Origin of the sequence: Nocardioides jejuensis (assembly GCF_004337475.1) — a bacterium.
GTDB lineage: Bacteria > Actinomycetota > Actinomycetes > Propionibacteriales > Nocardioidaceae > Nocardioides > Nocardioides jejuensis.
In genome coordinates, this window is the sequence record NZ_SJZJ01000005.1 from 57048 (window position 1) to 114718 (window position 57671).

At 70.2% G+C, this 57671-nt stretch carries 43 protein-coding genes (2 of these 43 cut by a window edge); 35 read left to right on the plus strand and 8 right to left on the minus strand.

The genetic code is table 11. From position 1 onward, the window contains the following. The 10 genes from EPD65_RS04700 to EPD65_RS04745 all read left to right on the plus strand — a co-directional run. On the plus strand, positions 1 to 3449 hold the 3' portion of the coding sequence (locus EPD65_RS04700; protein ID WP_165872880.1) for an Ig-like domain-containing protein. Its footprint begins 2857 nt before the window's first position; only the last 3449 of its 6306 coding nucleotides appear in the window; its start codon lies off the left edge, out of view; it ends in the stop codon at positions 3447 to 3449. 193 nt (positions 3450 to 3642) lie between these two features. Beyond that, positions 3643 to 9882: an Ig-like domain-containing protein gene (locus tag EPD65_RS04705; RefSeq protein ID WP_131582011.1), complete on the plus strand. Its 6240-nt coding sequence runs from the start codon at positions 3643 to 3645 to the stop codon at positions 9880 to 9882. Positions 9883 to 9930: 48 nt separating this feature from the next. Further along, a complete protein-coding gene (locus EPD65_RS04710) occupies positions 9931 to 10899 on the plus strand; it encodes an AAA family ATPase (RefSeq protein ID WP_131582012.1) in 969 nt (322 codons plus the stop codon). Between the two features lie 4 nt (positions 10900 to 10903). After that, positions 10904 to 12220, plus strand: coding sequence for a DUF58 domain-containing protein (locus EPD65_RS04715; RefSeq protein ID WP_131582013.1), 1317 nt, complete (start codon positions 10904 to 10906; stop codon positions 12218 to 12220). 1 nt (position 12221) lies between these two features. Continuing rightward, complete coding sequence (locus EPD65_RS04720; RefSeq protein ID WP_131582014.1) at positions 12222 to 14477, plus strand: transglutaminase-like domain-containing protein; 2256 nt, start codon at positions 12222 to 12224, stop codon at positions 14475 to 14477. Continuing rightward, positions 14474 to 18829 (plus strand): FtsK/SpoIIIE domain-containing protein, encoded by a 4356-nt coding sequence (locus EPD65_RS04725; RefSeq protein WP_131582015.1) that lies wholly within the window; start codon positions 14474 to 14476, stop codon positions 18827 to 18829. Before EPD65_RS04720 ends, EPD65_RS04725 begins: the two co-directional genes overlap by 4 nt. A gap of 91 nt (positions 18830 to 18920) precedes the next feature. Next, the gene (locus EPD65_RS04730) at positions 18921 to 19193 is read left to right on the plus strand and encodes a WXG100 family type VII secretion target (protein WP_131582016.1); all 273 of its coding nucleotides are present in this window, start codon (positions 18921 to 18923) and stop codon (positions 19191 to 19193) included. A gap of 61 nt (positions 19194 to 19254) precedes the next feature. Further along, positions 19255 to 19527 carry a WXG100 family type VII secretion target gene (locus EPD65_RS04735; RefSeq protein ID WP_131582017.1) on the plus strand — a complete coding sequence of 91 codons (273 nt, stop codon included), beginning with the start codon at positions 19255 to 19257 and terminating at the stop codon, positions 19525 to 19527. Positions 19528 to 19603: 76 nt separating this feature from the next. Next, complete coding sequence (locus EPD65_RS04740; protein WP_131582018.1) at positions 19604 to 21163, plus strand: alpha/beta hydrolase; 1560 nt, start codon at positions 19604 to 19606, stop codon at positions 21161 to 21163. 14 nt (positions 21164 to 21177) lie between these two features. Continuing rightward, positions 21178 to 21648 (plus strand): LppA family lipoprotein, encoded by a 471-nt coding sequence (locus EPD65_RS04745; protein WP_279387553.1) that lies wholly within the window; start codon positions 21178 to 21180, stop codon positions 21646 to 21648. A gap of 67 nt (positions 21649 to 21715) precedes the next feature. Here EPD65_RS04745 and ppnP read toward each other — a convergent pair whose 3' ends face one another. The 3 genes from ppnP to EPD65_RS04760 are packed head-to-tail and all read right to left on the minus strand — an operon-like array spanning position 21716 to position 24470. After that, positions 21716 to 22027 (minus strand): pyrimidine/purine nucleoside phosphorylase, encoded by a 312-nt coding sequence (gene ppnP / locus EPD65_RS04750; RefSeq protein WP_131582020.1) that lies wholly within the window; start codon positions 22025 to 22027, stop codon positions 21716 to 21718. An 18-nt stretch (positions 22028 to 22045) separates the two neighbouring features. After that, positions 22046 to 23026: an LCP family protein gene (locus EPD65_RS04755; RefSeq protein ID WP_165872882.1), complete on the minus strand. Its 981-nt coding sequence runs from the start codon at positions 23024 to 23026 to the stop codon at positions 22046 to 22048. A gap of 1 nt (position 23027) precedes the next feature. Then, positions 23028 to 24470: a tyrosine-protein kinase domain-containing protein gene (locus EPD65_RS04760; protein ID WP_131582022.1), complete on the minus strand. Its 1443-nt coding sequence runs from the start codon at positions 24468 to 24470 to the stop codon at positions 23028 to 23030. Positions 24471 to 24683: 213 nt separating this feature from the next. Here EPD65_RS04760 and EPD65_RS04765 point away from each other — a divergent pair, with 213 nt between their 5' ends. The 13 genes from EPD65_RS04765 to EPD65_RS04825 are packed head-to-tail and all read left to right on the plus strand — an operon-like array spanning position 24684 to position 38978. After that, entirely contained in the window at positions 24684 to 26495 is a 1812-nt protein-coding gene (locus EPD65_RS04765) for a nucleoside-diphosphate sugar epimerase/dehydratase (protein ID WP_131582023.1), read from the plus strand. A gap of 19 nt (positions 26496 to 26514) precedes the next feature. Beyond that, positions 26515 to 27540: a polysaccharide biosynthesis protein gene (locus EPD65_RS04770; RefSeq protein ID WP_207891410.1), complete on the plus strand. Its 1026-nt coding sequence runs from the start codon at positions 26515 to 26517 to the stop codon at positions 27538 to 27540. Beyond that, positions 27537 to 28787 carry a glycosyltransferase family 4 protein gene (locus EPD65_RS04775; protein ID WP_131582024.1) on the plus strand — a complete coding sequence of 417 codons (1251 nt, stop codon included), beginning with the start codon at positions 27537 to 27539 and terminating at the stop codon, positions 28785 to 28787. The genes EPD65_RS04770 and EPD65_RS04775 overlap by 4 nt, the downstream gene beginning before the upstream one ends. Then, positions 28784 to 29644: a sulfotransferase family protein gene (locus EPD65_RS04780; RefSeq protein ID WP_131582025.1), complete on the plus strand. Its 861-nt coding sequence runs from the start codon at positions 28784 to 28786 to the stop codon at positions 29642 to 29644. Before EPD65_RS04775 ends, EPD65_RS04780 begins: the two co-directional genes overlap by 4 nt. Continuing rightward, positions 29637 to 30278, plus strand: a complete 642-nt coding sequence (locus EPD65_RS04785) for a sugar transferase (protein ID WP_131582026.1) — start codon at positions 29637 to 29639, stop codon at positions 30276 to 30278. The genes EPD65_RS04780 and EPD65_RS04785 overlap by 8 nt, the downstream gene beginning before the upstream one ends. Next, on the plus strand, positions 30275 to 31405 hold the full coding sequence (locus EPD65_RS04790; protein ID WP_131582027.1) for a DegT/DnrJ/EryC1/StrS family aminotransferase: 1131 nt from the start codon (positions 30275 to 30277) through the stop codon (positions 31403 to 31405). Before EPD65_RS04785 ends, EPD65_RS04790 begins: the two co-directional genes overlap by 4 nt. Further along, complete coding sequence (locus EPD65_RS04795; protein ID WP_131582028.1) at positions 31402 to 32508, plus strand: polysaccharide biosynthesis C-terminal domain-containing protein; 1107 nt, start codon at positions 31402 to 31404, stop codon at positions 32506 to 32508. Before EPD65_RS04790 ends, EPD65_RS04795 begins: the two co-directional genes overlap by 4 nt. Before the next feature lie 5 nt (positions 32509 to 32513). Next, positions 32514 to 33614: a non-hydrolyzing UDP-N-acetylglucosamine 2-epimerase gene (gene wecB, locus EPD65_RS04800; protein ID WP_165872883.1), complete on the plus strand. Its 1101-nt coding sequence runs from the start codon at positions 32514 to 32516 to the stop codon at positions 33612 to 33614. Further along, positions 33611 to 34249 carry an acetyltransferase gene (locus tag EPD65_RS04805; RefSeq protein ID WP_131582030.1) on the plus strand — a complete coding sequence of 213 codons (639 nt, stop codon included), beginning with the start codon at positions 33611 to 33613 and terminating at the stop codon, positions 34247 to 34249. Before wecB ends, EPD65_RS04805 begins: the two co-directional genes overlap by 4 nt. After that, complete coding sequence (locus EPD65_RS04810) at positions 34246 to 35085, plus strand: sulfotransferase domain-containing protein (protein ID WP_131582031.1); 840 nt, start codon at positions 34246 to 34248, stop codon at positions 35083 to 35085. Before EPD65_RS04805 ends, EPD65_RS04810 begins: the two co-directional genes overlap by 4 nt. Beyond that, a complete protein-coding gene (locus EPD65_RS04815; RefSeq protein ID WP_131582032.1) occupies positions 35061 to 36350 on the plus strand; it encodes a lipopolysaccharide biosynthesis protein in 1290 nt (429 codons plus the stop codon). The genes EPD65_RS04810 and EPD65_RS04815 overlap by 25 nt, the downstream gene beginning before the upstream one ends. A 1-nt stretch (position 36351) precedes the next feature. Continuing rightward, positions 36352 to 37476 carry a glycosyltransferase gene (locus EPD65_RS04820; protein ID WP_131582033.1) on the plus strand — a complete coding sequence of 375 codons (1125 nt, stop codon included), beginning with the start codon at positions 36352 to 36354 and terminating at the stop codon, positions 37474 to 37476. Then, positions 37473 to 38978, plus strand: a complete 1506-nt coding sequence (locus EPD65_RS04825; protein WP_131582034.1) for an oligosaccharide repeat unit polymerase — start codon at positions 37473 to 37475, stop codon at positions 38976 to 38978. The genes EPD65_RS04820 and EPD65_RS04825 overlap by 4 nt, the downstream gene beginning before the upstream one ends. Positions 38979 to 38981: 3 nt before the next feature. Here the strand turns inward: EPD65_RS04825 and EPD65_RS04830 are convergent, their stop codons facing one another. The 3 genes from EPD65_RS04830 to EPD65_RS04840 all read right to left on the minus strand — a co-directional run bounded on the left by EPD65_RS04830 (position 38982) and on the right by EPD65_RS04840 (position 42984). Next, positions 38982 to 40190: a right-handed parallel beta-helix repeat-containing protein gene (locus EPD65_RS04830; protein WP_207891411.1), complete on the minus strand. Its 1209-nt coding sequence runs from the start codon at positions 40188 to 40190 to the stop codon at positions 38982 to 38984. Between the two features lie 74 nt (positions 40191 to 40264). Continuing rightward, positions 40265 to 41452, minus strand: a complete 1188-nt coding sequence (locus tag EPD65_RS04835; protein ID WP_165872884.1) for a right-handed parallel beta-helix repeat-containing protein — start codon at positions 41450 to 41452, stop codon at positions 40265 to 40267. Between the two features lie 326 nt (positions 41453 to 41778). Further along, on the minus strand, positions 41779 to 42984 hold the full coding sequence (locus EPD65_RS04840; protein WP_165872885.1) for a right-handed parallel beta-helix repeat-containing protein: 1206 nt from the start codon (positions 42982 to 42984) through the stop codon (positions 41779 to 41781). 290 nt (positions 42985 to 43274) lie between these two features. Here EPD65_RS04840 and EPD65_RS04845 point away from each other — a divergent pair, with 290 nt between their 5' ends. The 7 genes from EPD65_RS04845 to EPD65_RS04875 are packed head-to-tail and all read left to right on the plus strand — an operon-like array spanning position 43275 to position 53083. Next, positions 43275 to 44276, plus strand: coding sequence for a glycosyltransferase family 4 protein (locus EPD65_RS04845; RefSeq protein ID WP_131582038.1), 1002 nt, complete (start codon positions 43275 to 43277; stop codon positions 44274 to 44276). A gap of 12 nt (positions 44277 to 44288) precedes the next feature. Beyond that, entirely contained in the window at positions 44289 to 45518 is a 1230-nt protein-coding gene (locus EPD65_RS04850) for a glycosyltransferase family 4 protein (protein WP_131582039.1), read from the plus strand. Further along, the gene (locus EPD65_RS04855) at positions 45511 to 47613 is read left to right on the plus strand and encodes a glycosyltransferase (protein ID WP_165872886.1); all 2103 of its coding nucleotides are present in this window, start codon (positions 45511 to 45513) and stop codon (positions 47611 to 47613) included. Before EPD65_RS04850 ends, EPD65_RS04855 begins: the two co-directional genes overlap by 8 nt. Then, positions 47610 to 48827, plus strand: a complete 1218-nt coding sequence (locus tag EPD65_RS04860; RefSeq protein ID WP_131582041.1) for a lipopolysaccharide biosynthesis protein — start codon at positions 47610 to 47612, stop codon at positions 48825 to 48827. Before EPD65_RS04855 ends, EPD65_RS04860 begins: the two co-directional genes overlap by 4 nt. Further along, positions 48824 to 50128: an O-antigen polymerase gene (locus EPD65_RS04865; RefSeq protein ID WP_131582042.1), complete on the plus strand. Its 1305-nt coding sequence runs from the start codon at positions 48824 to 48826 to the stop codon at positions 50126 to 50128. Before EPD65_RS04860 ends, EPD65_RS04865 begins: the two co-directional genes overlap by 4 nt. Next, a complete protein-coding gene (locus EPD65_RS04870) occupies positions 50125 to 52272 on the plus strand; it encodes a glycosyltransferase family 4 protein (RefSeq protein WP_131582043.1) in 2148 nt (715 codons plus the stop codon). The genes EPD65_RS04865 and EPD65_RS04870 overlap by 4 nt, the downstream gene beginning before the upstream one ends. Before the next feature lie 31 nt (positions 52273 to 52303). Continuing rightward, entirely contained in the window at positions 52304 to 53083 is a 780-nt protein-coding gene (locus EPD65_RS04875; RefSeq protein ID WP_131582044.1) for an FkbM family methyltransferase, read from the plus strand. Here EPD65_RS04875 and EPD65_RS04880 read toward each other — a convergent pair. Both EPD65_RS04880 and EPD65_RS04885 read right to left on the minus strand, forming a co-directional pair. Next, positions 53071 to 53340, minus strand: coding sequence for a hypothetical protein (locus EPD65_RS04880; protein ID WP_131582045.1), 270 nt, complete (start codon positions 53338 to 53340; stop codon positions 53071 to 53073). The two genes, EPD65_RS04875 and EPD65_RS04880, sit on opposite strands and share 13 nt — an antisense overlap. Beyond that, positions 53321 to 54739 carry a tyrosine-protein kinase domain-containing protein gene (locus EPD65_RS04885; RefSeq protein WP_165872887.1) on the minus strand — a complete coding sequence of 473 codons (1419 nt, stop codon included), beginning with the start codon at positions 54737 to 54739 and terminating at the stop codon, positions 53321 to 53323. Before EPD65_RS04885 ends, EPD65_RS04880 begins: the two co-directional genes overlap by 20 nt. A 79-nt stretch (positions 54740 to 54818) precedes the next feature. On the opposite strand from EPD65_RS04885, the gene EPD65_RS16190 reads away from it, so the two are divergent. From EPD65_RS16190 to EPD65_RS04905, 5 genes are all read left to right on the plus strand, one after another. Further along, positions 54819 to 55076 (plus strand): hypothetical protein, encoded by a 258-nt coding sequence (locus tag EPD65_RS16190; RefSeq protein WP_165872888.1) that lies wholly within the window; start codon positions 54819 to 54821, stop codon positions 55074 to 55076. After that, positions 55073 to 55924, plus strand: coding sequence for a hypothetical protein (locus EPD65_RS16195; protein ID WP_165872889.1), 852 nt, complete (start codon positions 55073 to 55075; stop codon positions 55922 to 55924). The genes EPD65_RS16190 and EPD65_RS16195 overlap by 4 nt, the downstream gene beginning before the upstream one ends. Before the next feature lie 86 nt (positions 55925 to 56010). Further along, positions 56011 to 56649: a hypothetical protein gene (locus tag EPD65_RS04895; RefSeq protein WP_131582048.1), complete on the plus strand. Its 639-nt coding sequence runs from the start codon at positions 56011 to 56013 to the stop codon at positions 56647 to 56649. An 86-nt stretch (positions 56650 to 56735) separates the two neighbouring features. Continuing rightward, positions 56736 to 57224, plus strand: a complete 489-nt coding sequence (locus EPD65_RS04900; RefSeq protein WP_131582049.1) for a hypothetical protein — start codon at positions 56736 to 56738, stop codon at positions 57222 to 57224. Positions 57225 to 57234: 10 nt separating this feature from the next. Next, positions 57235 to 57671: the 5' portion of a nucleotidyltransferase family protein gene (locus EPD65_RS04905; protein WP_131582050.1), read on the plus strand. 463 nt of this gene lie beyond the right edge of the window; only the first 437 of its 900 coding nucleotides appear in the window; it begins with the start codon at positions 57235 to 57237; its stop codon lies beyond the right edge, outside the window.

Consider the following 57671-nt stretch of genomic DNA (forward strand, 5'->3'; position numbering starts at 1 on the left):
CGGGTGTGGCCACGGCTCCGAAGTTCGGCCGGATCCTGGCGTTCGGTGCGAACTCGTTGACCTATCAGGCCTACCCGGATGCCACCGGCACGGATGACTTCACCTACGAGGTGACCGACCCGTTCGGCGAGTCCGCCATCGGCCAGGTCCATGTCGGCGTCGTCGAGGCCGGCGCCCCGCAGGCGCCGGTGGCCGTCAACGACAGCTTCATCGCTGACCCGTCGCGCACGGTCGACGTCGACGCCCTGGCCAACGACCTGCGTACGCCGGGGACCCGGGTGCGGATCCTTCCGCTGGAGCATGCGGGCGCCGGCGTACGACTGGGGAGCGAGGGTGGGCCGGTCAGTGTGGCTGCTCCGCCGCATGGTCAGAGCCGCAACGTCACGTACACGATCAGCAACGGCCTCGCGGAGTCCCGGGGAGTCGTGACCGTCGTCGGTCAGGATGGCTACAACAACCCGCCGGTGACGCGCGATCTCTTCGCCAAGCCCAAGGCACACGCGGCCACCGTGACGGTCGATGTGCTCGCTGCGGTGCACGACGTCGACGGCCCCGAGGACGCGATGAAGCTGGATGCCGTGACCGGTGTCGAGTCCGCGACGGGAGAAGCCGGCCCGCGGATCCACGGCGGGTCCGTCGAGATTCCCGTCAAGGACGTCGCGCAGGTGCTGGCCTATCGGGTGCTGGATGACGAAGGTGCTGCGGCGGCGGGTGCGATCTACGTGCCGGCCAAGCCGACGGGCACGCCGTATCTGAAGCCGGGCGCGTCGATCGAGATGAAGCCGGGCTCGACGAAGGATGTCGACCTGAGCGATCTGGTCGAGGACCCCGAGGGCGACCCGGTGGTGCTGACGACGGTCGACGGGATCGGCGCCTCGCCGGCCGAGCGGCTCACGGCCACGGGCAAGGACAAGGACACCCTGGAGCTGACCGCGACGAAGAGCGAGGGTCCCGGTTCGGTGGTCTTCGAGGTGTCCGACCGTGCCAAGCTGACCGACCCGGAGGCGCACACGGCGTTCATCTCGGTGCCGGTGCAGGTGGGCGACCTCAAGCCGGTCATCAACTGCCCCTCGATGCCCATCGACGTGCCGGAGGGTGGAGTCAGCAAGTCGATCGACATCGCCTCGGTCTGTCACGTGTGGACCAGCGACCCCCGCCAGGCCCGCGACCTGAGCTTCACGGCCGCGTGGAAGAAGCAGCCGACGGACGTCGACCTCGAAGGGTCGGGCCGGAGCGTCCAGCTCGTCGCCGGTGGGGGAGCGCGCCGTGGCGACACGGGAGTCGTGGCGCTCGCGGCCAAGGGGTATTCCGCGAGCGGAACGCTGCTGGTCCGTGTCGTCGCGCTGCCCGCTCCGAAGCTCGCGCCGATCCACCTGGACACCGAGGCCGGCAAGCCAGTCACCGTCGACGTCGACCAGTACCTGACCTCGCCACTGCCTCCGTCGTCCCGCGACGTCAAGGTCATGAAGGTCGCGGCGCTCGCGGGCGCCTCGGCATCCAGCAGCGTCTCCGGGTCGGACCTGACGCTGTCGCCCCAGCCCGACACCGACGGCCTGATGCACTACCGGCTCGAGGTCAGCGACGTCGGCGGCAGCACCACGAGCGCTCGCCCGCGGGCAGCGGGTGACGTCACGCTGGCGGTCGTGGCGCGCCCTGATGCCCCGACCGGGCTCGTCGCGGGGCAGGAGATGCTCGCCAACACGGTCGCCCTGACCTGGCGTACGCCGGACAACAACGGCAAGCGCATCGATGGCTACGAGGTGCAGTACTCAGGCAAGACACACAACACCTTCCGCTGCTCCGGTACGCCGTGCCGGGTCACGGGCCTGAAGAACGGCGACCCGTACACGTTCAAGGTCCGCGCGCACAACGCCACCCAGCAGAACGGCGGCTGGTCGGAGTGGAGCAACACCGCGAAGGCGACCCCGGACGCGCTGACCGGTCCGCCGCTCGACCCGACCGTCGTTCTGCAGCGGGACAACGCACTGACCGTGAAGTGGTCGCCCCCGGCCCCCTGTGACTGCTCCGACGTCCAGAAGTACCGGGTCACCTGGCCCGGCGGCGTCAGGGACCTGTCGGCTGCCACCCGCGAGACCACGGTGTCGGCTGCGAACGGCGACCCGATCACCGTGACCATCAAGGCGCTCAACAAGAAGGGCATCCAGACCAACGACGGGCCGTCCACCAGCGTCACCGGCACCGGCGCGGGCAGGCCTGCGATGCCGGCCACGCCTTCGCTCGCACCGGCCAACCGGCCCGGCAACGCGTCCAAGGCGATCAACGTGTCGTGGGCACCGGTCGGCGCCAACGGCCCGGGCCCGGCGTCGTACCAGGTCCAGCGCAGCAGCGGCGCCGGCACGACGATCGTGTGTGCCTGGACGACCGCGACGTCCTGCAACGACGAGGTGACCAACGACGGCACCGTCTACAGCTATCGGGTCCAGGCCAAGAACGCCGAGGCTGACTCCCCGCGCGAGACGACGGCCGCCGGCAAGGCCACCCACATCTCCGACTGGAGCGGTGCCCGCTCGATCGAGGCATCCGCACCGCCCGCCGCGCCGAACCTCACGTCGGCCACGCCCACAGGGGCGAACAGGACGGTGGCGATCACCTTCGATGTCGGCGCCTCGCACGGCAAGAGCAACACCGTCACCTGCTCGGCCAACGGTTCTTCGTGCGGCACCTGGACCTTCGCGAACGCCGGCCAGAGCGGCGTTCCGAAGACCATCACGGTGCCCTCGAACGGGTCCGCCACCACGATCACGCTGAACGCCTGCAACGGTGGTTCGGCCAATCTCTGCGCGGGCTCCAACTCGCGTTCGGTGGTCGCCTACGGTCCGATCGGCAGCGTGTCGATCAATGCGACCCCGGACAGTCCGGCGGTCGGTGACCGGACGACCAACTGGTCGATCTCGGTCGATCCCAACGGTGCCCCCGTGCACTGGGTGGTCCGCAGCTCCGTCAACGGCGTCATCGCCCAGGGCAACTCTCAGAACGGGGCGTTCAACAAGTCCGGCGGCGAGACCCTCGGCTACTCCACCAACGTCACCTACACCCTGACCGTCACCGATGCGAGCGGCCACGGCCGCACCGGCAAGAACGACTCGAACGGCGCCCGCACCGGCTCTGCGCCGCCGCCCCCGCCGCCTCCGCCCCCGCCGGGTGGCGGCGGAGGATCGGGTGGATCGGTGACCGTGTCGAGCGTGCCGAACGGGTGCGACATCGCGGGCTGCAATCCGCGCTGCCCGAGCATCAACGGATGCTGGAACCTCACGGCGACGGGGCACAGCTTTGCCTCGCCGTCTTCGTGCCACCTGGCCGGCAGCAGCCAGTCGGCACCGTTCACGCTGGGCAACTACTCGAAGGCTGTCCCCGGCACGTACACGGCGGGCACCTACTACGTGACCTGTGCGAACGGTGCGAGATCCAGTTCGTTCACGCTCAGGTAGCCGCGCCGGGCGGGGACGCCGGGTGGCGGCACCGGGTAGTTCTCCCCATCCGGATCGTGGTGAATTCACCGGCGACCCATCGACGTCTAGTCCGCTTGACGCTACGTTGACTCAGAACTTGCAACGCACAAGGGGGATGTACGTGCGCTCTCGGGGTGGTACTCGGGCATTTCTTCGCCGCCACAAGGTGACGGTGGCGTCGTGGACGGCGCTGGCCGTGGTCTCCGGCGTGCTCGTCACGTACGCCGTGAACGCTGACGGGTATCCCGTGCACAAGGCCGAGCTCAACGACGGCGGCGTGTGGGTGACGAACCAGTCGATGGGTGCGGTCGGTCGGCAGAACGTGCCGGTCGCCCAGATCGACGGCCGGGTCTTCGACGGAGCCGACTACACCTCGAACCCGAACCTTGATGTCCTCCAGGACGGGTCGGCGGTCATCTCCTTCAACCGCGCCTCCAACTCGTTGCTCCCGATCGACGCCGCGATGGCGACCGGACTCGACGAGCAGGCCGTCACGGCCGCGGGCTCGGCCACGCTCTTCGGTGGCGGCAGCCTCGGCGCGCTGGACCACTCGACCGGCAAGCTGTGGGCGACGACCGTCGACCCCGACACCGGCACCGCGCAGCTCACCGGCGTCACCAAGGACGCCAAGCCTGTGGCAACCGTCGGCGGCAACGCGGTCGGCGCGGCAGGCACGGACGGCACCCTGTACGCAGCGTCCGGCGATGACGGCAAGGTCGTCGCCCTGCGCCGGGCAGCCGACACCTTCGAGAAGCCCGAGGTCGACGACCTGTCGGCGGACCACGAGGGCGACCTCGCGGCGATGACCGTGGTGGGTCAGACGCCGGTGATGGTCGATGACAAGGGCAATCTGCTCACCCGTTCCGACTCGCTCGGCAACGTCGGCGCGGGCGCCGAGGTCCAGCAGGCGGGCCCGGAGAGCGACGACGTCCTCGTGGCCACGCGCGACGCGCTGGTTGCTGTCGCCGTCGATGGCGGCGGCACGCACGAGGTCGCGAAGGTCGGTGCCCAGGCCTCGGCCGCGGCGCCCGTCGAGATGGCCAACGGCTGCGCCTTCGCGGCGTGGGGGAGCGGCCAGACCGGCACGCTGGTCACCGCCTGTGGTGATGCGAAGGCGTCGGTCAACACGTTCGACATCAAGGACGGCGCAGAGCTGGTCTTCCGGGTCAACCGCAACGAGATCGTGCTCAACGACGAGAAGAGCGGCATGACCTGGACGGTCACCGACTCCGAGCCCGAGCTGATCTCTAACTGGGAGGCGTTCCGTCAGGAGACCTCGAAGAAGGACGACTCCAAGGCCCACAAGACCGAGGCCAAGACGACGCAGCCGCCGCAGGCCAAGACCGATGAGCTCGGTGCCCGTGACGGGCGTACGACGGTGCTCAACGTCCTCGACAACGACCTGATCGCCTCCGACGGCATCCTGTCGATCGTCGACGTCAAGGGCGTCACCCGCGACGACGTCCACGTCCGGATCGCTCCTGACCGGCAGTCGCTGCTCGCGACCGTGGACCCGGGTGCGAGCGGCATCGCCAACTTCCGCTACACGATCAGCGACGGCACGGGGAAGAAGACCTCGCAGGCCGACGGCGACGTCAAGCTCACGCTGCGCAGCGACAACGGCAGCGGCAAGCCGAAGCTGCGCGAGAACGCCGAGGCGCACAGCTACCCGGTCGCCGCGGGCGGCGTCGTCGAGTTCGCGGTCACGCCTGACTGGCGCGACAAGGACTATGGCGACCCGGTCATCGTGCAGTCGGTGAAGGCCAGCGGTGATCTGGACGTGAGCACGACCGCGCTCGGTCTGATCCGTGCCGAGGCCCGTCCGGGCAGCAAGGGCGGCATCCAGACGGTCAGCTACACGGTGACGACCGGGGGCACTCCGAGCTCGGGGTCGGTCAAGGTCGAGGTGGTGCCCGCGGGCACGCGCACCGAGCCCGCGAAGGCCGAACCGGACGTGGTGTCGGGTGAGGTCAACGGTCCGATCACGGTGAAGCCGCTGGACAACGACATCCCGGGTGCCGACGGCTCGGACGCCGGCGCGAAGCTCGCCCTGGCCGGACGCGTCACCCCGACCGGCGGTCTCGACGTCGACACCGACCTCGAGTCCGGCGAGGTCACCGTCACCGGGTCGCGACCGGGCACGTACTTCCTCGACTACCGCGCGGGCTTCGGTGCCGCCGCACGTGCGGACGGCAAGATCCGCGTCGACATCACCCCGCAGACGCCGGAGGGCAACCGGCCCGTTGCCACCCCTGACGTCTCGGCGGTCCACGGCTTGTCCCCGGTGACGATCGACGTCCTGGCCAACGACTTCGACCCGCGCGGCCGCATGCTCGTCGTCCAGAACGCCCAGCCGTCGAGCCCGGACAGCCAGCTGGAGGTGGCCGTCATCGATGGTCGCTGGCTGCGGGTCAACGCGATCGACGGCGCGATGTCGCCGAAGAGTCAGTCGGTGACGTACACGATCAGCAACGGTGATGCGACGGCCGAGGGGTCGGTCAATGTGACCCAGCGTGACGCGTTGTCCGGTGCCGAGAATGCGCCGATTGCGCAGACGGACCGGATCACGGTGCGTGCGGGCGACACCGCCGCCGCGCCGGTGCTCGACAACGACGCGACGCCGTCGGGTGATCCGGTGGGTCTGGTGCTGGATGCGTCGGTGGAGCCGATCGGTGAGCTGCGTGTCCTGCCGAAGGTGGGCACGGCGTACGTGTCGGGTCGTCAGGTCCGCTACGTCGCTCCGGCCGATGTCACCGGTCCGACCGATGTCGACGTGCAGTACGTCGTGGAGAACACCGGCGATCCGACGGCGGAGACGGCGATCGGGACGTTGAAGGTGCACATCACGCCGGCGCCGTCGGCGAAGAACCCGGACCTGGCCCCGACGCCGCGCGCGCTGGAGGGCCGGGTGGTGCAGGGCGACCTGGTGACGCTGAAGCTGCCGCCGACGGGGTCGGACCCGGACGGCGACTCGGTCGCGGTGACGGGTGTGGCCACGGCTCCGAAGTTCGGCCGGATCCTGGCGTTCGGTGCCAACTCGTTGACCTATCAGGCGTATCCGGATGCGACCGGCACCGATGACTTCACCTACGAGGTGACCGACCCGTTCGGCGAGTCCGCCATCGGCCACGCCCGGGTCGGTGTGGTGCAGGCGGGCGAGCCCCAGGCCCCCGTCGCGGTCAACGACTCGTGGCTGGCCGACCCCGCGCGCACCGTCGACGTCGATGCCCTCGGCAACGACCTGCGCACGCCCGGCACGCGCGTCGACATCCTCCCGCTCGATGACACCGGCACGGACGTCAAGCTCCAGTCCGACCAGGGTCCCGTGAGCGTCCACGCTCCCGAGGACGGCAAGACCCGCAACGTCACGTACACGATCACCAATGGCCTCGCGGAGTCCCGGGGAGTCGTCAGCATCGAGGGACGCAAGGGCTACAACAACCCGCCCATCACGCGCGACCTGTTCGCCACTCCCAAGGCAGGCGCCGATACGGTCGACGTCAACGTGCTCGCCGCGGTCTTCGACGTCGACGGCCCCGAGGACAAGCTGAAGCTCGACCAGGTCTCCGGCATCGGTGAGAGCCAGGACGGCGACCAGCCGGCGATCCACGGTGGCAAGGTCTCCATCCCGGTCAAGGACGTCGCGCAGGTGCTGGCCTATCGGGTGCTGGATGACGAGGGTGCTGCGGCGGCGGGTGCGATCTATGTGCCGGCGAAGCCGACGGGCACTCCGTTTCTGAAGCCGGGTGCGTCGATCGAGATGAAGCCGGGTTCGACGAAGGATGTCGACCTGAGTGATCTGGTCGAGGACCCCGAGGGCGACCCGGTGGTGCTGACGACGGTCGACGGGATCGGCGCCTCGCCGGCCGAGCGGCTGACGGCCACGGGCAAGGACAAGGACGCCCTGGAGCTGACCGCGACGAAGAGCGAGGGTCCCGGTTCGGTGGTCTTCGAGGTGTCCGACCGGGCGAAGCTGACCGACCCGGAGGCGCACACGGCGTTCATCTCGGTGCCGGTGCAGGTGGGCGACCTCAAGCCGGTCATCAACTGCCCCTCGATGCCGATCGATGTGCCGGAGGGTGGGGTCAGCAAGTCGATCGACATCGCCTCGGTCTGTCACGTGTGGACCAGCGACCCCCGCCAGGCCCGCGAGCTGTCGTTCACGGCTGACTGGAAGCAGGAGGTCAAGGGCGTCGACGTCTCGACCGACGGCGGCCGGGTCCAGCTGGAGGCGAGCGGTGACGCGCACCGCGGCGACACCGGCGTGATCGCGGTCGGCGCCAAGGGCTACGCCGCGACCGGCAAGCTGCTGGTCCGGGTCGTCGCGCTGCCGGCACCCAAGCTCGCGCCGATCCATCTCGACACCGAGGCCGGCAAGCCGGTCACGGTCAACGTCGAGCAGTACCTCAGCTCGCCGCTGCCGTCGAGCAGCCGCAAGGTCAAGGTCATGTCGGTCTCCGCCGAGGGCGGAGCATCCGCAAAGAGCTCGATCGAGGGCACCAAGGTCACGTTCACGCCGCTCCCGGACACCAGCGGCGTCATGCGCTATCGCCTGGCCGTCAGCGACGTCGACGGCAGCACCTCCAGCGGTCGTCCGCAGGCGACCGGCGAGGTCGAGCTCGCCGTGGTGGCCCGCCCCAGCGCACCGACCGGTCTGGTAGCCGGGCAGGAGATGCTCGCCAACACCGTCGCCCTCAACTGGCGCACGCCGGACAACAACGGCAAGCGCATCGACGGCTACGAGGTGCAGTACTCCGGCCCGAGCAGCGGCACCTTCCACTGCTCCGGCTCCCCGTGCCGGGTCACGGGTCTGAAGAACGGTGACGAGTACACCTTCAAGGTCCGCGCGCACAACGCCACCCAGCAGAACGGCGGCTGGTCGGAGTGGAGCAACACCGCCAAGGCGACCCCGGACGCGCTGACCGGCCCGCCGCTCGACCCGACTGTCGTTCGCCAGCGGGACAACGCGCTGACCGTGAAGTGGTCGAAGCCGGCCCCCTGTGACTGCTCCGACGTCCAGAAGTACCGCGTCTCCTGGCCGGGCGGCGTCGCTGACGTCTCCGCGAGCACCCTGGAGAAGACTGTGTCGGCGCCCAACGGCGACGTGATCACGGTCAAGATCATGGCGCTCAACAAGAAGGGCATCCAGACCAACAGCGGCCCGTCCACGAGCGTCACCGGCACGGGTGCCGGCAAGCCGGCTGCTCCGGGTGCGCCGTCGCTCTCGCCGACCAACCGGCCCGGCAACGCCTCGAAGGCGATCAACGTCTCGTGGGCACCGGTGGGCGCCAACGGCCCGGGTCCCGTGTCCTACCAGGTCCAGCGCAGCAGCGGCAGCGGCACGACGATCGTCTGCACGTGGACGACGGCCACGTCGTGCAACGACGAGGTCACCAACGACGGCACCGTCTACAGCTACCAGGTCCAGGCCAAGAACGCCGAGGCTGACTCCCCGCGCGAGCCGTCCGCTGCCGACAAGGCAAACCACATCTCGGGCTGGGGCAGTGCCCAGCAGATCGAGGCGTCCGCCCCGCCCGCCGCGCCGGCCATCACGAGCCTCAAGCCGACCGGTCAGGACGGCACCGCGACGATCACGTTCAACGTGGGTGCGTCGCACGGCAAGTCCAACACGGTCACCTGCCAGTCGAGCTCGGGCGCCTGCGGCACCTGGACCTTCCCGAACGCCGGACAGAGCGGTGTCACCCGGACGATCAGCGGACTCCCGGACGGCAGCACCACGACCGTCACGCTCAGCGAGTGCAACGGCGGCTCGGCCAACATGTGCGCGACGTCGAACTCGGCGCAGGTGGTCACCTACGGTCCGATCGGCGGAGTGTCGATCAACGCGACGCCGGACAGCCCGGCAGCGGGTGACCGGACGACGAACTGGTCGATCTCGGTCGACCCCAACGGCGCTCCGGTGCACTGGGTCGTACGCAGCTCGGTCAACGGCGTGATCGCCCAGGGTGACTCCGGCAACGGAGCGTTCAACAAGTCCGGCGGCGAGACGCTCGGCTACTCCACCAACGTCACCTACACCCTCACGGTCACCGACGCGAGCGGGCACGGCCGCGCCGGCAAGAGCGCCTCCGACGGTGCCCGAACCGGAGCCAACCCGCCGCCGCCGCTCAACGTCTCGGTGAGCAAGGGCGCCTCCTGCTCCGGCTCGGGATGTCCGGGCGCGCAGAGCGCGTGTGCCGCGACGTGCTGGTGGATCGACGTGACGACCAGCGGCTTCAGCGGCGGCGTCTCGTGCGACCTGCACAACGTCTCCGACGGATCCGTCTGGTGGAGCTGGTCCCAGGGTGGCAACGCCACGGCCAACAGCGGCGCCTGGAACGGCAAGACCAACGGCTTCTACGCCACCTGTTCACGGTCCGGCGAGTCCGCCAGATCCGGCAATGCCTGGTAGCCCGGGCTACCGACCCTCCCTCCCGATTCGCACAACCCAGGAGAACTGATGTCCCTCACCACCGACCAGGCGCAGTGGTTCCGCCAGACCTTCGACAAGATGGCGGACAACGTCGAGAAGGCCGTCCTCGGCAAGCGCAACATCGTCAAGCTCGCGCTGACCTGTCTGCTGGCCGAGGGCCACCTTCTGCTCGAGGACTACCCGGGCACGGGCAAGACGCAGATGGCGCGCGCCCTCGCGAACACCATCCAGGGCACCAACTCGCGCATCCAGTTCACCCCGGACCTGCTGCCGTCCGACGTGACCGGTGTGACGGTCTACGACCAGAACAAGAGCGGTTTCGAGTTCCACCCCGGCCCGATCTTCCACAGCATCGTGCTCGCCGACGAGATCAACCGCGCCTCGCCCAAGACCCAGTCGGCTCTTCTCGAGGTCATGGAGGAGGGCCGGGTCACCGTCGACGGCACGACCCACAGCGTCGGCAAGCCGTTCATGGTCATCGCCACGCAGAACCCCATCGAGCAGGCCGGCACCTACCGCCTGCCCGAGGCGCAGCTCGACCGCTTCCTGATGAAGACGTCGGTCGGTTACCCGGACGAGGCCTCGACGGTGGACCTGCTGCTCAACGCGTCCGTGCGCGACCGGGCAGCGCTGGTCGAGCCGATCATCACCTCGGCGACCGTGGCCCAGATGGCCGAGCTCGGCGACAAGGTCCACGTCGATGCCGCGATCGTCCGCTACGTCTCGCAGCTCGCCGAGGAGTCGCGTCGCCACCCGCACGTCAAGCTCGGCCTCTCGGTGCGTGGCTGCCTGGCCTTCGTCCGCGTCGCCAAGGTCTGGGCGCTCGCCGATGGTCGCGACCACCTGATCCCCGACGACATCAAGGACCTGGCCGTGCCGGTGCTCTGCCACCGTCTGCTCCTCGACGCCGAGGCGCAGTTCAACGGCGTCACCGTCGAGCAGGTCATCAGCCAGCTCCTCGACGACGTCGCGCCGCCCAGCGAGCGGGTCGCCTGATCCGATGGCCCGAGTGAAGGGACAGCGCGTCCAGTCGTCCGGTGAACGCCGGACGGCCGGTGCCGTGCGCAGTGCGACCGAAGCGGTGCGTGCCGCGACGGCCCGGGTCGTTCCGGTCCTGACCACGGCGCGCGAGCGCGCGGCCGAGGTCAGCGCTCCGGTGGCCCGGAGGATCGGCCCGGCCTGGGCGACGTTCACCCCGGCGGCGCGGGCGCTGCTGGTCGTCGGTGTGATCGCCTGGGTCGCGGCGGCGTGGGGTGGCTGGCGCGAGATGGCAGTAGTTGCCGCCGGCATCCTCGTCCTTCTCGTGCTCGCTGCTCTCTTCATGATCGGCCACACCAACCTCGAGGTGCGGCTGACCACCGAGCCGCCGCGGGTGACCGTGGGCGACCCGGTGACGGGCGAGGTCGAGGTCCGCAACAAGGCGAAGTCGCCGCTGCTGCCGGTCCGTCTGGACCTGCCCGTGGGGCAGGGCGGAGTCGCGTTCGACCTGCCGGCCCTGCGTCCGGGCACCACCCACGCCGAGCTCTTCGTCGTACCGACCGAGCGCCGCGGTGTCATCGAGGTGGGCCCGGTGACGACCGGTCGCGGTGACCCGGTGGGACTCTTCCGCCGCGAGGTCACGTGGTCCGACGTGCACGAGATCTTCGTGCACCCGGTGATCACGCCGCTCGAGCCGCTCGGCGCCGGCCTGATCCGCGACCTCGAGGGCAACGTCTCGGAGAACATCTCCCAGAGCGACCTGGCCTTCCACGCGCTGCGCGAGTACGCCCCGGGCGACGACCTGCGGCACATCCACTGGCGTTCCTCGGCACGCCACGGCCAGCTGCTGGTGCGCCAGTTCCTCGACACCCGCCGCTCCCACATCAACGTGATCGTCGACGCCGACCCGGCGTCGTACCGCGATCCGGAGGACTACGAGCTCGCGATCAGTACGGCGGCCTCGCTCCTGGTCCGCGCCATCATGGACGGCTTCGACGCGACGTTCCTCAGCGGGCAGCACGCGATGACGCGCGGCACCGGCCGCTCCGCGCTCGATGCCTGCTCGCGTGCCGAGCTGACGGGCGACCGGATCACCGAGGTCGCCGGACGCGGCGCGCGGCTCGCGCCCGACACCAGCCTGGTCTGTCTCGTGACCGGACCGCACGCGCCGTTCTCCACGCTGCAGCGGGCAGCGGCGCACTTCCCGATCGAGGTCGCGAAGCTCGCGATGATCGTCGACCCGCAGGCATCGGCGTCGCTCAAGGCCGTCGCGGACCTGCCCCTGCTCACGCTCGGCACCCTGTCCGAGCTCCCCGGCCTGCTGAAGTGGGGTCTCTGACATGGCGCGCACGGCATCGATCGTTCCGACCGGGCGGGCGCTGGTCGACCTGCTCTTCGTGCTCGGTCTCGGCACGATCGCCATGTACGGCTTCAAGGACACCTTCCACGGCTGGACCTTCCTGCTGGCCGGTGTGCTCGGTCTGGTGCTCGGCGCCGTGCTGGCGCACCTGGCCGTCGAGTTGGCCCAGCCGGTCGTCGTCCTCGCGCTCTTCGTCGTGGTCGCGTTCTTCCTGCTCGGCGGCGCGATCGCCGGGCCGCACAGCGCCGCCTCGGCGCTGCCTCTCCCGGGCACGCTCATCGACCTCGCCGACAAGTCGGTGCACGGCTGGAAGGAGCTGCTGACCACGCTGCCGCCGGTCGACGGCGGCCCGCTCCTCGCCCTGCCGTACCTCCTCGGCCTGGTCGCGGGCGCCGGCACGCTGACGCTGGCGCGCCGCCTGCGCTCCGCGTGGGTGCCGCTCGTCGGCGCGCTCGCCCTCGTGGCGGCCGTCATCCTGCTCGGGGTCCAGGACGCGCAGCACCTGGCGATCACCGGCCTCCTGGTCGCCGTCCTCGGCATCGCCTGGGTCGTCATCCGGTCGCGGTGGCAGTCGGCCACGGTCACCATCGGCAGCCGCAACCGCAGCCGGGTCCTGCTGGGTGCCGGGCTGTGTGGCCTCGCCGCCCTCGGCGCCGTGGTCGTCGGCCCCCACCTGCCCGGTACGTCGGAGGACCGCACCGTCCTGCGCACATGGGTCGAGCCGCCGTTCGACGTCGGGCAGTACCCGTCGCCGCTGGCGTCGTTCCGGAAGTACACGAAGGACTACAGCGGGCCGTCGCAGTACAAGCTGCACGACAAGCCGTTGCTCGAGGTGAAGGGGCTGCCCGAGGGCACCCGGATCCGCTTCGCCGGCATGGACAGCTACAACGGCATCGTCTTCGGTGCCGCCAACGACTCCGGTCTCGAGCCGGGCAATGCCGACACCTTCCAGAAGGTCGGTTCGGTGATCGCCAACCCGGCCACGGGCAAGGCGGTCAGCGCGCAGGTGAAGGTCCTCGACGGCTACCGCGGCGTCTGGCTGCCCGAGGCGGGCGCGCTGACGGGCATCAAGCTCGGCACCGGGCTGTCCGGTCAGGTGGACTCGTTCCGCTACAACCTGGCCACCGACACCGGCGTCATCCCGGGCGGCATTGAGCCGGGCGACACCTACACGTTCAATGCGGTCCTTCCCGACGACAAGCTGGACAAGGGCCTGACCACCTGGGCCGGCTCCCTGCCCGGCGTCGAGGCAGCCAGCCGCTTCCAGAGCCTGGCCGCACAGATGGCCGGCCAGACGGCCTCGACCCCGCTGGAGCGGGTCATCGAGATCGCCAAGGAGATGAAGGCGACCGGCAAGTACACCGACGGTGGTGCGGGTGCCGAGCAGTTCCGCCCGGGCCACTCCCTGTCGCGGCTGAGCGAGTTCACCAGCGCCGACCACCAGATGGCCGGCGACGACGAGCAGTACGCCGCGATGATGGCGATCCTGGCCAACCAGGCGGGCGTCCCGGCACGCGTGGTCATGGGGGCCAAGGTCCCGGCCAGCGGCATCATCGCCGGCAAGGACGTCCACGCCTGGGTCGAGCTCCGCGCGGCAGACGGCACCTGGCGGACGCTCACGCAGGAAGACTTCATGAGCGACACCCCGCCGGAGCAGGAAGCTCCGCAGCGGGAGAAGCTCGTTGCCGGCAAGGTGATCCCGCCTCCGGCGCCGGTGCGTCCGCCGTCGAGCGCGGGTGACCCGGTCGAGGACAGCCTGGACCGTCTCGACCAGCACCACTCGTCGGCGTTCCAGGTCCCGGGGTTCGTCTGGTGGATCCTCAAGTGGGTCGTGCTGCCGCTCCTCGTGGCTGCTGCCCTCGTGGGCCTCGTCCTCTTCCTCAAGCGTCGCCGCACGCGCCTTCGTCGTACGACGGGCACGGCCGCCGCGCGGGTGGCTGCGGCCTGGCGTGACCTGCTGGACCACGCCCGCGACCACGGCCACGCCGTGAGCGGGCGCGCGACCCGGCGCGAGCAGGCGGCCGCGATCCCGGTCGACGGGTTCCGCGACGTGGCGAGCAGCGCCGACGCCGGTGTCTTCGGGCGGACCGACCCGACCGAGGAGCAGGCCGAGCACGTCTGGAAGCAGGTCGACGAGCAGCGGGCTCGCATGAATGAGCCGCTGTCGCGGCTGGCGCGCTGGAAGGTGGCGCTCAACCTCACCAGCTTCCGTCGTCTCGAAGGGGCCAGCAAGTGAAGCTCAAGTTCACCCTGCGTCGACCCGGCGGTTCTGCCACCGACCTCGTCGCGCACCTCGATGCGACGGCGACGATCGGCGACCTCGCGCAGCACCTCGCGGCGTCCGACCCGCAGGGCGGTCGGCTCGCAGACCGTGCGGTGACGCTCGCGCTCGCCGATCACGGACGCCTGCTCGACCCGACGCTGCACGTGGGTGAGGCGGGTCTGGCGTCCGGCGTGACCCTGACGGTGGCGCCGGCGAGCGACCGCTACTCCGCGGCCTCCGTCCAGAACGCCGCCGCGAAGCTCACGGTGGTCTCCGGCCCCGACGCGGGCCGTGAGTTCCCGCTCGCGGTCGGCTCGGTGATCATCGGGCGCGAGGCCGACTGCGACCTCGTCCTGTCCGATCCGCTCGTCTCGCGGCGCCACGTCCGCGTCAACGTCTCCGACGTGATCGAGGTGATCGACCAGGGGTCGGCCAACGGCCTCCACATCGACGGCGACCCGTCGGTCCGCGCGATCCTCGGCCCGACCGACCGCGTCCGGATCGGTGACACGGAGTTCACCGTCACGCAGCTGGCGACGCCGACGCAGAGCGCCGGACAGGTCGAGTTCATCCGCTCGCCCGTCGTCCTCAAGGTGCATGAGGGCAAGACCTTCGACGTGGTCGAGGCGCCGGAGAAGCCGACGCCTCGCAAGCTCTCGCCGATCATCTACGTCGCGCCGCTGCTGATGGGCCCGCTGCTCTACCTGGTCACCCATCGGGTCAGTGCACTGATCTTCATCGTGATGTCGCCGCTCATGGCGACGCTGTCGGTCATCGAGGGGCGGATCTCGGCCAAGAAGGAGTGGAAGAACCTCCAGGCCCAGTTCGCCTCCGAGCTCGCCGCGCTGGCCGAGCACATCGACAGCGTGCAGGCCGAGGAGGTCGCCTCCCGGCTGGCGGAGTACCCCTCCGTCGTCGACTGCACCGAGGCGGTCCGCGAGCTGGGCCCGCTGGTCTGGTCGCGGCGACCGGACCAGCCGCGCTTCGTCGAGCTGCGGCTCGGCCTGGGCGCGCTGGCCACCCGGTCGTCGTTCGCCACCGCCCGCGTCGGCCGCGCGCCGTACGAGCTGGTCCAGCAGTACGAGGGCCTCGTCGACGAGCACCGCCTGGTGCGTGGCGTGCCGGTCGTCGGTGTCCTGGGCGAGACGGCGATCGGCGTCGCCGGTCCGCGGCGGCGGCTGCTCGAGGTGGCGCGGGCGCTGATGGTCCAGGCGGTCACGCTGCACGCGCCGTCGGAGCTGGTCGTCACCGGCTTCCTCGCCGCGGAGAACGCCACCGACTGGTCGTGGATGACCTGGCTCCCGCACACCATGCCGGCGAGCAGCCCGCTGACCTGCGACCACCTCGCGAGTACGCCGGTCGGCACCGGCACGCTGCTGGCCGAGCTCGAGTCGCTGGTCGAGGCCCGGGTGGCCGCGAAGGCAGACGAGCTGCGCCCGGCCGTGATGGTCCTGGTCGAGCCGGGCACGACGGCCGACCACGCCCGGCTGGTCCACCTCGCCGAGCGCGGCCCGGCGCTCGGCATCCACGTGATCTGGCTGGCGACGACGGCACGGACGCTGCCCGCGGCCTGCCGGGTCTTCCTCGAGCTGGTGCCGTCCGACGGCACCTCGCACGTCGGTTTCGTCGTCGAGGGCGACACGGTGAGCCCGGTGACGGCTGACGGCCTCGACGCTGCCTCCGCGATGACCGTGGCCCGCACGCTGGCGCCCGTCGTCGATGCCGGTGCCCGCTCGGAGGACGCCAGCGACCTGCCGCGGTCGGTCACCCAGTTCGCGCTGCTGGGCCACGAGCTCAAGGACCACCCCGAGGTGATCGTCGAGCGCTGGCTGGAGAACAACTCGCTCCTGTCCGGCCCCAAGGCTCCCGCCGAGCGGCCCAAGCGTGCCGGCAACCTGCGCGCCGTCTTCGGCCAGACTGCCGCGGGTCCGCATGCCCTCGACCTCCGCGCCGACGGTCCGCACGCCCTCGTCGGCGGCACGACGGGTGCCGGCAAGTCCGAGCTCCTCCAGTCGTGGATCACCTCGCTGGCGGCGGCCCACAGCCCGGAGCGCGTGACGTTCCTGCTGGTCGACTACAAGGGTGGCGCGGCGTTCGCCGACTGCACCGAGCTGCCGCACACGATCGGCCTCGTCACCGACCTCTCGCCGGCGATGGTGCGCCGGGCGCTGACCTCGCTCAGTGCCGAGCTGCACTTCCGCGAGGAGCTCTTCGCCGAGCACGGCGTGAAGGACCTCCAGGAGATGGAGAAGCACGGCATCGTTGGTGCCCCGCCGAGCCTGGTCATCGTGGTCGACGAGTTCGCCGCGCTGGTCAAGGAGGTGCCGGAGTTCGTCGACGGCGTCGTCAACGTCGCCCAGCGTGGACGTTCCCTCGGCCTGCACCTGATCCTCGCGACCCAGCGTCCGGCCGGCGTCATCAAGGACAACCTGCGCGCCAACACCAACCTCCGGGTCGCCCTGCGGATGGCCGACGAGATGGACTCGACCGACGTCCTCGGCACCGATGCTGCTGCGCACTTCGACCCGGCCATCCCGGGCCGCGCGATGTCGAAGTCCGGCCCGCGCCGCCTGACCACCTTCCAGACCGCGTACGCCGGCGGCTGGACGTCGTCGGAGCCCGAGCCGCCGGAGATCGTGGTCGAGGAGCTCAGCCTCGGTGCGCGTCGCCGGTGGGAGATCGAGAAGCCCCCGGCCGCCCACAAGGACCGCGCCGAGACCGACATCAAGAAGCTCGTCCAGAACATCATCGCCGCCAACGAGCTGACCGAGCTGCGCCCGCCGCGCAAGGCCTGGCTGCCGGAGCTGCGTCCGGTCTACGACATCGCGACCCTGCCGACGCGCCGGCGCGACGAGGAGCTGACCTTCGCGATCGCGGACGATCCGGAGCGGCAGACCCAGCCGGCGGTCTCCTTCCGCCCGGACCGCGAGGGCAACCTGGCCGTCTACGGCACCGGCGGCTCGGGCAAGAGCACGCTGCTCCGCTCGCTGGCGCTGGCGGCGGGCTTCTCCCACCGGGGCGGCCCGTGCCACGTCTACGGCATCGACGTCGGCTCGCGCGGGCTGGCGATGCTCGAGGACCTGCCGCACGTCGGCAGCATCATCCCCGGCTCGGATCACGAGCGGATCGTCCGGCTGCTCACCTGGCTTCGTCAGGTCGTCGACGAGCGCTCGGGGCGCTATGCCGCCGTCAACGCCGCGACGATCACCGACTACCGCCGCCTCGCGGGGCAGCCGGACGAGACCCGGATCCTGCTGCTCGTCGACGGCATCGCGGCGTTCCGGTCCGCCTACGAGACGGCCGACCGCCTCAAGTACATCGACCTGCTGACCGCCATCGCCAGCGAGGGGCGCCCCGTCGGCGTGCACGTGGTGATGTCGGCGGAGATCCGCACCGGCCTCACGACCGCGATGTCCTCTGCCGTCCAGCGCCGGGTCGTGCTGCGTATGGCGACCCCCGACGACTACGCGATGCTCGGCGTCGCCAACGACGTCCTCGACGAGACGACGCCGGCCGGGCGGGGTATCGACGGCGAACGCCAGATCCAGGTGGCCGTCCTCGGCGAGAAGGCCGACGCGCTCAGCCAGGCCGAGCAGGTCCGTGCGCTCGCCGCGGCGATGCGTGACGCCGGTGTCGCAGCGGCGCCGCCGATCATCAGCCTGCAGACCGAGGTCGCCCTCGCAGACCTTCCGGTCCCCGGCCACGGTCTGGTCACCCTCGGTCTCGCCGGCGACACGCTGGCACCGGCCGACGTCGACCCGTCGGGAGCCTTCCTTCTCATCGGTCCTCCGGGCAGCGGCCGCTCGACGGCACTCGCGGCGCTCGTCGCGTCCATGCGGCGTACCCACCCGGGAGCGGAGCTCCACTGGTTCGGCCCGCGTCGCTCCGCGCTCGCGGGACAGCCGTTCTGGGCCTCGTCGTCGACGACCGTCGAGGACACCGTCCGCAACGCCACCGAGCTGACCGCGCGGCTCCACGCGCGTGAGGCCGGCGCGCCGCCGGTGATGGTGGTCGTCGAGGCGGCGGGTGACTTCGTCAACACGCCTGCCGACGCGGCGTTCCAGCAGCTGGTGAAGGCCTGCGTGGCGGAGGAGCAGTGGTTCATCGCCGAAGGCGAGGTGAGCACCGTCAAGACCGGCATGGGCTTCCTCGGCCTGGTCAAGAGCGCCCGACGTGGCCTGGCGCTGCAGCCGGACCAGGAGAGCGGCGCGGGCATGTTCAACACCGCGTTCCCGCGCATCAACCGCAACGACTTCCCGGTCGGACGAGGCCTCCTCGTCGGGTCGGGTCGCTCATCGATGGTGCAGGTCGCCCGCTCCTCGTGAGTGGGTAGTTCTGCCCATCGACTGCACATCGCAACGAAATTAGATTGCTCGGCATTGGGGGACCGCCCCCACCAAGGAAGGGAACAGATCCATGAGCATGATGGGAATGGACGTCGAGGTCATCCGTGGCGTCGCACAGCAGCTGACCGCCCAGGCGGACGAGATCCAGACCGTGATCACCGCCGTCGACGCGCAGATCGCCGACGCGGACACCAACTGGGACGGTGACGACGCGACCGCGTTCATCGACCAGTGGCGCAACGCCCAGAAGCCGGGTCTGACCCAGGCCGAGGACGCCCTCCGCCAGCTCGCCACCAAGGCGACCACGCAGGCGGACCAGCAGGAGCAGACCTCCGCCAGCTGACCGGCGGCCCCCACACCATCTCTCGGGTCCCCGCTGACCCGCCCTCGGAAGGAGCAGCACCATGGCTTTCACCGGTATGAACATCGAGGCGATCCGTAGCGTCGCCACGCAGCTCACCCAGCAGTCCGACGCCCTCAACAACGTCGTCTCCGTCGTCGACGGCCAGATCCAGACGGCCGAGCAGAACTGGCACGGCGCCGACGCGACGGCGTTCGCCGACGAGTGGAACAGCGCCCACAAGGCGGCGCTGCAGCAGGCGGCCACCGCCATCGGCCAGATGGCCACCGACGCCACGAACCAGGCCGCGGCGCAGGAGAGCACCTCCAACGCCTGACCGGCTGCCGGGCCGGGCCTCATCGGGGCCCGGCCCGTTGTCCATTTCCGCCCGCCCACCCTGAGGAGGTACGCCGATGGCCGCGTTCGTCGGCATGGATCCCGGCGCGATGCGCCGCGTCGCTGCACAGCTCCTCAGCCTCGCCGACCGCCTCGACACCGTCGTCACCACGGTCCAGCGGACAGTCGACGATGCCGTGGCGGCGTGGGAGGGCCAGGACGGGCAGGACTTCGTGAGCGCGCGGGGAGGGCAGCACCGGGTGCTGCTGACCCAGTCGGCCGCCGCGCTGCAGCAGATGGCTGCGGATGCGGCCGAGCAGGCCGATGCGCAGGACACCGCCAGCTCGGCGACCGGCGGAGGACCGTTCATGGGCCCGGTGGTGCCACCCGGCGCCGTTCCTCCCGGTGGGACCACGCCGGCCACCCCGCCCGCGGGCGGCACTCCGCAGCAGAACGCCGACTGGTGGCGCTCCCTCACGCCCGCGCAGCAGGCGGCGATCATCGCCGAGCACCCTGAGCTGGTGGGCAACCTGGACGGCGTCCCCGGATGGGCACGTGACCAGGCGAACCGCGCGTTGCTTCCCCAGTACCGCGCCGAGCTCGAGGAGCAGCTGGCCACAGCGACCGGCGACGAGCGGCAGATCATCCAGGACAAGCTCGACGGGCTCGACAAGGTGGAGCAGGTGCTGGCGCTCGGCGGCCGGCAGCTGCTCACCCTGGACATCACCCGCCCCGAGCAGCTCCTCGCGGCGGTGGCGCAGGGTGACATCGACACGGCCGACCACGTCGCGGTCTTCACGCCCGGCCTCACCACCACCGTGAAGGATTCGCTGGGCGGCTACGACCGCGACATGGCGGAGCTTCGCGCGGTGATGGGCGACGAGCTGGCCGCATCGGGCCGCGGAGACGAGACCACGGCGACGGTGGCCTGGCTGGGCTACGAGGCGCCGCAGGTCAACGGGGAGGTCTTTGACCTGGTCGGTAGCGACCTCGACCGCAGCGTTGCCAGTGCCGACCTGGCCAAGCGCGGAGGCGATGACCTGGCGTCGTTCTACAACGGCATCAACGCCATCCACGGCGGAGCCGACAACGTGCACCTGACGGCGCTCGGTCACTCCTATGGCTCGACGACGACGGGCTACGCGCTGCAGCACGGCACGGGTGTCGACGACGCTGTCTTCTTCGGCTCGCCGGGTCTGGGCACGTCGCAGCTCTCCGACCTGCACCTCGCCGAGGGACATGCGTTCAACATGGAGACCTCGAGCGATCCCGTGGGCGATCTCGCACGTTTCCACGGCGACCCTGACATGATCCGCGGCCTCGATCGGCTCTCCACCGGGTCGTCCGAAGTGGACGGGCAGGAGCTCAGCCGCTCGGGCGGTCACAGCGAGTACCTCGTCAACCACTCGACCAGCCAGCACAACATGGCCGTCATTGCGACGGGCAGTGACCACGACCGCCTGGTGCAGACCGGCGAGTTCGACCCCGCCGTGGTCTCGCCACTGCTGAGCACGACCCTGCTCGTCGGCGAGGCGGGGCTCGACAAGGTCAACGAGGGTGCTGACTGGGTGGGGGACCGCGCCGGCGACGTCGTCGACGGCGGAAAGAAGCTGTACAACAAGGTGTTCGGTGACTGATGCGCATGATGCGAATGGCGACGGCGGTGCTGTTGGCGGTAGCCCTGTCCGCCTGCGGAACGAACAAGAACGACCAAGGAGACTCGATGGACGCGACGCGGAACATCACGCAGGCCGTGGCTGACTACGACGCCTTTGCCCAGCGCCTCATCGACCGGCTCGCGGAGAAGTTCGGCCCGCGCGACTGGACGACGTCGGACGAGCCGGCCACGCGCGCGCTCTGCGGGGTCGACGACTCCGGCGTCGAGGTGATGCTTCCCCGCCGCACCTTCGCGGGCGCGTACGCCGCGGCCGACCGCGACGCCGTGCGTGACCTCGTGGTCGCCGTGGGCAAGGAGGCCGGGTTCGCAGAGCCCGATCTCGTCGTTGAGAAGCCCGACTACCTCAAGATCGTCGGCGAGGACGCGCATGGCGGTCGATACACCTTCACCAGCTCGGTCAACACCGTCCTCTCGACCTGGACCGGCTGCCATCCGGCCAGCTGACCCGCAACGAACGAAGGCCCGCCACTCCCTCAGGGAGCGGCGGGCCTTCGTCGTACGGAGAGAAGGATCAGCCGAAGTGGCAGACGTAGTGCAGGGTCTCGGTGACCTCGATGTCGAACGACGAGTCGCCGGGCACGTCGAAGGACTGGCCGCCGGCGTAGTCGGCCCACTCCTCGGAGCCGGCCAGGCGGACGCGGCAGGCGCCCGCGAGGAGCTCCATGATCTCCGGAGCACCGGTGGTGAAGAGGAGGGTCGAGGGCAGGATGACGCCGACGGACTTCTTGGTGCCGTCCTCCAGCACGATGCTGTGGGAGACGCACTTGCCGTCGAAGTAGACGTTGGCCTGCTTGGTCACGGAGACGTTGTCGAACTGGGTCACGGCGTCATCCTAGGGGCGTCAGTGGACCGAGTCCGGCGACGGCAGGGCGTCGATCGTGTTCTCCGCCTTGTACGCGGCGTAGTCGTCGTTCGAGATCGCCTTGAAGAGCGCGGTGGTCTGGGCGATGTCGAGCGTGACCGTCGAGGCAGCGCCGACCATGGCTGTGCCGTGCGTCGGCGCCGTCAGGTACGAGACCTGGCCGCCACGCGACTTCGCGATGTCGATGGCCAGACCACGGATGGTGCCCGTGGTCAGGTTGTCGTCGACCGCGATCAGTCCGCCGAGGTTGTGCACCAGGCGGGTCAGCTTGATCGGGTTGAGCAGCGTGCCGTTGTCCTTCAGCTTCGCCACGATCGCGCGCAGGAAGTTCTGCTGGCGGCGGATGCGGTCGAAGTCGCCACCCGGCAGCGTCTTGCGGACGCGCACGTAGGCGAGCGCCTCCTCGCCCTTGATCGTCTCCGGCGACCCGTCGATCGAAACCGTCACGCCGCCGAGCGCGTTGGTGACGCCCTTGAAGCCGTCGAAGTCGACGATGGCGATGTGGTCGATGAAGACGTTGAAGTCCTCCTCGAGCGTCTGCGTCAGGAGCGACGGACCGCCGTACGAGAAGGCTGCGTTGAGCTTCTGCGTGCCGTAGCCGGGGATCGGCACCCACGAGTCGCGGGGGAGGGAGACCAGCTGGCTCGTCTTCCGGTCGGCGGAGAGGTGCCAGACCATCATCGTGTCGCTGCGCATGCGGCCCGGGGTCCAGTGGCCGCTCGCGAGCATGTCGCGGACGTCCGCACCGTGGCCGTCGTCGGCGCCGATGAGCAGGATGTTCATGCCGTCGCCCTTGACCCGGTCAGGTCGGTCCGGACGCTCGAGGCTCGGCACGTGGAAGTGCGGGATGTTGCCGACCTGCTGGTTCAGGTAGATGACCCACCCGGTGGTCACCAGCAGGAGCAGCGCGATCAGGCCGCCCAGGGCGGACATCGCCTTGTGGCGTCGGAGGAACGACATCTCAGGCCTTCGCCTTCGGGGCCTTCGGCTCCTTGGGGCTCTTTGCCTTGACCGGCTTGTCGCCCTTGCGCTTGCCGCCCTCGGGCGCCTCCGGGGCGTAGCCGTAGCCGTATCCATACCCGTAGCCGTAGCCGGCGCCGCCCTTGGCGGGCACGCGGTTGAAGACGACACCAAGCGGCGCGGCGCCGATCTGGGTCAGTCGCTCGCACGCCCCACGGACCTGCTCGCGGGTGGTCTTGCCGTGACGGATCACGAGCACCGCACCGTCGGTCTTCGAGGCCAGCAGCGCGGCATCGGTGACCGGCAGGAGCGGCGGAGCGTCGAAGATGACGATGTCGTACGTCGTCCGCAGCTTGGCGATCAGGTCGGTCATCGACTGGCTCTGGAGGAGCTCCGCCGGGTTCGGCGGGACCGCGCCAGCGGCCATGACGTGCAGGCCCGACTCGTGCTCCTGGATCGCCTCCGTGGCGCTGAGCTGCCCGAGGAGGACCGTCGTCAGGCCGACGGCCGTGTCGACACCGAGGATGGCGCCAGCGCGCGGGCGGCGCAGGTCGGCGTCGACCAGGAGGACCTTCTTGCCGGCGGTGGCGAGGCTGATCGCGATGTTCGTCGAGGTCGAGGACTTGCCCTCGCCCGGCACGGCGCTCGAGACGACGAACGCCTTGTCGGCGGCATCGACGTCGACGAACTGGAGGTTGGTGCGCAGCACCCGGAACGACTCGACCCGCGGGTGGTGCGGGCTGAGCATGCTGACCAGGGGCTCCTTGGCGACCGCGGGGTCGTTGTGGATCCAGCCGAGCACGGGAGCGGGCGTGATCGCCTCGATGTCGTCGGAGGTCTTCAGGCTGGTGTCGAGCAGCTCGCGGACGGCGGCCATGCCGAAGCCGAGCATCAGGCCGAGCACCGTGCCCATGAGCAGCGTGCGCAGGACGTTGGGGGAGACGGGCGCGGAGGGCTGGTTCGCCGACTCCACGGTGGTCGCCTTGAGGACCGGCTTGGCCTTCCCCGGCGGGGTCTCGAGGTCCGCCACGAGGCCGGCCAGGTGGTCGGCGTACGACGCGGCGATCTTCTGCGCGAGCGCCGGGTCGGAGTCGGTCACCGTGATCAGGAGGAGCACGGTCTCCGGCACGGCGCGTGCCTTGACCTTGCGGGCCAGCTGGCCCGGCGCCAGGGGCAGGTCGAGATCGCTGATGACCTCGGCCGCCAGGTCGCGGCCGTTGGCCAGGTCGGCGTACGACGCAACGCGCTGCATCGAGAACATGCCGCCCTGGTTGGCGGTGGCGCTGTCGCTCGACTGGGTCGAGATGAAGATCTGGGTCTGCGACTGGTACTGCGGCGTCGCGCGCAAGATGAAGATCTCGGAGATCGCGACGGCGACGATCAAGCCGAGGGCGACCCACCGCCAGCGGCGGCGGAAAACGTGCAGGTAGTCGCGGAGCTCCACGGTGTTGTCTTCCTTCCCCCATGTCTGGGCAACCCGAGATGTCTCGGCAACCCGAGCAGCCTAGGCCATGACCCGGAATGGAGAGCATTCCTTCCCGTCCATATGCGCTCGTCAAGGTTGTTCGATACATTCAGCCGCATCATGGGGGATAACAAGCAGGCCAGACTCGGAGGGCACGTGGTTGTCGCGCTGAGGCGGTTCAGGGTCCAGATCTTGCTGGGCTTCGACATCGTCGCCATCTTCGCTGCCTATGGCCTGATGGCCTGGCTGCGCTACGAGTCGGCCCGACCCGACGTGCCCTGGGCCTGGGTCCTCGGCCTCGCGGCCGTCGTCGCGGGGGTGTATCTCCTCCTCGGCTTCGCCTTCAAGACCTACCTCGGACGCGTCGCCGTCGCGACGGTCGAGGAGACGCTCTTCATCGGTTTCGGCGCCTTCCTCGGCGTCGTCTGCGCGCAGCTGGTCAACACCTTCGGCCACGGCGCGAGCGTCGCACGGTCGGTGCCGCTCGCGGCCGGTTGCCTCTCGCTGGCCCTGATGCTCACGGGTCGCGCCCTCTGGCGTCGCCTGGCCGAGCGCATCGGCTACGTGGAGCCGTCTGCCGACAGCAAGCGTGCCGTCATCGTCGGTGCAGGCGAGACGGCCGAGGCGCTGGTCCGCTCGATCTGGTCCACGCCGGGGTCGCCGTTCGTGCCGGTCGCGCTCCTCGACGACGACCGCTGGAAGCGTCACCGCCGGATCGAGGGCGTGCCCGTCGCCGGCCGCGTGATGGACCTCGAGTCCGTCGTACGCCGGGAGCGCGCCGAGGTCGTCATCGTGGCGATCCACAACGCCTCCAACGACTTCCTCGCCCGCATCGATGAGGCCGCCGAGGCCGCCGGTGCCGAGGTCAAGGTCGTGCCGTCCGTCGCGGAGATGTTCGACGAGGAAGTCACCATCCGCGACGTCCGTGACATCAACATGGCCGACATCCTGGGCCGCAAGCCGATCGAGACCGACGTCGCCGAGATCGCGCACATCATCAAGGGCAAGCGCGTCCTGGTGACCGGTGCCGGTGGCTCGATCGGGTCGGAGCTCTGTCGCCAGATCGCGCGCTGGGAGCCGGCCGAGCTGATGATGCTCGATCGCGACGAGTCCGCACTGCACGGCGTCCAGCTGACGCTGTCGGGCCACGGGCTGCTGCACACCGACGAGGTGATCCTCTCCGACATCCGCGACAGCGCTGCGCTCAACCGGATCTTCGACGAGCGCCGCCCCGAGGTGGTCTTCCACGCCGCGGCGCTGAAGCACCTGCCGATGCTCGAGCAGTACCCCCTCGAGGGTTTCAAGACCAACGTGCTCGGCACCCTCAACGTCCTCGAGGCCGCGCGCCGTGTCGGTGTCGAGCGCTTCGTCAACATCTCCACCGACAAGGCAGCGGACCCGACCTCGATCCTGGGTCTGTCGAAGCGTGTGGCCGAGCGGATCACCGCCGGCTACGCGCGCCGCTCGGACGGCATCTACCTCTCGGTCCGCTTCGGCAACGTCCTCGGCAGCCGCGGCTCGGTCCTCACCGCCTGGACGGCCCAGATCGCCGCCGGTGGCCCGCTGACCGTCACGGACAAGGACGTCACGCGCTACTTCATGACGATCGCCGAGGCGTGCCAGCTGGTGCTCCAGGCGGGCGCGATCGGTTCCGCTGGTGAGGCGCTGATCCTCGACATGGGCGAGCCGGTCCGTCTGGACGACGTCGCGCGGGCGCTCATCGCGAAGTCGGGCAAGCCCATCGACATCATCTACACCGGCCTGCGCGAGGGCGAGAAGATGGACGAGATCCTGATCGCCCACGACGAGGGCGACAACCGCCCGCACCACCACCTGATCACCCACGTGGCCGTGCCGCCGCTGGTCGACGGCGTCGTGCTGGAGGTGCCTGAGCGGGCTAGCTTCGGCGAGGCCCGCGACTTGCTGGCCCTGTGGTGCACGACCGGTGACACGGCCACGCTGGCCATCGACATGGCCGCGGTCGACGCCGCGCCGCGCGCCTGACCCGAGCGAGGAATCCCAGATGATCACCAACGACAGCGTTGTGCTCGTGACCGGTGGCACCGGCTCGTTCGGCTCCACCATGGTCACCCGCCTGCTCGACGGCGGGGTCGGAGAGATCCGCATCCTCAGCCGCGACGAGCTCAAGCAGCACGAGATGCGCACGCGCATCGGCGACGACCGGGTCAAGTTCCACATCGGCGACGTGCGGGACTTCGACAGCGTCGACCGCGCCATGCGCGGCGTCGACCTGGTCTTCCACGCGGCCGCCCTCAAGCAGGTGCCGTCGTGCGAGTTCTTCCCGATGGAGGCCGTCAAGACCAACGTCATGGGCAGCTCGAACGTCATCGAGTCGGCCCACGCCAACGGGGTCGGCTCCGTTGTCTGCCTGGGCACCGACAAGGCGGTCTACCCGGTCAACGCCATGGGCATGTCCAAGGCGATGATGGAGAAGACCGCCCAGGCCTTCGCCCGCAACAACCCGGGCTCGAAGACCGTCGTCTCCACGGTGCGCTACGGCAACGTCATGTGCTCGCGGGGGTCGGTCATCCCGCTCTTCGTCGAGCAGCTGCGCGCGGGCAACCCGCTGACGCTGACCGATCCCGACATGACCCGCTTCCTGATGTCGCTCGAGGAGGCCGTCCTCCTCGTGGAGCATGCGTTCGCGCACGCGCAGCCGGGTGACCTCTTCGTCCGCAAGGCGCCCGCCTCCACCGTCGAGGTGCTCGCGAAGGCCGTCGCCGAGGCGGTCGGCGTCGAGGCCGACCTGCAGGTCATCGGCACCCGTCACGGCGAGAAGCTCTACGAGACGCTGGCGACGCGCGAGGAGCTCGCCCGTGCCGAGGACCAGGGTGACTTCTACCGGGTGCCCGTCGACGGTCGCGACCTCAACTACGGCAAGTACTTCGACGAGGGCGACGTCGCGGAGAGCGCCCTCGACGACTACCACTCCCACAACACCGAGCGGCTCGATGTCGCCGGCGTGAAGGAGCTGCTGCTCGGCCTCCCGGCGTTCCGCAAGCTGCTCGACGCCACGCCCGTCTCGTGACGGGACAGCGCCCGGCCCGGGTGCTGGCGGTCCACCGCTACTACTGGCCGGACACTCCGCCGTACGCCTCCCTGCTCCGGGAGATCGTGCGTCGCTGGAGCGACGCCGGCCACGACGTCGACGTGCTGTCGACCCAGCCGTCGTACAAGCCGGAGCTGGCCATCCCGCACCGCCCGAAGGTGGAGAACGCCGACGGCGTGACCGTTCGCCGGCTCGACCTGCCGCCGGACCGCTCGGGCATCGTCGCGCGGCTGCTCAACATGGTCCGCTTCCCGCTCGCGGTGATGCTGCGGGTGCTGGTCGGCCGGGGCTACGACGTGGTGATGTGCTCGACGGCTCCGCCGGTGGTGCTGGCGTACGCGACCTCGCTCGCGGCCCGGCTGCGGCGTGCGTCGTTCGTCTATCACTGCATGGACATCCACCCGGAGATCGGCGCGCTCTCGGGGGAGTTCCGCGCGAAGCCGGTCTTTGCGCTGCTGCGTGCGCTCGACCGGGCCACCTGCCGTCGGGCGGCCGCCATCGTGGTGCTGAGCACCGACATGCGCGATGCGCTGCTGGCGCGTGACCCGGGTCTGCACGACCGCATCGTCGTGCTCAACAACTTCGACCTCCCGACGTACGCCGACGGGGCCGAGGTCGCCTCGCCCCTGCCGCGCACGGACCGCACGCGGCTCGTGTTCACCGGCAACCTGGGCCGCTTCCAGGGCCTCGAGGCGCTCGCCGGCGCCGTGCTCGCCGAGCGCCCCGGTCTGGAGCGGCTCGAGCTCGTCCTCATGGGGGAGGGTGCCGCCAAGGCGGCGGTCGAGCAGCTCGTCGCCGCGGCCCCCGAGGCGACCCGCGACCGCGTCCAGCTCCTCCCGCACGGCTCCGCCGCGTCGGCCCGGGCGCTCGTTGCCGAGGCCGACTTCGGGGTGGTCAGCCTGACCCCGGAGATCATCCGCTACGCCTACCCGTCGAAGACGGCGACGTACCTCGCCGAGAGCACGCCGATCGTCGCCCTCGTGGAGACCGACAGCGAGCTCGCCACGGCAGCCGTCGCCGGTGGCTATGGCTTCGCGGTCGCGCCCGATGACGAGGCCGGCCTCGCCACGGTCCTGGACCGCGTCGCCTCTCTCGACGGCGCCGCCCGTGACGCCCTCGCTGCCTCCGCCCGCGAGGCGTGGCAGGCCGGCTTCTCGGCCGACACCCAGCTCGACCGGTGGGAGGATCTCCTCCGCCGCCTGCTCAACGATCGTGAGGACTCATGAAGCACCCGGTGATCATCATCGGCTCGCCGCGCTCGGGCACCAACATCCTGCGCGACGTGCTGACGAGCGTGCCCGGCTACGCGACCTGGCCTTGCGACGAGATCAACCTGATCTGGCGCCACGGCAACCGTGCGTACGCCTCGGACGAGTTCACGCCCGACATGGCGACGCCCGAGATCGGCCGCTTCGTGGGCAAGCACTTCGCCCGGATCGCGCGGACGTACGACGTGCCCACCGTCGTCGAGAAGACCTGCGCCAACTCGCTGCGCGTCGGGTTCATCGACGCCGTCGTGCCGACCGCGCGCTACCTCTTCATCCACCGTGACGGCATGGACGTCGCGGCCTCGGCGATGCAGCGCTGGCACGCGCCGTTCGACTTCGGCTACACCAAGGCCAAGGTGAAGTTCGTGCCGCCCAGCGACCTGCCGTACTACGGCACCCGCTTCGTCGCGAACCGGCTGAAGGTGCGTGGCCACGATGCCGACGGCGGTCAGCAGACCAACGCCTGGTGGGGCCCGAAGCTCGACGGCCAGGCGGAGCTCCAGGCCACGCACACGATGGACGAGCTCTGCGCGCTGCAGTGGCAGCGCTGCGTCGACAACTCCGAGCGCGACTTCGCGCAGATCGACCCGTCGCGCGTGCACCGGCTGACGTACGAGGAGTTCGTGCAGACCCCTGCGGAGCACCTCGGCGCCATCCTCGACTTCCTCGGCACGCCGCAGGACGTCGACCCGGCCTGGGTCGCCGACGTCAAGGCCAGCAGCGTCGGCAAGGGCCGCGCCTCGCTCGGCGAGGCACGCGTCGCCCGCCTGACGGAGCTGGTCCGTCCGAGCCTGGAGCGCTACGGGTATGCCTGATCCGCGCGGCCTGTCGACGCGACAGCGAGCCACCAAGCGGGCCTTCGACCTGGTGGTCGGGGGAGTCCTGCTGGTGCTGACGGCTCCGCTCATGGCGGTCGCCGTCGTCGCTGCGCGCCTCGACACCCGTGCGAGCGGCATCTTCCGGCAGCAGCGCGTGGGGCAGGACGGTCACCTCTTCGAGGTGATGAAGATCCGCACGATGCGCTCCTCGTCGACGCACACCACGACGGTGACCACCGCGAACGACGCCCGGATCACGCGCCTCGGTGCGGTCTTCCGCAAGCTGAAGATCGACGAGCTGCCCAACCTGGTCAACGTCGTGCGCGGCGAGATGAGCCTGGTCGGTCCGCGCCCGGACGTGCCCGGCTACGCGGATGCGCTGGAGGGTGGCGACCGGGTCGTCCTGACGGTCAAGCCCGGCATCACCGGCCCGGCATCCGTGGCCTTCCGCCACGAGGAGGACCTCCTCGCGTCGTCCGCCGATCCTGAACTGTTCAACCGCGAGGTGATCTGGCCCGAGAAGGTCCGGATCAACCGCGACTACGTCGAGAACTGGTCACTGATGAGTGACGTACGCTGCCTGGTCGACACGGTCCGCAGCGTCCTGGCCACGGAGGAGTCCCCCGCATGACCCGGATCCTGATGTCCCCGCCCGACGTCGGTGCCCTCGAGGAGGAGTACCTCGTCCGCGCCCTGCGCTCGGGGTGGGTCGCGCCGACGGGCCCCGAGGTGACGGCGTTCGAGCACGAGATCGCGGCCCGCTGCGGTGTCGAGCACGCCGTCGCGATGTCCTCGGGCACGGCCGCGCTTCACCTCGCGATGGAGGGTGTCGGCGTGAAGCCGGGCGACGTCGTCATGGTGTCGTCGATGACGTTCGTCGCGTCGGCCAACGCCGTGGCCTACCTCGGTGCCCAGCCGGTCTTCGTGGACTCCGGAGCGGACGGCAACATCGACCCGCAGCTGCTCGACGAGGCGATCGTCGACCAGCGCGCCAAGGGCGCCCGCGTCGCTGCGGTCATGGCGGTCGACCTGCTCGGCCGGGTCGCCGACTTCGACGCGATCACCGCGGTGTGTGCGAAGCACGAGATCCCGCTCATCGAGGACGCCGCCGAGTCGCTCGGCGCGCACCGGGGCGGACGTCCGGGTGGCTCCTTCGGCGCTGCTGCCGCGGTGAGCTTCAACGGCAACAAGATCATGACCACCAGCGGCGGCGGCATGCTCGTCACGAAAGACGGGGAGCTGGCCGACCACGCCCGTTTCCTGTCGACGCAGGCGCGTGAGCCCGGTGCGTCGTACGAGCACAAGCACATCGGCTACAACTACCGGATGTCGAACCTGCTCGCGGCCGTCGGCCGGGCGCAGCTCGAGCGGCTGGACTCGATGATCGCCCGTCGTCGCGAGATCCGCGACGCCTACCGCGCGGTCGTCGCGGACGTGCCCGGCGTGGAGCTCTTCCAGGGCACCGACGACGCCGGCGACAACTGCTGGCTCACCGCGATCGAGATCGACCCCGAGGTGGCCGCGGTCAAGGCCGACGACGTGCTGGCCGGCCTGGAGTCGCGCGACATCGAGGGCCGCTACCTCTGGAACCCGATGCACAACCAGCCCGTGTACGCCGACGCTCCGGCGTACGTCAACGGGGTCTCGGACCGGCTCTTCCGCAACGGCGTGACGCTGCCCAGCGGATCGGTCCACGGCCCTGAGGTCATCGACCGCGTGGTCGCCGCCCTCACCGAGATCCTCGGAGGCCGCGCATGACGATCGCGATCACCGGAGCCCGGGGGTTCCTCGGCTGGCACACCGCGTGCCGGCTGCTCGCCACCCGTGGCGAGGAGGCCGTGCTGCTCGGCCGCGAGGAGTTCGCGGACCCGGCCCTCCTGGCCCGCAAACTGGCCGACGTCGACACCGTCATCCACATCGCCGGCGTCAACCGCGCCGAGACCGACGAGGAGATCGAGCAGGGCAACATCGCCCTCGCCGAGGCTCTCGCGACGGCGCTCGGTGACCGCCCGGTGCACGTCGTCTACGCGAGCACGGTGATGGTCGCGATGGACACGCCGTATGGCCGCGGCAAGACCCGCGCGGGCGAGATCCTGGGTGCACTCCCGGGCACGACCGCGACGGTGCTGATGCCCAACCTCTTCGGCGAGCACGGCCGGCCGGCGTACAACTCGTTCATCGCGACGTTCGCGCACGAGGTGGCTCACGGCCGTCAGCCGTCGGTGACGGGGGACCGGCAGATCCCGCTGCTGCACGCGCAGGACGCGGCCGAGGTGCTGATCGCGGCTGCGGAGAAGCGCCAGGACGACCTGATCACGCCCGAGGCGGAGCCGCACGGCATCTCCGAGGTGCTGGACCTGCTCAACGAGTTCCACACGACGTACGCCGCGACCGGTGACATCCCGGACGTGTCGACGAAGTTCCGCCTGGACCTCTTCAACACCTACCGCGCGGCGCTCTGGCCGCACGGCTACCCGATCCTGAAGCCGGTGCACGCCGACAACCGCGGCGAGCTGATCGAGACCGTCCGCTCGCACGGTGGGCAGGGACAGGCGTACGTCTCGTCGACCAAGCCCGGCCAGACCCGCGGCGAGCACTACCACCTGCGCAAGATCGAGCGCTTCGTGGTCTTCAAGGGCGAGGCCGAGATCAAGCTGCGCCGCCTCTTCCACGACGAGGTGCTGACCTTCCGGGTCAGCGGTGACCAGCCGGCGCACCTCGACATGCCCACGATGTGGGTGCACAACATCGTCAACGTCGGCGACACCGACGTCATCACCGCCTTCTGGGCGGACCAGCTGCTCGATCCGGTCAACCCGGACCAGTACCCCATGAAGGTCGTCCCGGAGGTCGCCCAGTGAAGGTCATGACCATCGTCGGCACGCGCCCGGAGATCATCCGGCTCGCGGCTGTCATCAAGCGCCTCGACGCGACGGTCGACCACGTCCTGGTCCACACCGGCCAGAACTACGACCACAACCTCAACCAGGTCTTCTTCGACGACCTCGGCCTGCGGGCACCCGACCACTACCTCGGCGTGGACACGTCCTCGCTCGGCGCGGTCCTCGGCGGCGTCCTCATCGAGACCGAGAAGGTCATCCTCGAGGAGAAGCCGGACGCCGTCCTCGTGCTCGGTGATACCAACTCCTGCATCGCCACGATCATGGCGAAGCGGATGCGGATCCCGACGTACCACTTGGAGGCGGGCAACCGCTGCTTCGACGAGAACGTCCCCGAGGAGACCAACCGTCGCCTCGTCGACCACGTCGCCGACTTCAACCTCGTCTACACCGAGCACGCGCGCCGCAACCTGCTGGCCGAGGGCCTGCACCCGCGCCGGATCATCATCACCGGCTCGCCGATGCGCGAGGTGCTCGACTCCCAGCGCGAGGCCATCGAAGCCTCCGACGTGCTGACGCGTCTCGGGCTGGCGGAGCAGGGCTACTTCCTGGTCTCCGCCCACCGCGAGGAGAACGTCGACAACCCCGCGCGCCTGCAGCAGCTGCTCGACTGCCTGCTCGCCGTCCACGAGAAGTGGAAGCTGCCGGTCGTCGTCTCCACGCACCCGCGCACCCGCAAGCGCCTGGAGGCGCTCGGTGCCGACCTCGGCTCGGCCGACATCCGGTGGATGGAGCCCTTCGGCTTCCACGACTACAACAAGCTGCAAGTCGCTTCGGCCTGTGTGCTGTCGGACTCCGGCACGATCTCGGAGGAGTCCTCCATCCTGGGCTTCCCGGCGATCACCCTGCGCGACTCGATCGAGCGCCCGGAGGCGCTGGACGCCGGCGCGATCATCATGACCGGCCTCGACGCAGCGAACGTCGTCTCCGCCGTCGCCGTCGCGATGGAGGGGGAGTCGGTGCCGATCCCGGCCGGCTACGAGGTCGACAACACCTCGCAGCGCACGGTGAAGTTCATACTCTCCACCGCTTCGCGGCATCACCAGTGGGCGGGCATCCGGCGATGAAGAGACTGGTCATCATCGGCGCCGGCGGTCACGGGCGCGAGGCGCTCGACATCGTGCAGGCGATCAACGCCGTGGAGCCGACGTACGACTTCCTCGGGTTCCTCGACGACGGTCGGACCGCGGGAGAGACGGCTGCGCCACACGATGCTCCGATCCTCGGTGGTGTCGACCTCTTGCGCAGCCTCGACGCGGCCTATGTCGCCGCCATCGGTGCCCCCGCAGTGCGGCGTCGGATCGTGGCCCAGCTCGACGGCATCGAGGCCGCGAGCCTGATTCACCCCGAGGCCAGCATCGGCAGTCACGTGACCTACGGTCCGGGTCTGATCATGGCAGCGGGCGCTCGCCTGACCCACGCCATCGAGCTTGGCTCGCACGTCCACCTCAACGTCGACTCGAGCATCTCTCATGACTGCCGCGTCGGCTCATTCGTCACGATCACTCCCGGTGCCCGCCTCAGTGGAGGTGTCGTGATCGGCGACGGCGTCTGGTTCGGCATCAACGCGTGTGCGATCCAGGGGGTCCGCATCGGTGCGGACACGACGGTGGGAGCCGGGGCCGCGGTCATCAGTGACCTTCCCGCCGGCTGCACGGCGGTCGGCGTTCCCGCTCATCCAGTCGAGGAGTCCGCGCGATGAAGGACACGACCAAGCGTCGGGTCGACGAGCAGTTGCGCCGGGTCTCGGCGCGCGTCACCAAGGGCATTGCCGCGCGCTCGGGAGTGCACTACGGGATGTATCTCGCGTCCGGGTACCCGAAGTCAGGCACGTCCTGGCTCGGCCAGCTCATGGGCACCTACCTCGACCTGCCGCACCCGCAGAACTACTCGATGCCGATTGCCATGGCGTCCGTGCTCCAGAACCACTGGCTGTACGACGAGCGGTTCCCGAAGTCGGCGTACGTCTGCCGCGACGGACGCGACATCCTCGTGTCGCTGTACTTCTACCAGATGCGATCGATCACCCAGCCGCGCCACCCGCGTCAGGCCGCCCGCCTCGACGAGCGCTTCAAGCGCTACCTCGGTGCGAACTACGACCCGAACGACGTGGCCGCGAACATCGGACGTTTCGTCGAGGCAGAGTTCGTCGACCCGGTCGCCGTGCGCGGCGTCTCCTGGGGCGATCACGTCCGGTCGTGGTGCGCCGAGGACCACTCCAACGTCGTCGTCACGCGTTACGAGGACCTGCTCGGTGATCCGCAGGCCGAGTTCGGTCGGCTGATGGCCGGCCTGACCGGCGCCCCGGCCGATGAGGCTCGCGTGCAGCGCGCGCTGAGCGCCCACGACTTCGCCGGCAGTGGCCGGAAGCCGGGGCAGGAGGATCGCTCCAGCTTCATGCGCAAGGGCATCAGCGGCGACTGGCGCAACCACTTCACCTCGCACGCCGCTCAGGCCTTCGAGGAGCATGCCGGTGCGATGCTGCGTCGCCTCGGCTACGAGGAAGACACGTCGTGGCATCTGCACCTGGAGGCATGAGGAAGGCCGCGCCGCGGCCCGGCAGCTTGCGCCGGAACCTCCTGGCCAACCTCGTCGGCATCGCGGCGTACAACCTCGGGCAGTGGTTGCTGCTCGTGGTCCTGGCCCGCATGACCGGTACGGGGGACGTCGGCCGCTTCGCGCTCGCGCTGGCGATCAGCGCGCCGGTGTACCTGGCGGTCGGGCTCAACCTGCGGATGGTCCGGGCAACTGACGCCCGCCGCGAGTGGCGTCCCGAGCAGTACGGCCGGCTGCGGATCGTGCTCAACGCGGTCTCGCTGGCCGTCGTCATGGCCATCGGTCTGGGCCTGCACATGTCGACGGCGGACCTGATGCTGCTCGGCGTCGTCAGCATCTCGAAGGCCGTCGAGGCGACGAGCCAGGTCCTGTACGGCTTCTTCACGTTGCGTGAGCGCCTCGACCTCGTGTCGCGGAGCCTGGTCCTGCGCGCCGTGCTCGGACTGGCGTCGTTCAGCGGCGCGCTGGTGGCGGGCCTCGGCGTGACGGCAGCGGCGGCTGGGCTGGCCGGTGCCTGGTTCGTCGTCTACCTGTTCCATGACCGTCCGGAGTACCAGCGCGCGCTGGCGACGGACGCGGACTACATGGCGGCCCAGGGCCTGGTGGCTGGAGAGTCCAGTGCGACCAGCCGGCTGGCGCGGCGCGCCCTTCCGCTGGGGGTCGACGCTGGTGTTGGTTCCGTGGCGCTGAACGTGCCGCGGTACGGCGTCCAGCTCTCGCTGGGAGTCGACCACCTCGCGGTCTTCGCTTCGCTCGCGTACCTGGCCCAGGTGGTCTCGTTCATCACCGGCGCGTTCGGCGACGCCGTGCTGGGCCGTCTGGTCGTGCTGCACCACACCTCCAGTGCCAAGGCCTTCTGGCGGGTCCTCTTCGCGGTGCTCTTCTTCGGATGCGCCGTGACCGGCGCGGCCGTCGTCGGTGCGGCCCTTGTGGGGCGCCCGGTGATCGGCGCCCTCATGGGGCACGCCTACGTGGACCAGTCGGTCCTGCTCATCTTGTTGACGGGCGCGGGGATGGTGACGCTCCAGCGCTCGCTGGCGCGTGCCCTGTACGCGCGGCAGCGCTTCGTCGACGCCATGCTCGTCGACACGGCTGTCCTCATCGCCTCGCTCGGCTGGGCCGCGCTGCTCATCCCGCGGTGGGGCCTCGACGGGGCGGCGGCCGTGCTCGGGCTGTCATTCTTGGTCGGAACATTCGTGACCCTGGCCCTGCTGGGCCGATCGACACGGGTCCAGCAGGGGGAGTGACATGAAGGTCGGAATCCGGGTTTCGCCGCAGAGCAGTGGGGGCGGCGTCGTCTTCGTCGAGAACCTCACGCGGAGCCTTCGAGCGGACCCGCGGTGTTCTGAGGTCGCCGTCTTCGTCATGGGCGAGAGCACGCGCTATGACGCAGAGAACCAGATCGAGGTACCGGTTTCCGGTGGATCCATCAGCCGACGGCTCCGTGGCGACCGTGCCCTTGCGCGGACCGTTGCGGACCATCCGGTCGATGTCATCCTCTGTCCCGGCAACGAGATCTCCCAGGTGCCCGGTACGCCGTCCCTGTTGTGGCCCCTCACCGTCGCTCCCTTCGAGGAGCCTGCGATGCGGCAGCTCGGTCGCAGTGCGAAGACCACCCTGCGCTGGAAGGTCCTGCGCAAGGCTCTGGGCGCAGCGGTCAGCAAGTCGGATGCACTGATCTTCTCCTCGCACTACACGCGGGGCCTCTACTCGAGTCACTTCCCGGCCCTGCGTGAGCGTCCGTCGGTCGTGGTGCCGCCTCCGCCGTCGCTGACGCCGGACGCCGCCGATGTCCCGACGCCCGATCTGCCGGACGACTACATCCTGTACGTCAGCCACATGTACCCGTACAAGATGGTGCTCGAGATGATCCGCGGCTACGCGGAGGCGACCCGGCGAGGGGTGACGCACAAGCTGGTGATCGCCGGCCGCGCCACCAACGCGTCGTACGGGGCGGAGATCGAGCGGGTCATCGATGAGGAGGGCGTGGCTGACAAGATCGTCCTGCTCGGCTCCCTGCCCGCGGAGCGGCTGCCGTACCTCTACCGGCGAGCGACCCTCTTCCTGTTCCCGTCGATCTCCGAGAACGCCGGGTCCTTCGCGCTCCTCGATGCCTTCATCTTCGGCGTTCCCGTCCTGTCGTCCAGCTCGTCGTCGATGCCGGAGGCGTGCCGTGCGGGCGCAGCCTTCTTCGACCCCCGCGACATCGGCCAGCTGACCGAGGAACTGGTCCGCATCCTCGGAGACGAGGCGGAGCTGCGTTCCCTCGCCGCCAGGAGCGCCGCGCGCGGTCAGGAGCTTCGGTACTGGGACGCCGCGGCAGACCAGGTGCTCACCTTCTGCTCGTCGCTCGTGGCCGGGCGTCGCGCGTGACCACTGTCCTGGCGGGTCGCCGCAGCCAGCGCAGTCCCGGTGTCGAGGCGCGCTCGGAAACGGGTCCGATCCTCCCGGTCTCGCGCGCGGTCGCCGGCCCGCTCGTCGCGTTCTGGCTGGTCGCCACCGCGGCGGGGCTGGCCTGGTACCTGGGCAACGCCCAGGGGATCTTCTTCCTCACGGGCGCGGCCTCGTGCTTCGTTGTGACCCTGCCCCTCGTGGTGCTGAAGGACTACGACCTGATCACGCCGTGGACTGTCGTCGTGGCGGTCTCCTACCTGGCCTACGGCATTCGCGGCACCTTCATCTCGCTGGGCGTCGACGGCACCAGAACGCTGGAACAGCTGTACTTCCTGGGCCGGGCGCCCGAGGAGTTCGTCAATCCGTCCGGGATCTTCTTCGCGGGGATCTGCTCCCTCACGCTGGGATACGTGGTCACGGCGAGGCGTCGGCGCCGTTCGTCGCGGATCCTGCGGCTCGACGCGGTGCGAGGGCCCGTCTTCGTGCAGCTCGTCATCACGGCGTGCGCGCTGCTCGGGTTCGTCGGCTTCTACATGTTCGCCCGGTCGACCGGCGGATTCTCGTTGGCGAGTCTGAGCGCCAAGCGCACACTGGTCGGCGGCACGGAAGCGTCGGCGTCGTACGAGAGCCATGGCGGCTGGCGCTTCCTGCACGAGTTCGCGCTGATTGCCTTCTGGGTGCAGATCGCCGTCTACTCGGTCCGCAAGAAGTCGCACGGCGTGACCGACCTGCGCGGTTGGTGGGTCGCTGCACTCTTCCTCAACGCCGCGTCGCTGCCGATCTACGCGAGCACCCGGCAGGACATCGTCGTCATCGGGGCGTCCGGTCTGGCGATCAAGTACTGCCTGTCCCATCGAGGGGTCAGCAAGAAGTTCGTCTTCGGTTTTGCGGCGATCGTCGTCGTCCTCGTCGTCGCGATCTCGTCGCTGCGTTCGTCGCACACGGGAGACGTGCGTTCTGCGCAGGTGTCAGGCACCAACCTGCTTTCGGCGTTCGTCCTGACGCGGACGTTCGCGGACGTGCCGACGACCGGCCAGATCATCATGGCCGTTCCGGCCGAGATCCCCTTCGCCAACGGCGAGAGCATCACGGACTGGTTCTTCGCTCCGATTCCGCGGTCGATCTGGCCGTCCAAGCCGGTCATCTCGATGGGCCCGCTCATCGCCGAGGTCGTCTATCACATGCCCTCCAGCGGAGTTCCGCCCGGCGTGATCGCCGAGGGCTATCTCAACTTCGGCGTCGGCGGTGCACTGATCGTGCCGTTCCTCGCCGGTGCACTGCTCGGGCCGATCAGTCGCCGCTGGTCCGAGTACGCGCGGACCTCTCCGGGCGCTGCCGTCCTCCTGTCTGCGGTGGCCCTGCGGATGGGATCGGATCTGGGGACAAATGGTCTCGGCTATGCGATGTACCAGCTCGCCATCGGCCTCCTGCTCACCATTCCGGTGCTGATGCTGGTCTTCGGGCCTGCGCGCAAGGCCTGACCCTCAGCGCTGCACCTCCGCCAGCAGGTTGCCGGTCAGGACGTTCCGCTCGAGGCGCGGGTCCGCATCCCGGATCGTGATTCCGTACAGCTGGGGCGTTCCGGTCGCGGGGTTGCCCGACCGATTGCCGCTGAGGGTCACCCCGGTCGCCTTCTCCACCACGATGCCCGCGCGTGCCCAGTCCGGTGTCCGGTCTCCCCGGCCACGCACGCCGTTGCCGACGACCCGGTTGTCGAGCACCTGGACGTTGCGGACCCACCGTGACGTCGCCGACCCGACGGCGATGCCGCAGCTGCCGTTGCTGACGCAGGTGTTGTCCTCGATGACTCCGTCCGAGCACTGCTGCGCAACCGTGATCCCGACCTCGCCTCCGCCCTGAGCGAGGTTGCCGGTGACGCGGAAGTCCGAGCAGTGGTGCAGGGAGATCAAGTCGGCGGATCCAGGACGGAGGGGATCGAGGTAGTCAGTGCCTGGTCCGGTCACCCGGTTGTTGGTCACGGCTACATCGACTGTCGGCCGCGAGTCGAAGCCCGTGAACTGGATCGGTTGTCGGACGCGGCCGCCTGGCGCATGCGGCCGGACCGTGTTGTTGTCGACCCGGACAGACCGGGGAGCGCCGTCATGGGTGCCGGCGAACCAGATCGCGCGATCCCGCCAGCCAGCGAAGTGGTTGGCGGTGAGGGTGATGCCGTCAGCGGCGCCGATGAGCCGGAAACCGTTGCTGCCGCCCACGAGGGTGCATCCGTCAAGGGTCACGTTGCGGGTGCTGCCGCCGACATCGACGAGGGCGAGGGGTGGACGGTCGCCCGGGGCCTCGAGGGACACGTTCCGCAGGCTGACGCCGTCCGAACCCTGGCCGATCCGTACGCCTGCCGCACTGACGACGCCCCGGGTGCGGAGCGTCAGGTCGCTGAGCACAACGCCCGATCCCGAGAGGGCGATCCACAGGGGCGTCTGCCCCGACGCCAGGAGGGCCGGCCGACTCCTGTCGCCGGCCAGCGTGACTCCGCTCGGAATGGTCAGGTGCCGAACGACGTAGCCGGCTGGGCTTGCGGGCACCCGCACGGTCGTGTTGCCCGCGAGGCGTGCCGCATCGAGGGCGCGGCGAAATGCATCGGTGTCGTCATGGACGCCGTCGCCGCGACTTCCGAAGTCAGCGACGCTGATGGTCTGGCGCGGCTGCTGGGCGCATGCCCCGACGAGGGCTGTCACCACGCCGCCCGTCGACAGGACGAGTAGCGATCTGCGTGTGAGCAAGGACCCTCCGAGAGCTGAGGCGTGGTCGCCTAGCCAGCGTAGGTCTCACCCCGTGCGTTTCCACGGAGGTCGTTGCCGCTGAGCCCGATCTCCGTCGACTGGGTGGTGGAGATGCCGTAGAGCTGGCTCGTGGTCGGGTTGTCGGAGCCTGAACGGTTGTCCGCCACGGAGATCGTCTGTGCGTTCCTGAGGTAGAGGCCGGTGCGGGCTGAATCCGGGGTGGTGTCGTTCATTCCTGTGCGCCCGTTGTCGAGGCAGCGATTGCCACTGACGGAGATGTCGCGGACGTATGCCGACGTTCCGCTGCCGATGGCGATTCCTGCGCTGAAGTTTGCGAACGAGAGGTTGTCGGCGACCACCCCGTTGCACGACTGCTGCGCGACGGTGATGCCGACGTCGCCTCCGCCCGTGACGGTGTTGCCACGCACGGTGAAGGCGGTGCAGCGGTGCAGGGAGATCAGGTCCGCGGTGCCGGGGGTGGTCGTGTCGTTGTAGTCCGTGCCCGGGCCGGTCACGCGGTTGTTGGTGATGGTCACGTTCTGGATCAGCCGGCTGTCGACCCCGTTGATCTGGATCGGCTGGCGAACCGTGCCGCCCGGTGCGGGCGGCAGGATGGTGCAGCCATCGACGAGAAGCCCGTTCAGGGCATAGGTCGCGTCGCTCCTGATCCAGATCGCGCGGTCGAGCCATGCCTTGAACGTTGTCTGCTCGATGGTGGTGTCGACGGGGTCGTATCCGAGGCGTACGGCGGTGTAGCCGCTGAGCGTGCAGGCGCTGATGGCGAGGTTCTTCGTGCCCGGTCGGGTGTCGACCCCGGCCCGGGACGGCGTTCCCGCGCTGTTGGTGATCTCGGTGGAAACGATCGAGAGGCCGGTCGTCCCAGGTGACATCGTGATGACCGCGTCGCTGACGTCGCCGTGCGTGTCCAGGACGAGGTTGCGGACGGCGATGTTGCGGCCGTTGTCGGCCGTGATGAGCCAGCGCGTGACCGGCGCCGTGGGCACCAGGCGGGGGCGGGGGCCGTTTCCCACGAGCTCGACGTTGCTCGGGATGGTGAGGGGGCCGACGCGGTAGCACGACGACGAGGACGGGATCACGACCTCGACGATGTCGAGTCCAAGTGTGGACTGGACACGTTGGGCCGCGGCATCGATCGTCGCCTTGAACGCGGAGGTGCAGTCGGTGACTCCGTCGGCGACGGCTCCGTACTTCCGCACGTTGAACTGCGTCGGCGCTGCATGTGCTGGTCCGACCCTTGCCAGAACGACGGCGCCGCCGCATCCGAGAATGACGCTGCGGCGGGACACGGGATGAGGCCTCATGGGCGGTGCCCCCCATCACTGAAGTCCTGCACAGTGAGCGCACGCCCGAGAAAAGCTCCTCTGGCGCGAGTCTGGAGGCCGTGATCGGGCCGGAGCGTTGGAATCCGGGAAATGCTGGGGCGGCCCAGTTCACCCCCGGGACCAGATGGTCACGATCGGCCACGGGGGACGGAAGGTTGTCCTTCTCCCGGCTGGTGAGGCCGAGAGTGGTGGAGCGCTGACTAGGCGGAGTAGGTACTGCTTCTGGCATTCCCGTGCAGGTCGTTGCCGCTGATGGTGACCCCCGTCGATCGGGCGGTCGAGACCCCGTAGAGCTGACTCGTCGTGGCGCTGTCCGAGCCGGAGCGGTTGTCCTTCACCGAGACGGTCTGCGCGCCCTGCACGTAGATGCCCGTCCGGGCTGCGGCCGGAGTCGTGTCGTTGCGGCCGACGCGCCCGTTGTCGAGGCAACGGTTGCCGCTGACGGAAATGTCGCGGACGTACGACGACGTCCCGCTGCCGATGGCGATGCCGGAACTGAAGTTGGCGAACGAGGTGTTGTTCGAGACCACGCCGTTGCGAGACTGCTGGGCGACGGTGATGCCGACGTCGCCTCCACCGGTGACGGTGTTGCCGCTGACGGTGAAGCCCTCGCAGCGGTGCAGTGAGATCAGGTCCGCGGTTCCGGGCGTGGTGGTGTCGTTGTAGTCGGTGCCCGGGCCGGTGACGCGGTTGTTGGTGATGGTGACGTTCTGGATCGGCTTGCTGTCGGCGCCGTTGATCTGGATCGGCTGCCGGACGGTGCCGCCAGGTGCCGGCGGCAGGATCGTGCAGCTGTCGATGGTGAGACCGTTCACGGCGTACGTCTCGTCGCTGCGGACCCATACAGCGCGGTCGACCCATCCCTTGAAGGTCGTCTGACGGATGCTCGTGTTCGTCGGGTTGTAGCCCAACCGCACTGCCGTGATGCCGCCCAGCGTGCAGGCGCTGATCGCGAGGTTCCTGGTGCCCGATCGGGTGTCGATGCCGGCCCTCGCCGGCGTACCGGCACCGTTCGTGATCTGCGTCGAGGCGATGGCGAAACCGGACGTTCCCGAGGCCATGGTGATGGCTGCCTCGGCGACGCGACCGTAGGTGTCGAGGACCAGGTTGCGGATCGCAGTGTTGCGCGCGTTGCTGGCTGTCGTGATCCAGCGTGCGACGGATGCCTTGGGCAGGAGTCGGGGCCGGGTCGCTCCCGTCCCCACGAGCTCGACATTGGTCGGGATCGTCAGCGGCCCGACCCGGTAGGACGACGTGGCCGATGGGATGACGACCTGCACGATGGCGAGACCGAGTGAGGCCTTTACCCGCCTGGAAGCAGCATCGATGGCGGTGCGAAACGCATGGGTGCTGTCCGTCCGGCCATCGCCGATCGCCCCGTAGTTCCGGACGTTGATCTGTGCCATGCCAGCGCTGGCAGGTGCCGTCGCTGTCGCCGACAAGGCGACGACTCCGCCGCCTGCGAGCACGACGGTACGACGAGAAAAGGTGTGCGCCCTCACGGACAGTGCCTCCCAACACTGAAGTCCAACCATGCGAGGGGCACACCCGAGAAAAGCTCCTCCGGGGACGAGTGTGACAGTCGTCGCAGGGGCGGGAGTGCGCTTTGCGCAAACTGCATCTCTGGACTGGACCGCCGCAGGTAAAACCACGCATCCGCGATGGATTGTCGATCCGTTGCGTATGGTTTCGGAACGTGGGGGAGACCATCGGAGCAGCGGAGGCGGTGACCGTCGCCGCGGTGGCGGCACTGGTCACGTGCGTGCTCGTCCCTGTGTTCCTGCCGGTGCTCCGCCGGTTTGCGATCGACGCTCCGATCGCCCGGTCCTCCCACGTCGTTCCCGTGCCGCGAGGCGGTGGGCTGGCGGTCGTTGCGGGCATCGTCGCGGCCGTGGCGACGGCAGAGTGGATCGGCTCGGTGGGTGCTGCCTGGTACGTCCTGGGCGGCATGCTCGTCCTGGGCGCGCTGGGTCTCGCCGATGACGTGCGCAGCCTGCCCGGCCCGCTGCGGCTCCTCGTGCAGGTGGGCACCGCGCTCGGCCTGACGGCTCTCTTCGACGTGCCCGGCACCGGCTGGACGGCCATCCTCGGGTCACTGCTGTTCGTGGGGTTCCTCGTCGGCTACGTCAACGCCTTCAACTTCATGGACGGCATCAACGGCGTCTCGTCGTTCTCGGCCGTGGTCGCCGGCACCTGGTACGGCGTCATCGGCGTCCGCGGCGACCACCTCGGACTCGCGGTGCTCGGCGTGGCCGTCGCGGGCGCTGCGTTCGGCTTCATGCCGTGGAACGCCGTGCGCGCGAAGGTCTTCCTGGGCGACGTCGGCAGCTATGCGCTCGGCGGCGCAATCGCCGTCCTGGCGCTGCTGGCCTGGGCGATCCAGGTCGGCGTGCTCGTGGCGGTCGCGCCGCTCGTCATCTACGTCGTCGACACCGCATGGGTGCTGGTCAAGAGGACGCGGGGTCATCGGCCCCTGATGGATGGGCATCGCGAGCACGTCTACCAGCGCGTGCTCGACCGCACCGGGTGGCCGCACTGGGTGGTCGCCCTCCTCGTGGCGGGTGCCACGGGGCTCTGTTGTGCCGGGGTCTCGGTCGGCGTGTTCACCCGCCAGCCGGCGATCACGGCCGCGGGTCTCGTGCTCGGCGTGACGGCGTACCAGTTCGCGCCGCGGCTGGTCCCGGCTCGCCGCCCGTAGGGTGTGCCAGCGATGAAGATCGGCGTCATCACCCAGTGGTACGACCCGGAGAGCGGCTCGGCTGCGATCCCCGGGTCGATCGTGCGCGCGCTCGCTGCGCACGGCCATGACCTCGAGGTGGTCACCGGTTTCCCGAACTACCCCCTCGGTCGGCTGTACGACGGCTACCGCATGCGGTTGCTGCAGCGCGATCGCGTCGACGGCATCCCGGTCAGCCGGATCCCCGTCTTCCCGAGCCACGATGGCTCGGGTGCGCGCCGCGCGCTGACGTACCTCGCGTTCATGCTCAGTGCCTCGACGATGGGCGCGTTCCTGGTCCGGCGGGCGGAGGTCGTGCTGGTGGTGGCGACCTCCGGCACCGTGAGCTTCTCCGGAGTGATCGCCCGGCTGCTGTGGCGGCGCCGCTACGTCCTCTACATCCAGGACCTCTGGCCGGACTCGGTGCTCGCGAGCGGGATGGTCCGCGGGCTGCCCGCCCGCATCGCCGAGCGGCTGCTCCACGCCCTGTGCAACGTCGGCTATCGCCATGCCACGCGGATCGTCGTGATCTCGCCCGGCATGCGCGACGTGCTGATCAGCCGAGGGGTTCCGGCCGAGAAGGTGACGGTCGCGGCCAACTGGGCCGACGAGGCGGTCTTCCGGCCGGTCACCGTCGAGCGCGCGCCGGGCGAGCGGCGTTCGCTCATGTATGCCGGCAACATCGGCGACGTGCAGGGGCTCGAGGTTCTTGTCGAGGCCCTTGCCCAGGTGCCTGCCGGGAAGCGGCCGCTCGTCCGTCTCGTCGGCAGCGGGTTTGCCGAGCAGCGCCTCCGCGCCTTGGCCACCGAGCTGGGCGTGGCAGAGGACCTCCGGTGGGAGGGCGTGAAGCCGTTCGCCGAGATGGCGGGCGTCCTGGCTACCGCCGACGCCCAGATCATCACGCTGCGCGACCTGCCGGTCTTCCGGGCGACGATGCCGAGCAAGACGCAGGGCATCCTCGCCTGCGGCCGGCCGCTGATCGTGTCGGCGCCCGGCGACGTGGCCGCGCTCGCCCGGGCCGCAGGCGCCGGTCCGGTGGTGCCACCAGCAGACGCCCGTGCGCTGGCTGACGCACTGCGCTGGCTCTCCGACGCGACGGATGACGAGCTCGCCCGGTGCGGGGCGGCCGGCCGTGCGTACTACGACGAGCACCTGTCCACCTCCGTCGGCGTCGCTGCCCTCGACGAGGCGCTGCTCGCGACGTACGAGGTGGCGCATGGCTGAGCTCCGGGTCATCGCGTCGAACCTCCACCGCGGCGGCGCCGTGCAGGTCGCTGCCTCGCTCATCGGCGAGCTCGCCGCGCGCCCCGACTTCGACCGCTCGCGTGTGGTCTTCGAGGTGTCGCCGGCGGTGCTCGACAACCTCACGGGGGAGGTCCGCGAGCGCGTCGACCTCGACGTCGTACGCCGCGGGGTGCGGTCGGTCGGCCTGTGGCGGACCGACCTCGGCCACGACGAGCCCGCGAAGCTCGTGGTCTTCTCGCCGGCGTGGTTCCCCGTCCGCGGTGCGCGCCGCCTGAGCGGGTACGCCGACGTCACCGCGCTCTACGCGGAGGCCCAGCCGACGCGGCGCGCGCGGGCCAAGGCCTGGTTGTCGCGCCACCAGCTCCGGCGCTTCGACACGATCGTCGTCGAGACCCAGGCGGTCGCCGACCGGCTGACCGCGCAGGTGCCGCAGCTCGCGTCGCGCCTGCACGTCGTGCCCAACAGCATCAGCGGCGCCGTCGTGGACGGGACCGCGCCGATCCCCGAGCTGCCCGCCTTCGACGGGGTCACGCTGGCCTACACCTCGGCGAACTACCCCCACAAGAACTTCGCCTATCTCGGCCCGCTCGCCGCGGCGCTCGCCGACCGCGGTGTCGAGGTCCGCTACCTGGTCACGATGCCTACGCATGAGTTCGAGCAGCTGCCCGGTGACGTTCAGGCGCGTGCGATCAACCTCGGCACTGTGCGCCAGGAGCAGCTGCGCTCGGTGCACGCTGCGGCCGACGGCATCGTCTTCCCGAGCCTGCTCGAGGCGAGCTCGGCCACGCCGTTCGAGGCGATGCGCCTGGGCACCCCGCTCTTCGCCTCCGATCGGGACTTTGTCCGTGCGACCGCCGGCGACGCGGCGCACTACCTCGACCCGCTCGATCCCGCCGATGGTGCCCGGGTCATCGCCGACGTGCTCGGTGACGGTCCACGAAGGGCGGCGGCGATCGAGCGCGGTCTTGCCCGCGTCGCCACGCTGCCGTCAGCCGGCGATCGTGCCGACCGGATCTGGTCGCTGCTGACCAGCCCTGCCGCGGAGCCGCCGCGGCTGCTGATCGTCAACAACATGCCCGCCTTCTACCGGTCTCCGCTCTACGCCGCGATCGCGGACGAGTTCCGGGCACGCACGGGCGGGCAGACCCTGGTGGTGTTCCAGGTCCGACGGGCGCGGCGCGAGCGTGGCGAGTGGTTCTACACGCCCGATGGCGACCACGGCTACGCGCACCGCTTCGTGCAGGACGACTACGCCTACCTGGCCGGACGCAAGCTCCCGACGCGGCCGGGCAGCGGGTTGCTGCGCAGGTACGCGCCCACCCACGTCTTCACCGCTGGCTGGGACACGTCGCTCTCACTCGCCGCCTCGCGGCGCGCTCTCCGGCGCGGCGTACGGCTGGCGGTGTGGGTCGAGTCGAGCTCGCTGACCACTACCCGTCGCAGCCGCCTGCTCGATGCCGTACGCCGCTCGTGGCTGGCCCCCGCGGACCTCGCCGTCGTGCCGAGCGCGGCCAGCGCGGCGTACGTCGACGAGCTCGCACAGCGCCACGTGCCGGACGTGCGCCTGCTCAACCCGGTGACGCTCGATCGGCTCGCCGGGACCGAAGCAGCGCCGCGTGTTGTCTTCCTGGGCGACCTCTCGCTGCGCAAGGGATTCGACCGGCTCGTCGCGCTGGCAGCGAAGCTCGGCAGCGGGATCGAGGTCCACGCGTGGGGTCGCGACACCGACGGCCTGGCTGCCGGGGGAGTCGTCGTCCACCCACCGGTGCCACTCGCGGAGATCGTCGCGGAGCTGACCTCAGCGGACGTCCTGGTGATCCCGTCCCGGGTCGACCCGGCGCCGCTCACCTTCAGCGAGGGACTGGCGCTCGGCCTGCGGATCGTCGTCTCGACCGACATCTCGTACGCCGAGCAGGCCGGCCCCGGGGTCGTCGCCGCAGACTGCGACGACCCGGCGTCGTTCGTTGTCGCGGTGGAGGACGTCCTCGCGGGTGAGCGCCCGCCGGCGTCCCGCGGGGCGGACGTCAGTCCGGAGCACTTCGCGAAGCGGCTCGTGGACGGACTCCTCGCGTGAGCCTGGTGAAGCGGCTCGTCGGCGCCGCGGCGACCAACGGGATCGCCCTCGTCCTCGGCGTACTCACCGGCGTGCTCACGGCGCGCGGTCTGGAGCCGCACGACCGCGGCGTGCTGATCGCACTGGTGGCCTGGGGAGCGCTCTTCGGCACGCTCACGCTGATCGGTCTCGACGAGTCGGTCATCTATCACTCGCGCGGCTCGCTCGCCCACGCGCTCGCGCATCGCCGCCGGCTGACCGGACCGGCGCTCGTCCAGTCCCTCGCGGGGCTCGTCCTGACCCTCGTCGTCGGTCTGGCCGTCGTCCGGCCGACGAACGTCGACGACGTCATCGCGGTCGTGCTGCCGCTCCTGATCGTGCCGCTCAACACGATCAGCGTGATGTCGCTGGCGCCGCTCCGCGCGGCCGAGCTGACCCGCTCGTGGAACCGGCTCCGCATCCTTCCGAACCTGGTCTACGCGGCGGGTCTCGGACTCCTCGTCGCCAGCGGGACGCTGACCGTCGTCACCGGCCTGGTCGTGCTCGTCGTCGGCAACGCTGCCACCGCCATTCTCTGCGTACGCCGGATAGCCCGTCTCGAGCGTTCGGTGACGGACGTCGCCGTGGTCGACCACGCCGCGGTGAGGGCGTATGGGTCCAAGCTGACGCTCGCGCTCCTTCCCCAGCAGCTCGGGCCCCGTGTCGACCAGCTGCTGCTTCCGCTGTTGGTATCGCCCGCGGCGCTCGGTGTCTACGCGGTGGCTGCCGCGATTGCGTCGATCGTCCTGACCGTCGCGGTCACCCTCGAGCAGGTGCTCTTTCCACGGCTCGTCGCCGAGCGGAGCGGTCGGCGCAACCTGCTGCTCCTGATCGGAGCAGTCGCTGGGCTCGCCGTCCTCGGGTCGGTTGTCATCGCCGCCGGTGCCGAGCCCCTCATCCGCGTCGTCTACGGAGCGAGCTACACCGACGCGGCGATCGCCGTGCCGCTGCTGCTCGCGGCTGCCGTCGTCCGGGTGGTCGGATCGGGCCTGTCGGCCGCTGCGAAGGCAGGCGGCCAGCTGCGCGCGCTGACAACTGCCAACTGGGTGGGCGTGGGCGCCACCCTGGTCCTGCTGCCCTTTGCGGCGCCGCACGGGCTCGAGGCGGTGGCGCTGACCAGCCTCTCGGGAGCTGTGGCGACCGCAGTTGTCCTCGTCTCGGCGGTGCTGCGGCGCCCGGTCGGTGAGGTCGCATGAGCCTCGCGGACGCGATCCTCCTCGACTCGATTGTCTGGCCCCTGTGCGGTGCGCTGCTGGTCCTTGGCAAGCGCCTGACCGCCACCCATCCCGCGTCGATGTACCTGATCTTCCACGTGCTCGTCTTCAGCTCGCGGTCATGGGGCCTCGTCGGCGGCGCTGACCGCTTCATGCAGATGACCGATGCCGAGGCGGTCCGTGCGCTGGTGATGGCCGACGTGCTGCTCGCCGTGCTCACCGCGTCGTGGCTGCTCCCGGCTCCCGCGCGCTGGGACGAGCGTCCGGCGTCCGTGAAGCCGATGAACCCGAGTGTCTTCCTCGCGGTGTCGATCGTCGCCCTGCCGATCGGCCTCTACTTCCTCGCGACCAACACCTACACCGCCGGCAGCGGGCTCCAGGACCGGGCGATCTCGACGTCGTACGAGATCTTCGCGATCACGTGGCCGGGCCTGGTCCTGCTCGCTGCGGTCTACCTCTACGGCTTCCGCTGGTACCTCGTCGGCCCGCTGGCGGCGTACCTCCTCTTCATGGGTCTGCAGGGAGAGGGACGCTTCCGGCTGATCCTTCCCTCGATCCTCGTCGCGCAGATCTATCTCGACCGGAAGGGGCGCAAGCTCCCGGACCTGCGCGTGCTGGTGCTGCTCGGCGCCCTCGTGGTCGCCTTCCCGGGGCTCGATGCCCTGGGCGAGTCCTACCGGACCGGGACCCTCAGCACCTCCAGCGTCGTGAAGACGCTGACGGAGTCGTTCGGAGACCTGAGCGGCGGCACGACCTCGGACCAGCAGATCTTCGACCAGTTCGCGGTCTCGCTGACGCTGAGCGACGAGCTCGGCCACCCGCAGTACGGCCGACACTTCGTGGACCTGCTCGCGCTGCCGATCCCGCGTCCGCTGTGGCCGGACAAGCCGGCGACCAACGAGCACCTGATCGCGATCTCGACGGTGCACCGGCCACTGGCCGAGGTCGGCACGGTCTTCACGCTTCCCGGGGAGCTCTACACGGACTGGCGCTGGCCGGGCGTCGTGATCCTCGGCTTCGCCCTGGGGCGCTTCCTGCTGTGGATCTACCACCGTGCGTACACGCTGGGCTACGGGAGCGTCGGCCACTTCGTCTACCTGCTGCTGGCGGCGTTCTTCGTCCAGACCTTCCGCGACGGGCTCTCGACGCTGCCGATCTTCCTGCTCGTCGAGAACGCGCCGCTCATGGCGATGGCCCTGATCAGCCTGCACTGGAAGCAGCCCAAACCGGAGGGGCACGGCCTGGCCCCCGGGTACGCCGCCTGGCTGAGGAGTCGCGCATGACCGGCCGTCGCACGACCATCGTCGCCCACCCCGGAGTCCAGCACAGCGCAGACCTGGCCCGGGCCCTCGACGCGAGCGGGGACCTGCTCCAGCTCGTGACCGGACTCCAGGTCGGCGCGGACGCGGCATGGCCGTGGTCTGCGGCGCGCGCGCAGCGGGGCCTGCAGCGGAGGACGACGCAGCTCGACGATGCCCGTATCGCCCGCCGTATGCCGCTGGTGTACGCCGGTGCCCGCGGCCTCCGCCGCTGGCCGGGCCTGCAGTCGCGGATCCAGTCGAGGCTCGATGGAAGCTGGTTCGCCGCGGCCGTCCTGCGACAGCTGCCGCCGGACGTCGAGGTCGTCGTTGGCACGGACTTCTCGGCCGGCCCCTTGTTCGACCGGCTCCGTCGCGAGCGGCCGGATGTCGTCCGCGTGCTCGACGTCAGTCACCCCAACGACGAGGCGCGGCGCGCTCTCCTGACGCGGGATGCCGCACGCTGGGACCTGCGCCGTGCGGACTACGACGACTGGCACGAGGAGCCGTTCGGTGACCAGACGCAGGAGTACGCCTTGGCCGAGCTGGTGGTCGTGGCTTCCGCGTTCTCGGCGTCCCAGCTCCCAGTGGGTCTGGACCGCTCGACCGTCCGCATCGTGCCGTACGGCATCGAGGTCACCGAGCCGCCTGCCCCTGCTCCGGGCAATGCACGGCCCCGTGTCCTCTTCGTTGGTGCGCTGAGCGAACGCAAGGGGATCAGCCTGCTGCTGCGTGCCGCGCGCGAGCTGGCGGCCGAAGTAGACGTGGATCTGGTGGGGCAGCTCGGCGGCGCCTATGTCCTCCCGTCCGATCTGCCGTCGAACGTGCGCTGGCATCGCGGACTCGACAACAGCCAGGTCGCGGCGATGTTCCGCGCGGCCGATCTCTTCGTGCTCCCGGCGATGTGCGAGGGATTCGGCCGCGTGCTGCTCGAAGCACTCGCCCACGGCACACCGGTGCTGGCCACGACGGCCTCGGGTGCGCCGGACATCAAGCGCGAGGTGCCGCGCGCCCCGGTCTCCCTCATGGACCCCGACGAGCGCGGCGACCTCGCGGGCCGGATCAGGGACGCGCTGGCTGCCGGGCGCCCACAGGACACGGGCTGGCACGACGAGTTCGCGGCCGCGTTCAGCCCGGCGGCGTACCAGCGGCGCTGGTCAGCGGTGCTGCGGGAGGCGAGGGCCGCGCGTGGAGCGGCGCGCAGCAGCGTGCACCCCACAGCCCGTAGCGCTGCCAGGACCGCGCACAACGCCGCTCTCGCGATCCGCGGGGGAGCCGTCGGCCCCCGGCGGATCGAGCGTCGGATCGCCGTGCTGGGCACGGGACGGAGCGGCACGACGGCGCTGATGGAGGCGATCGCGGCGGCGACCGGAGGGGCCGAGATCTATGAGCCCTTCCGGCCGGCGTCGTCGCGTGCCGCGGCCCGGGTCGTGCCGTGGCACGAGTATCCCCGCGTTGCGCCGGACGCCTCCGCGCCGGAGCTGGAGGCTCTCGCACGCCGGGTCTTCGACGGTCGCGCGCTGAGCCGCTGGTCGGCGCAGTACACCTCCCCGGAGGAGCTCGGCCGCGCGACGACCCTGGTGGTCAAGGACGTCCGGCTCAACCGGTCCGTCGGCTGGCTCGAACGGGTCCTGCCTGAGATCGAGCCCGTCGTGGTCGTACGCCATCCGGTGGACGTCGTCGCCTCCATGCTGGCGGGGGGCGTCGGGTGGAAGGACTGGTCGTGGTCGCAGTGCGTGGCTCCGGCCGCCGCTGCGCTGAACGTCGAGGCCGCCGATCTCGCGGCGCCCGACAGCCACCGGGCCCTGTGGCTGATGGCCGTCTGGATTGCGGACACCCGTCTCGCGCTCCTCGAGCGGCAGCGGTCGCACGTGATCGCCTACGAGGACCTGCTTGCGGACCCGGCCACGAGCCTCGCTGGGGTGATGCGAGACGGCGATGCGCTCGACCGTGCCGTGGCACGACTCGCGAGCCCGTCCGCGGTCGCCAGCCCGCGGTTCGTGGCGGGTGCGCCCGCGGACTGGAGCGGCCTGCCGGTGGCCGACATGCTCGGCCTGGCACGGTCGTTCGGTCTCGACTTCTACGGTGCCGAGGCCTCCGCACCGACCGGTCCGCTCGAGGTCCGGTGAGCGCGGGCCCGGCCGCCACTAGGGTCAGCGCATGTCCTTCTTGAGGAACCCGGACAACCGTCGGGTGATGGCCGCGAAGGCGTGGGTCGCCGAGGCCCTCTGCTCGCCCGCCATGGGGCGTGCGGTTACCCGCGCCACCGGCGGCGTCGTACGCGTGAAGGGGCTGCGCATCGACACCCGGTCCGCTGCGCTCGATCCCGGGGTGCCGGCGGCACTGCTGTTCCGCATCTACGAGGGTGCGGAGCTGCGCCTCCTCGAGGCCCACGTCGAACCCTCGGCCTGTGTGGTCGAGCTCGGCACCAGCCTCGGGGTCGTGGGCAGCGCTGCGGCGCGCGCGCTCGAGCCGGGCGCCCGCTACGTCGGCGTCGAGGCGAACCCGGCGCTCGTCGGGCTGGCGCTGCGCAACGTCCGTGCAAACGCTCCGCAGGTCGCGGCAGACGTGCTTCACGGGGCCATCGACTACTCCCGCGCAGCGGGAGACACGACGGCGTTCCGGAGCGAGGGGAGTCACCTCGCCTCGGCGCTCGGCGAGGGCCCGGGTTTCGTCGCGCCGGTGGTCCGGCTCGGCGACCTGCTCCGCGAGCAGGGCGTAGGGGACTACACGCTGCTCATGGACATCGAGGGGGCCGAGGCGGGTCTGCTCGAGCGTGACTCGGCTGCCCTGGAGTGGTGTCGACAGATGATCGTGGAGTTCCACGACACGACGTTCGCGGGCCGGGCATGGAGCCGGGCTGAGCTCGCTGCCCGCGTCGATGACCTCGGGTTCCGCCGCGTGGCGGAGTACGGCAGCGTCGTCGTCTACGCGCGCTGACGCCCGGCCAGGCCAGCGGCCTCCAGCTGTGCGAGGAACGGCGGCACCACGTCGTCCGCCATGCCCGCCTCGACGGTGGCGCGGACCAGCTCCTCCGCGGTCGCCGGCAGCAACCCCCAGATGTACGCAGCGGACCCCTCGAGGATCACGGGCGGATGCCCCGGGCGTGACGGATCGAGGATCGCCACGCGATCCGGACCGGTCGCCACCGCGAGGCCGGGCGTGGGCCGCCAGACCTCAGCCGCGGCGTCGCCCACCGTCGCTCTTGCTCGTGCGGCGTCCCCGACGGCTCGCGGCGCCGAAGTAGCCGTAGCCGTAGCCGTCGTACGCGTAGCGGTTGGAGCGCTTCGCCATCCGGTTGATCACCGTGCCCAGCATGCGTGCATTGACCGCGTCCAGCGCCTGCAGCGAGCGCGAGAGGTCGTCCTCGACGGTGTTGCGGGCGTTGACCACGACGAAGGCACCGTCGGCGTTGCGGGCGGCGACGGCCGCGTCGGTCACCGGGAGGAGCGGCGGGGCGTCGATGACGACGTACGACCGCTCCCGGAGGCCGTCCACGAGCCGACGCCAGGCGTGCGTGCCGAGGAGCTCGCTCGGGTTCGGCGGAAGCGGGCCCGAGGTGAGGACGCGGAGACGCGGCGCGCCCGGCACGTCCTGCAACGCCTCCTCGAGGTCGAGCTGGCCGGTCAGGACGCTGGTCAGGCCGATGGCGTCGTCGAGCTGGAACTTCTTCGCCTGGGTGGGGCGGCGGAGGTCGGCGTCGATGAGGACGACCTGCTCGCCCATGTTCTCCAGCGTCATCGCGATGTTGCTGGCGATCGTGGACTTTCCGTCGCCGGGACGGGGGCTGGTGATGACGAAGACCCGCGGCGGCGCGTCGACGTCCATGTACATGAGGTTCGTCCGGAGCTTGCGGAACGCCTCCGCGGTGCGCGGGTCCTCCGTCGTACGCCGACCCGCGGTGTCGCCCGGTCGGAACAGGGGAGTCACCGGGATCTCGCCCACGACCGGCACCTGGAAACGCTCCTGGACGTCGGTCGCGAAGCGCAGGCGCTTGTCGAGGTTGCTGCGGATCGCGGAGTAGGCGAGCGCCAGCACGAGGCCCAAGGCCCCGCCGAGAAGGGTGTTGCGGGAGGTGTTCGGCGAGATCGGGCTGGTCGGCAGTGCGGCCTGCTCGACCGGGATCACCCGTGGCGTGCCGTCCTTGAGCTTGCCGTCGGGCGCCTCGATCTTCGTCACCTCATTGGCGAGGGACCGCACCCAGGCGTCGGCGATCTGCTGGGCGAGCTTCGGCGTGCTCGCGCGGGCGGTGATCTTGAGCAGCACGGTGTCTTCCGGCTGGGCGACCGAGATCTGCCCGACGAGGCCTGCGGGATTGGTCTTCAGGCCGAGATCGTCCACGACCCCCTGCGCCGTCGCCCGGCTCGTCGCGATGTCGACGTACGACGTGGCGCGCGACTTGGCGAGCGAGTCGCTGACCGAGCCGAGCGCGAGGTCGGTCGTCGTGCCCGTGCTCACGAAGCCGTTGGCGTTGGCCGCGTAGACCTTGGGCATCGTGCTGCTGAGTCCGAAGGCGGCGATGGCACAGCCGGCGAGGATCAGCAGGGACCCGAACCAGTGGTTGCGCAGGGCCTTCAGGTAGTCGTTGAGGTCCACCCGGACTCTTTCTCGTGAAGCGAAGCGTCCGCCGAGCGTACGGGAGGCGGCCTCGTTCCGCGGCCGTACGCTGGCACTCATGCAGATCCGCCGCCGGCCCGTCGTCGACGAGGTGACGATCGATGGCGAGACGGTCGTGCTGGTCGGCGAGTCAGCGCTGGCCCTGTCCGCGCCGGCTTCTGCGGCGCTCGGGCTCCTGACGGGTGAGTGGGTGGACGTCACCGCCTGGTTCGCCGAGGTCGAGCAGCTGCTCGGTCCGGCGCCGGAGGGTGCAGGCGCGCGTGACGGACTGGTCGCCGCGCTGGTCGCCGCAGACCTGGTCGAGGAGCGACCGTGACGGAAGCCGTCGACATCACCGCCCTCGGCGTCCCCGTGCGGCTCGAGCCCGTCGGGCCGTACGCCGACGAGGTGCGGGCTGCGCTCGCCCGGGCCTGGAGCCGGTGCGTGGGTCTGCCGCTGCTTCCGTGGGCTGCGGTCCGGGACCCGTTGGTGATCCGGGCCGAGCTGCTGGACGAGGGCGCCGACGAGCGGGACGACACCGTCCATGCGCGCCTCACGCGGTCGGGGGAGAGCGCGCTGGCGGGCGAGGTCAGTCATGTCGGCCGACACCGTCTCGACAGCCTCCTGACCGCCGTCACGCACGAGGTGACGGTCCGGGCGATCGACGCGAATCGCGGCTGCCTGCTGATGTTCCACGCGGCGGTCCTCGCCGACGGTGCAGGCCGGGCCATCGCCTTCATCGCCCGCAGTGGCACGGGAAAGACGACGCTGACCGCTGAGCTCGGCCAGCAGTGGCACTACCTGAGTGACGAGACGGCTGCCTTCATGGATGACGGCACCGTCGTGCCGTACCCCAAACCGCTGTCCATGTCTCGACCTGCCGTGGGCCTCAAGCTGGAGACGCCGGCGGACGACCTGGGCCTGCTCGGGGTGGCGCCCGCCCGTCTCGTGGGCCTGGTCCTCCTCGACCGGCGTGCCTCAGGGCCCGCACGCCTCGTCGACGTCCCGGCCCCGCAGGCGCTCGTGGCACTCGCAGCCGAGAGCTCCGGCCTCGTCGACCTTCCCGGACCGCTCCGGCGGCTCGCTGCCCTCTGGGCCGCTCTCCCCGTCACCGGGCGCCTCGAGTACGCCGAGGCGCGCGACGCGGTCCGGTTGGTGCGTGACGTGGCGAGTCTCGCTACCTGATCCAACTTTCAATCGGTCTGGTCGCCTCGTACGCTGGTGCTGCTCCTTGAGGGAGGAGCTGACACGGCTGTGCTGGGAGGACCACCGTGACCGAAATCGATCGACGCACCGTCGCGCGTGCGGGCGTGTTCACCCTGCCCGTCATCACGCTCGCCACGGCTGCGCCGGCCTTTGCTGCGAGCGGCACCCCGTCGTGCCCGACGTGCCTGACGGCGACGGGTGGCGCGTTCACGGAGCAGGTCACGGTGCTCAACAACCAGACCGTGACGGCGACGACGAGCGGGACCTTCGCCTTCAACCTCAACTCCTCGAGCTGCGGCGTGGGCATCTTCAACCCGGGCTACACCATCACCGGCACGTCGACCACGATCGGCTACAGCGACGGCGCGACGCAGACGTTCAACTCCGTCATCTCCGGGGCCGGGACCTTCGGCGCGGCGAGTGCCTTCACCTCGACGTTTGCCCTGCCGACGACGACCACGAACTTCCCCAACGCTGTCTATCCGAGCGCGACGGCCAAGGAGCCGCGATCGATCACCGTGAGGTTCACGGCGATCTTCGTCGGCATCGGTGGCGTCCAGATCTCGTGCCCGTACACGGTGACGTTCGCCTTCGACAGCACCGGTGCGGGCACCATCGCGACCGTTCCGGTCACGGGCCCCGTCGGCGCCGGCACGGTCCAGTTCACGGCAACGGCCGGTGCAGGGACGATCACGAACGGCTGAGGGCGACTAGACCAGCGCCTTCGGCGATCCGCGCGATTCCGACGGGTCGATTACCCTTCAACCACTCAGGCTGAAATGGGGTTCAGATGGAGCAGCGGTCGACTCGTCGCGCGCTCGTGCGCGGGGCTGCCACGACTGCGTGGCTCGTTCCTGCCGTCACCGTCGCCTCGGCCGTCCCCGCGATCGCTGCGTCGACGCCCGCGAAGTTCTCGCTCGTCGGCACTGCGACCTCGCAGATCAACTCGGTGCTGCTCGTCCCGACCTCGAAGACGTTCACGATCACCTCGACGGTGAAGAACACCGGCGGCACGACGGGTGTGCCGACGATCGACATCTCCTTCGGCCTGCTCTCGGCCAACCTTGCGGTGCCGACCGTGGCGGGGTGGACCGGATCCTTCACGCTCCTCTCGGGTGGCATCACGGGCCTGCGCTACACCTACAACGGCACGGTCGCGCCCGGTGCCTCGGTGCCGTTCAACTTCTCGATCACGAGCACGCTTCTCCTGGCGGCCACGATGACCGCGACGGTGACTCCGCCGGACACGTCGCAGCCGACGACGATCACCAAGACGTAGTCTCCCCGGCATGACCGCCCTGACCCACGACGAGGGGGCAGAGCTCCTGCCGGTCCTCGTCGACCGCGTCGCCGCGGACGCCGGCGTCCGGGTGCTCCTCGTCAAGGGGGTCGCCGCCAGTCACCACGGCCTGCGGGAGCCGCGCCGTTCTTCCGACGTCGACGTCTTGGTCGAACCGGGCGCGTTTGCCGAGCTGGTGTCGAGCCTCGTCGGCCTCGGGTGGGCGCGCGTCGATGAGGGTGTGCCCACGGTCGCCCCTTCGTGGGAGACGACGACCCTCCGCCACGAGGTCTGGCCGATCGAGCTCGACCTGCACGGATCGTTTCCCGGGATCCTGGCTCCGGCTGGGACCGCCTTCGACGCGCTCTGGGCCGAGCGTTCCTCGATCCCGCTCGCGGGACAGGCAGTCGCTGCCACGGGCTGGGCCGGCACTGCCCTCATCCTCGG

Excerpts from the sequence above, each read along its gene's own strand:
- EPD65_RS04840 (WP_165872885.1), bottom strand. The coding sequence starts at position 42,984 with ATGGCACAGATCAACGTCCGGAACTACGGGGCGATCGGCGATGGCCGG.
- EPD65_RS04715 (WP_131582013.1), top strand. The coding sequence starts at position 10,904 with ATGGCCCGAGTGAAGGGACAGCGCGTCCAGTCGTCCGGTGAACGCCGG.
- EPD65_RS04900 (WP_131582049.1), top strand. The coding sequence starts at position 56,736 with ATGGAGCAGCGGTCGACTCGTCGCGCGCTCGTGCGCGGGGCTGCCACG.
- EPD65_RS04875 (WP_131582044.1), top strand. The coding sequence starts at position 52,304 with ATGTCCTTCTTGAGGAACCCGGACAACCGTCGGGTGATGGCCGCGAAG.
- EPD65_RS04810 (WP_131582031.1), top strand. The coding sequence starts at position 34,246 with ATGAAGGACACGACCAAGCGTCGGGTCGACGAGCAGTTGCGCCGGGTC.
- EPD65_RS04740 (WP_131582018.1), top strand. The coding sequence starts at position 19,604 with ATGGCCGCGTTCGTCGGCATGGATCCCGGCGCGATGCGCCGCGTCGCT.
- EPD65_RS04710 (WP_131582012.1), top strand. The coding sequence starts at position 9,931 with ATGTCCCTCACCACCGACCAGGCGCAGTGGTTCCGCCAGACCTTCGAC.
- EPD65_RS04805 (WP_131582030.1), top strand. The coding sequence starts at position 33,611 with ATGAAGAGACTGGTCATCATCGGCGCCGGCGGTCACGGGCGCGAGGCG.
- EPD65_RS04785 (WP_131582026.1), top strand. The coding sequence starts at position 29,637 with ATGCCTGATCCGCGCGGCCTGTCGACGCGACAGCGAGCCACCAAGCGG.
- EPD65_RS04870 (WP_131582043.1), top strand. The coding sequence starts at position 50,125 with ATGACCGGCCGTCGCACGACCATCGTCGCCCACCCCGGAGTCCAGCAC.
- EPD65_RS04735 (WP_131582017.1), top strand. The coding sequence starts at position 19,255 with ATGGCTTTCACCGGTATGAACATCGAGGCGATCCGTAGCGTCGCCACG.
- EPD65_RS04790 (WP_131582027.1), top strand. The coding sequence starts at position 30,275 with ATGACCCGGATCCTGATGTCCCCGCCCGACGTCGGTGCCCTCGAGGAG.
- EPD65_RS04820 (WP_131582033.1), top strand. The coding sequence starts at position 36,352 with ATGAAGGTCGGAATCCGGGTTTCGCCGCAGAGCAGTGGGGGCGGCGTC.
- wecB (WP_165872883.1), top strand. The coding sequence starts at position 32,514 with ATGACCATCGTCGGCACGCGCCCGGAGATCATCCGGCTCGCGGCTGTC.
- EPD65_RS04755 (WP_165872882.1), bottom strand. The coding sequence starts at position 23,026 with ATGTCGTTCCTCCGACGCCACAAGGCGATGTCCGCCCTGGGCGGCCTG.
- EPD65_RS04730 (WP_131582016.1), top strand. The coding sequence starts at position 18,921 with ATGAGCATGATGGGAATGGACGTCGAGGTCATCCGTGGCGTCGCACAG.
- EPD65_RS04770 (WP_207891410.1), top strand. The coding sequence starts at position 26,515 with ATGATCACCAACGACAGCGTTGTGCTCGTGACCGGTGGCACCGGCTCG.
- EPD65_RS04745 (WP_279387553.1), top strand. The coding sequence starts at position 21,178 with ATGGCGACGGCGGTGCTGTTGGCGGTAGCCCTGTCCGCCTGCGGAACG.
- EPD65_RS04850 (WP_131582039.1), top strand. The coding sequence starts at position 44,289 with ATGAAGATCGGCGTCATCACCCAGTGGTACGACCCGGAGAGCGGCTCG.
- EPD65_RS04855 (WP_165872886.1), top strand. The coding sequence starts at position 45,511 with ATGGCTGAGCTCCGGGTCATCGCGTCGAACCTCCACCGCGGCGGCGCC.
- EPD65_RS04780 (WP_131582025.1), top strand. The coding sequence starts at position 28,784 with ATGAAGCACCCGGTGATCATCATCGGCTCGCCGCGCTCGGGCACCAAC.
- EPD65_RS04795 (WP_131582028.1), top strand. The coding sequence starts at position 31,402 with ATGACGATCGCGATCACCGGAGCCCGGGGGTTCCTCGGCTGGCACACC.
- EPD65_RS04865 (WP_131582042.1), top strand. The coding sequence starts at position 48,824 with ATGAGCCTCGCGGACGCGATCCTCCTCGACTCGATTGTCTGGCCCCTG.
- EPD65_RS04720 (WP_131582014.1), top strand. The coding sequence starts at position 12,222 with ATGGCGCGCACGGCATCGATCGTTCCGACCGGGCGGGCGCTGGTCGAC.
- EPD65_RS16190 (WP_165872888.1), top strand. The coding sequence starts at position 54,819 with ATGCAGATCCGCCGCCGGCCCGTCGTCGACGAGGTGACGATCGATGGC.